We start from the raw sequence: 57,671 nt of genomic DNA, 5'->3' as shown, positions 1-57,671 counted from the left end.
ATGCATTTGATGCCTTTATCGATCATCCCACACAGGGCATGTTCAAAGGTCCTTACATTTCCTTAAAACTGCGCTTTGTAAAAGCAGACCAGGAAGCGGTAAAACAAATCCCTCTGCACATAAAACCGGAATGGCCGCCCTATGACCATCAGGTAAAATCCTGGACCAGATTGTCAACCCATCACAAAGAGCCGGAACCAACCATCATTACAACAGGGACAGGCTCCGGTAAAACAGAATCCTTTCTGTTCCCCATGCTCGATTACTGTTTTCAGCAGCAGCACCGCCCGGGGATCAAGGTGATTATTCTTTATCCTATGAATGCGCTCGCTACGGATCAGGCGAAGCGTTTGGCCGAAATGATTGACGAAGATGAAAGACTGCGGGGTAAAATCCGCGCCGGCTTATTTATTGGTGAAGGCAACGGCCCCAAAGGACAGTTTCCTAAAACCATGGGGAAACAGAATATCGTCGAGCACCGGGACAGTATTTTAGATGCGCCACCAGATATTATACTAACCAACTTTAAGATGTTGGATTATGCCCTCATGAAGCATAACTATCACAAACTTTGGGCGCACAACCTCCAGGACCCTGGCTTAATGAAGTTCTTGGTCTTAGACGAATTGCATACCTATGATGGTGCACAGGGAACAGATGTAGCCAATCTGATACGCCGGATGAAGCTGAAACTGAAGATGTCCAAAGGCCAGCTCTGTCCTGTAGGGACTTCCGCAACTATAGGTTCAGGCCCCCAGGCACCACAGCTGTTGGCAGAATATGCTTCTAAAGTTTTTGGCGAAAATATAACCCCCGATGCCATCATCAGTGAAAACCGAATTACTCCTGAGGAGTTTTTTGGGGAAGATGATAACCTGAATGACTTCATTCCCTTACCCAATGCCTTGAAAAATTTGGTCTTTCATGAGCAAGACGACTTTTCAGAGTACATCCAGCTGAACATCGCTGCCTGGCAACAGGACAGAGATAATTTGACTGACGGTTTACTGCAGCTAAAAATAGTAAAGGACTTGGTGATTGCGGCCAATAGAGGATTGGGTACGAAAACCGTGGAAGAAATCATTCGCGGGTTATCCATAACGAATGCGACGTATAGGAAATTACCCCAGTGGGATGCCGAAAACCAATACAGTCCCAAAGAAAGAGTGCTCGAATCACTGTTGACCCTCATTTCCCATGCAAAAGACAGGGACAATACGCGTTCCCCTTTTATGTACCTTCAGGTACAGTTGTGGATCCGTGAATTAAGTGGCGTTCAGTATACATTGGAAGATCCCGCCCGTTTTTCTTTTCGGGATCAGGTCGATGCAAATAAAGATATTGCGGCATTGCCTCCCTGGTATTGCAGAGAATGTAACAGCTCCGGCTGGTTAGGCGTTAAACCGGATAATAAAGAGGCTTTTACCAAAGATATAAACGAAGTCTACGAGAAGTTTTTTACCAAGAACAAAAACCTTTATTTTCTGTTGCCCAAAGACGAAATGTCCTTGGAAGATTTTGAGGCCATAGGCTACCAACCTGACGATTTTTTAAAGATTAAAATCAATCCCGTGAGCCTGGCAATAGTTGCTCCGGAAGAAGAGGGCTTTGAAATACAGGCCATTCGAAAATTAAAAAACAACAAAGCGGAGCTCATCTGCCCGTGTTGTGCCGGCACGAATACAATGGCCATTATTGGAACCAAAATTCCAACTTTAAGTTCCATTGCGGTAAGTCAGACGCTTGCAACTGACTTGGATTCAGCGTCGGACCAGGACAGAAAAGTACTCGCCTTTACCAACTCCGTCCAGGATGCTGCGCATCAGGCGGGTTTTATTGAAGGACGGAATTATCGGTTCACCTTCAGAGCTTCTGTTCAGAAAGTGATCAATGAATTGGATCAGCCGGTCCGTTTAAGTGAATTGGTGGATCACTTTATGGAATACTGGAAAGAACACGGCGATGAGTCCGGTCGGGACTCATTAAACGGCTACCTGTACCGTTTTTTCCCGAAAGATTATATAGGCAAGGCATCTCCAAAAGATTTTATGATTGGTAATCAGTATGCACCTCATTTTTTAAAGGAGTTCGACTGCCGCGTAGGTTGGGAAATTTACTCTGAATTCGGTTTCAATTCCCGCATCGGGCGTACACTCGAAAAAACCGGCGCTTCTTCTGTATTTTTTGATCCCGGACTTTTAGCTAAGGTTTGGCCCGCATTACAGCAATGGATCACAGCAAATGATGTAAGCGGAACGATGGCAGAAGATGCCGTAATTCGCTTCTCAAATTTAATATTACACAGAGCAAGAAACAGAGGAGCGATTGATCATGTATTCCTGTCAAAATTTCGGGAAGATAAATTGAGTCTGTTGGATTTGAATTGGCAAAAAGATACCCGTCATTTCTTGAATCCTAAATTCGGCACCCGCTCACGTTTGCCTAAACTGCTCACAACGCAGAGCTCGCGCGATAATTTGTTGGATACAACCACCGCCAAAAATACCAATTGGTTCCATTCCTACTTCCGAAAAACATTCCGCCAGGCAGCAGTGACAACGGACTTTATTAATGAATTTTTTAAAGAATGGACAGATGCTCTGGTGGAAATAGGATTGCTCAACAGTGCGAAGGCTGGGGAACATGAAAACTTCGCGATTGATCCTGCTGCGATTATGGTAGCAAAAAATGTGAAGGAATACAGATGTAGTCAGTGTGAAGATGTCCTCTACGCTCAGGATGATGAATCGGTAACTGTTGGGGCAAACTGTCTAACCTACCGATGCACAGGAACTTACTTGGCGCACCATACTGTAAAACAGAATTATTATAAAGCAGTCTATAACCGGAAGCGTTTTCCGAGAGTGTATGCAAGGGAACATACGGGGCTGCTGGAACGGAGAGAGAGAGAGCGGCTCGAAATTGATTTCAAGAAAAGAAAACGCTTTAACGCTACCAATACCTTGATAGCAACCAGTACGCTTGAAATGGGGATCGATATCGGGAGCTTGAATACCGCCTATAACAACAGTATTCCGCCTCTGCCTTCCAATTTTTTACAGCGCGTAGGCCGTGCAGGCCGTAGCTCAGGGGCCGCACTGATTGTAAACTTTGCCAAAAACCAGAATCATGATTTGTATTATTATACAGAGCCATTGGCGATGATGCAGGGGGATATTAATACTCCGGGCTGCTACCTGGAAGCAAAGGATATATTGAAAAGACATTTTACTGCCTACTGTATAGACAGTTGGACATCTGCTAACCCCAATGAAAATGCGATACCCACCTTTATCAGAGATTTGAAACTTCATAATCGTGATTTAACCGGTAAAGATTTCTTCATAAACAGGCTGAATGAATTTATAGAAACCAACCGTCTGTTTTTAACCACAGCTTTTTTAAATCAATACAACCCTAATATCAAAGATGATGTATTTGTGCAGATTGAGGAGTCAATAGAATCTGGGGCTTTCTATGATGATTTACTGAATGTTTTTATTCGGATAAAAAACGAACTCATTGCGGTTGAAAATAAGCGTCAGGACTTGGAGAAGGAAATAAAAGTCCTGAAATTAGCAAAAGGAGATCCCGTTTTTGACGAATACACGAGAGAAAAACGAAATTTAAGTGGCATTAAAAAAGCAGTGGCAGCCCGGAATGTATTACAGCACCTGACCAATGTCGGTATTTTACCGAATTATGCATTTCCGGAAACGGGCGTAAAACTGAACGCAAATGTCCTGAGTGCTAAAGTAGAGGGAAGCACCAGCCAGAGTTTGGACAAAGAGTTTGAACTCATTCGGCCTGCTTCACAGGCCATCAGAGAACTGGCACCGGAAAATTATTTTTATACCCAGGGCTATCGTTTTGAAATATCCGGAGTAAATACTTTCGATTGGAGCGATCAGGAAAATTTCCATAGCAAAAGGTTTTGTTCAAAATGTGACCATTTGGAAATCAGCAGTATAGCTACCAAAGGAAACTGCCCAAAATGTGGTGATCCTTCCTGGGCTTCCTCTTCTAATGTGCATACATTCGTAAAAATGACCAATGTAAAGTCATTCAATAGCGCTTCCAAGGCAACCTTGTCAGATGCTAGTGACGACCGGGACACCCAGCTATATCAGGTAATCAGCCATGTCTTGTTGGATCATAAATCTTCTGCCGGGGCATGGGTTCTTAAGGACATTCCTTTCGGGATTGAGTATGTTAAAAATGCGGTGATAACATCGGTCAATTATGGCCGGAATGACGGCAATGATGCCCGGAAAATTAAAGTGAATGATTGCGAAGCTCTTACAAAAGGATTCGTGACTTGCAGACATTGTGGCAAATCTGCTTCCGCGACCCATCTTTTATCCGAACCCAAAGAATTCCACTATGGGTATTGTAAACATCGGGATGTGATATATGAACCTGGTACAGACGACGTATTTGCGGAACTCTACTTCTTCAGGGAAATGAACACCGAAGTGCTTAAAATCGTTCTGCCAATCCAGGAATTCAATAGTGATGAGGATATTAGAATGTTTCAGGCAGGATTGGAACTGGGCCTGAAAAAGTATTTTAAAGGCAATCCGGGCCATCTTAAAATCCAAAATTACCGGGAATTCAATCAGAATACGGATAAATTCGATCGTTTTTTACTGCTTTTTGATACCATTCCTGGGGGTACTGGCTATTTGGAAAAATTATTTGATCATAATGAATTTTCCTTATTGCTGAAAGAAAGTTACGAAGCAATCAGAGATTGCTCCTGTCAGCTGGAAGGCCATGATGGATGCTATAAATGCATCTATTCATATGGGAACCAGTATAACAGGGCCGATTTAAGCAGGGAAAGAGCAGAAAAGTGGTTCGAAAAAATATATGAGAAAACAGAAGAATGGGTAAAAAATGATAATGGTTTAACGTCGCTTACCAATTCCGGGAAAATCGAAGAGTCCGAATTGGAGGAACGGTTTGTTAAATTGTTCTCAGTTTTTGCAGAGAAGACCGACGGTGTGTCATTCATAAGTAAGAAACAGAATGGTACAGTACACTATGAGTTAAACATAGATATTGGCGATGTACAGGCCTTATATTGGATCAGACCACAGGTGGTTTTAGGCCCTAAAGATGGTATTGCTTACAGTACGAGAACAGATTTCTTGATTTCCTGTGGTCACTATACCCACAAAGGAGTCGATTATAGGCATGAGGTTCCTAAAATAGCCGTTTATCTGGACGGTTACCAATATCACGCATCAGCAGAGCACAATGTTTTTGAAAGAGATCTTAACATCAGAGCTTCTATTGCTGCGCAAAGTCAATTCCGTTCTTGGACCCTAACCTGGCATGATCTGGATATTTTACAGAAAATGTTGGCGGGTGATATTGGGGTGAAAGATGAAGTAGGAACAGTTTATCATCAGAAATATGGTAACAGCTTTAATAAATTATTATCGGGTATCACTAATGGGGAGCGTATAAATTATGGATCAGCCAATTGCAATTTCAATCGTTTTTGGATGCAGCTGCAGTATCCCCAAATTAGCATACACAGCAAATCCTGGATGTCTTACTTGGCATCGTGGACCGAAAAACTGCTGGAACCCTCATTTGAACCAAACAAAATTCAACTCTTACTTTCACGCCAGCTCACTTTTGACAGTTATATCAAAAATAATCGGGTAACTGATTTTAATGCCTTGGTTCCTTTGGAGTACACAGTCGATTTCAGTTTTATTGAATGGAGAAGTTGGGTGAATATCGGTAAGAAACTGATCTTTAATCGAAAACTGATGAAGGATGTAACTACGGTGGACAAACAGGAATGGGAAATTTTCTGGCATATCTTTAATCTTTTTCAGTCGGGAACTTTTCTTGAGAACGCAGATAATACGGTGCAGGACTCGGGCGCTGCCTCGGATCCCTTGGAGCTTTTCACAGAAATAGAATCACTGTTTGAGCTTTACCTTCACAATCTCCTGAAAGACGCAATCACCAAAAACATCATAAATCGGGAAAATTATGAATATCTGGACTCATGGTTGGATGGGGATGGAAATATCATAGCCGATGGTGAACTGGTTTTTGCTGAACTTAAGCTGGTAATTAATCCGAGTACCGAAGAAAGTAAAAGAATTTTTGAAACCGCTGGTTTTAAAATATATGATTCAAACCAAATAAATACAATTCAACTATGAAACTCTTTATATACGATAAGTTCTGGGACGCATTACTGAAATTAAATAAGGGTACCCAAGGCAAGGTTACTGAGTTTATCAGCAAGTTTAGAGATAATTCAAAAAGTGCAGCCATTAATCTGGAAGCGATAAAAACTTTTAAAGACCAGTCCTTGAAAACGGCGAGGATAGATCAGAAGTATCGCGCAATCATAAAGGAAGTAACTCCCGGTGAGTTGTATCTTTTGATCTGGGTAGATAATCATGATGAAGCAATGGATTGGGCGAAGAACAAAATAATTGATTGGAATGATCAGACACAGGCCTACCAGGTTTTCAGCATCGATGAAAACGTAGCTCCTACGGCAGATTCAGGCATTGATATCGCCGCTGATCTGTTTATGAATAGTTATGATGCAGAGCAGATGTTTAAAATCGGAGTTCCTGAAATCTTAATTCCTTCCGTCTTAAAAATTACTGATCTTGCTGGTTTGGAAAAATTAGAAGAATATTTGCCGGTAGATGTTTTTGAGAATTTATTTTACTTATTGGATGGGGCAAATATTGACCAGCTGATAACGGAAATTCAGGAAGGCCTTAATAATAAGGAAGCTATTGCAAGTAAAAATAACTCACGCTCTTTCATTGAATTAACAGACGATGAAATTTTAAATGAAGCATTGCAGGGATCGTTGCAGAAATGGAAATACTATTTGCATCCCTCTCAGTCAACTTTTGTGCATGGTGACTTCAAAGGATCCATTAAGCTTTCTGGAGGTGCAGGTACCGGCAAAACAGTTGCTGCCCTACACCGTCTGAAGTTTTTATCCCAAAATAAAAACCTGGATAAGCCTATTCTTTTCACAACCTTTACCAAAGAACTGAGTGAAAATTTAAAGGCATTAGCGACCGATTTACATATCGTACCGGCAGCTTTTGAAATTAATAATATCGATGCTTTAGCGTTTGGTTTAGCCAAAGAATATAAACTGATCTTATCTTCAGATAAAGTTTTTGGTCTGGGTGCCGTTAAGAAACCCCAGGAAGTCTGGGAACAGACGCTGGAAGAACTGTTATCTCCCTTTGATGCTGATTTCCTTCAATCGGAATTTGAACAGGTAGTGCTTCCCCAGAATATTAAAAATCAGGCAGAATATCTGAAAGCAAGTAGAGTCGGTAGAGGAAAGCCAATCACGAAGAAGCAACGGGTCGATGCATGGGCAGTGATCGAATCCTTCCTTAAAAACAAGCAGGGAAGTCATCTGTTTTATAAAGAGGAGATTTATAACTTGGTGAGTTCATATCTAAAGGAACACGAAATTTATCCCTACTCACATGTAATTGTTGATGAATTGCAGGATTTTTCAAATGTCGAATTAAATTTTATACGGTCGTTATGTAAAGAATCGGCAAATGATTTATTCCTTGTTGGCGATCCTCTGCAGAATATTTACAATAAAAAAATAAACTTTTCCAAGGCCGGCATAAATATTAGAGGGAACAGAAGCACGAGGCTGCGGATCAATTATAGAACTACCGAAGAAATAAAAAATTTAGCTTTATCAATAGTCAATGATGAAGATTATGACAATTTCGATGGGGAAACTGAAAGCAAAAAAGGGTACTTATCTTTATTTCATGGCTCTCAACCTGAATACAGAACCTATAAATCGAAAGACGATGAATTAACGGAGATACTGGAGGATCTGAAAACCATCATCCTAAATGGTTTCCACTATAACGATATTGTCATTGCAGCAAGAACAAGAGATTCAGTAAATGATTTCAGAAACCACCTTCATAAAAACAACATCCCTTATGTAGATAAACACCTGTTAAACAGTAAAAATGAAGGGGTCAGACTCACTACATTTCATGGTCTGAAAGGATTGGAATTTAAACAGGTTTATTTGGTTGATGTAAATGAACGCACACTGCCTTTAAAACCTGCCGGTTTCGCTAATCTACCAGAACCGGAACAGGAACAGATCATCAAAACAGAAAAAGCATTATTCTATGTGGCTTGCAGCCGCGCTGTTCAAAGGGTAATGATCAGTGGCGTAGGTACCAGGAGCTCATTGGTTAAAACATCAGTATTGGATAATGCATAGTGGTTTTCTATGGTTCTAAATGTAGCGATCAACAGCAAGATGTTGAAGACGGAAGCGGCAGTTAAAGCTACAATGGATTTAGCCATATTTAAAAAAATAGTGATAAATAATGTTAAAATAAACCTATAGGTTGATTATTATGAAAATAGTTGATATATTTGCACCCTACTTATTCGCATTTTGGTTTGATGGTAAACCAAATGATGAATATAATTTAGCAATGAACAACTGGCTGGATACCGAGTATTTAAAAGAGTTTCATGAAAAATATTATGATGGCTTTATCAGGAATAATGATTTCTTTCCTCAAAAAGACCTCCTTGGGTTTTCCTCTTTCATTATCAGGAATGCAAATGTTTTCGACAATAAACTGGTTACTGCAGCCGATGATGGTAATATTTCAGAACACTTCGAGATATTATCCAAAGGAAAGGACTTGTATGAAATCCTTCCTAAAAGAAAATCTAAACAACAAATCCTTCGTTTTTATGGCATACAATTAGAATCAGTGATCATAATAGCGGGTAGTGCAATTAAAGTTACACATGAAATGAGAGATCATCCGTTAACAGATAAACAGTTACTAAAAATAAATGCACTGCAGGACTTTTTAAGGGACAATTCAATAACCGACGAAGAAACATTCTTTGATTACCTATCAGAACAAGACTAAAAAATGACAAGCAAAGAAAAATACTTAAGCAAACTCGCGAACAGAGAATCTGTCGCTGTAACAGAAGCGAGAGAAAGAATCAAAAATCGTGAATGGCTGCAGGAGTCTCAAAATTTAGCATTGCGAATCTTGATGCGTTTGGATAAACTGGGTATGAAGCAGAAAGACTTGGCGAAAGAACTTGGTGTTTCAGCACAATATGTAAATAAGCTTCTAAAAGGAAAAGAAAAATTTAGTTGGGATAATATTATTGCTATTCAAAGAATTTTGAATATGCCAATTCTTTCAGGTTATCAACCAACATTAGTATTGATGTCCAAACCATATTCTGGTAAAGGAGAAATTGTAAGTCCGGCAAATCCTGTCAATTCTTCTGAAAAAGAAGTCGATGTAAAAATGGGAAAACTCGTTTCATTATTTGGTAACGATAAACAGTATGAAACCTATCAACCAGCATTAAGTCAATAATGGATAATAAATTAACTGTCAAATTTCAATTGTTGGAAATTGAAACAGCTGAGTTTGCAATAATTGATTCAGTAGGAATTAATCCTAAAAAGATCAAATTTACTACTGGGTTACAGTTTGGTATTTCTGATGCTAACTCTGAAATCATGTGTAATGTAATTATTGAATTCTTTTCAGACGAACAAAAATTACTATTGAAATTAAGAACTGAAAACAAGTTTAAAGTAATGCCGGAAGACTGGGAAGCTTTTAAAAACGATGACGGCCTTACTATTCCGAAAGGTTTTTTGGCTCATATTGCAATGATATCGGTGGGTTCCTCCAGAGGCATATTACATTGCAAAACAGAAAATACCCCTTTCAATCTCTTTGTCTTACCGCTCATAGATGTTACTTCGATGATAGCGGAGGACGAGAATTTTCAACTGGATTAGTTCAATGATTATGATGAGCTGTAATTTATAATTTTACTAAAAGGTGAGGGTGGAACTAAGATTAGAATTCGATCATTTATTTGGTAACGAAAAGAAGGAGGAGGTAATTTTTTACCTGAAAAAGTTGTCAAAGAAAACGAACGAAGAAATAATAGGTTTCCTAACTACTCCAAATCTTCCTGATTATCATAATTTTTTTTCGAACCCTGCTATTCAGCTTGATATAAATAGACGAATTGCTCAGTACCTCTTTGGAAATAAAATAGAAGGCAATGTAAAATTAGTATCGAGGGAAGGTTCTTTGCAATTAGCCGAAACGATCCTGGTCAATAAGATTGAATTAATTGAAAATAATCAAAATCCTGAAGATCGGGATTCTGAAGAGCTGAATTTATTTAAAGCAATCCTTATTATCAACGGCAATATTAACAGGAATGTCAATCTAACTCTTGACACAACCGAAGATAATATTGAAAAAATTGCAGAAGTTTTTGTCGCCCTGAAATTTTCTTCTGCTGATCTGGGCCTTTATGAAGATGTTAGTTTTGAGTTGTTAAAGTTGGCCTTTGCCACATCTTACCGGTTTCAAAGTTTAATTGCTTTCTTATCTTCAAAAGAAGAACTGAGGTACTTGCTGGATGATTTTTGTATCTATTTCAAGCAGGATAATAGTGCAGCATTACAGAAACAGGTTGATTATTTAATAGTTCAGATCTTGCGTTTTAGAGAAAATAATTCGTATAAATATAAAGTTGAAGACGAAGAGGCAGCTAAATTCCTTGATTCACTTTGTGGTGATGAAATTATTACTGAAGCCGATTTTTTACGGTTACGGAATCACCCTTTATACAAAATTGACGACTTTACATACGCTATAATTGATCCCTTTTTTGTACTTGATAAGTTTACAAAGAGTCTAAAATTCAGTTTAAAAGAAAGTTATAACAGACAGAACAATTACAAGGATTCCGATGGAAGATTTTTTAGCTGGTTTAATAAAGAATTTTCAGAGGAGTTTTTGATGAAAAATTTGCTGGATAATATATTTTATAAGAAGTATTTTATTAAGGCTAATACTAATGTAGGTGAAGAAAGTAAACCTGATTATTATGTTCGTTATGACAAGAACATATTTCTTTTTGAGTACAAAGACGTGTTGATAAGAAAAGAAACTAAAGTATCCGGTAATATTGAATTAATACTTGGGGTATTAAAGAAAAAGTTTCTGTTTGATCCAGCAGACCATCGCGCAGTAGGTATAGGTCAACTGATTAATCATATTAAGGCAATCGCGGCAGATAATTTTCCCTTCGATGATAAAATCAATCTAGAAAAAAATAATAATGTCTACCCTATTCTATTGCTGTCTGACCGTCTTTTAGAAATTCCGGGAATAAATTATATCCTTAATAAATGGTTTCGTGAAAACCTTGATCAAGGTGGGAGTAAATTAAAGGTGAAAAATCTTTGTGTTTTAGATATCGATACATTAATATTCTTAGAACAGTATCTAAAAAGGAAAGACGGTAATTTCAGGAATCTTTTAGATGAACATGTCGCAAAAATGGATAAAAAAGCAAAAGGATACGGAGATACATTGCAGAAATTTCAAGTTAATATTATCAAGCAACTTTCAAAGCAACTTTCACCATTCACAGGAAGGATTTCAAAAGATTATTTTGATCCGAAAAATTTTGTAGCACGATTTGAATACTTGGTAAATAATAATACAAATTCTTAATCCCCGCTCTGCCGCAGCAAGTAACATAATGACAATTATACGCACGTGCCAACGGCTACAAAGTTGCCCTCCATTTCGCTGCGCTACATTACGGGCATCCCAGCACCATAGTGCCTATAATTGGAAATTATGCTAAATGCTTTCCTTTTGGTCGGGCGAAGCCCGCACAAGCCACCGCCTTCCAGCCGCCAGGTCAGTTATAATTTAGAAGTTTATTTCCCCAATCCACCGCGCTACCCGGAAAGTACGGTTCCAAAACCCCAAAGCGCCTGCAGTCCATAATCTGCTTTTTTCAGCGGAAAGTCTAGTGGCAGCTTATGCACTTCGGCACTGCGCACAGCAGTATTCCGGGCAACAAAAAAATGCGCATGCCATCGCTTTCCCTTTCCCCGCTGGCAGCACCATCACGCATTTTTTTTCATTGCCCTCCATACCGCTGTTTTTCCATCACCTTTAGTAATTGTTTATCGTAAGACTCCTGCCAACGCTTTCCAATGTTCCTCCAGCCCATAGCCGGCATCGGTCCCTGAGCCTGTCGAAGGGTTGCCGTCTATACGCTGAGCATGCCCTTACGCCCTCGAAGCGTCATCGCGCACAGCCGTATGTCAGCACAGCAATATTTGTTTTTTGAATTTTAGCTCTGGTATGCTGTCATACCGCTGTCTTTTCCATTTCTGTCCACCGCTTTAAAAGTATATTTTCGAAAGGTATTATTCATTGAGGAACAATTTTCTATTTGACCCTGATCGAAGATCCGTTACAATAATTCCCCATGTATTGGGAATCATTAAACTGCTTTTTCCCTCCTCCTATTTCTGGTGTTTTTCTGTATGCAAAATTAAAAATGGAAGTATTCCTAAAAAATGAATTTCGGAATCCATCAATATTTGCTCTTCGATTAATTTAAATATTGACGAACCCACCTACCCTTCCAGGCAAATTCATTTCGGGCTGCCACGTCGTTTCAGTTCTAGAAATTGTTCGCATTTTTTTAATCATTAAGCAAAGAAAAAGACACCGCCATTATACGAATAAAGATAAAAGCGCATCGTTCATTTATATTTTTTAAAAACCTCAAATTTCCTTAATCCATGGTAGATAGGTATGATAAAAGAAAAAACATCTTCATTAGCAAATAAATAACGAATTAAATAAATGGATTAATAACGAAAGCACTAATTAACTAAATAATTATCGTCATGAAAAATCTTTTTGTCACCACTACCCTAAATCATTACTTACAAGCAAAAAACGCATTTACAATTGTTAACCAAATCATAAAACTACAAAATAACCAGCAAGTCTTCAATGAAGAATTTCAAGTTTGGAAAATTACAAAGATTGATGAAATTACATTTTCGATGGAACGTCAAGATGGAAATCTGAATACAATTTTATTGCATTACTTTCAGTCGGCTTCAATCAAAATCTTTGAACTTACAGTTTGGTTGGAGAATACAACATTATATTTTCCCAATGAGCGTTAATACTATTAATTAAATAACGTAATCAATAAACACATAAATATATAAATAACTAAACAAATAATTAAATATGGATTGTACAATATATAAAGCGGTGGGACAAGACTTGAAAAATTATATGGCTTTACAGCGTGGTTATCTGGGCTACCATAAAAAAACAAAAACCCCATTGATTATTTATTCTATTGAACGATTTCGAGGAAGGTTTGATTACCGATGCAAAATACTCCAAATTGAAGGAAAAGAACAAAATCTTTGTGATGTTATTTATTCGGAAAATGAAGTAGATCTTACTCCTATTAAACGTCAAGATTTTATCGACTACCATAATAAGATACAAGGGGAACAGCTTACGTTATTTTAACGAAAAAACTAAATATAGTATTATTGTAAAAACTAAACAATTATAAAACTAATTAAATAAAGAACTAAAAGAATACAATATAATCGTATAAAAATCAGTTATTTTTTAATATCAAATTTATTATTATGAAAACATTTGAAGTATTTACAGAAAAGAAAAGAACAGAAAACGCTATTTTAATATCAGCATTTGTGGATGAAGTTGGTAAGGAGGAAACTTTCTTTGTTCCGCTATCTAAGTTGGAAATTCAGGGCGAAAAATTGTTGATTGACAATGATTTTTGGAACAGTAAACTAATGGAGATCAAAGATCCAGCACCACAAAAAATGATTACAATGCTTTCAGCATTGTATGACAAAGGGGAGAAGTCTACTAAAGTAGCAGTTAAAGCCAGGTTGAAAAGTTTTGACAAAGTAAATGATATTTGGCTTTTCTTACCCAACAGTAAGATTGCAACGGTGGAGGATATAACCGAAGTGGAAGATGAGCCACAATTTAAAATTACTTTACCCGAATGGGTTTATAATAGCGCTTTAAAAAGTGCTTTAGAATACCAATTGACTAATTTCTGGAATAAAGATATTGCAGAGCATCAAAAATATACTGTAGAGGATTTTACAATAATTGAAAATTAGAACTGCCAAAAAAATGGAGATAAAATCATCTTCATTTTTTATAATAAATAAATAACTAAATCAATAAAAAAAGTAATGAATACTTAACTAAAATGTTTATATTTACAGACCCGAATGACAATTTAATTGGCTATTTCCTGTTATAGAAGACTTGTTCACACATTATAATTAATCATGAAAACAATAATAAATTTAGTATTTCTCACTTTGGCTATGAGTTCTTGTAGCAGAAATGATGATCCAACTGGAACAATAGTGCCTGAAAAGACTTCTTACAATTTTATTTATGACAATTCCTATAAGGTAAATGAAATAGTCTTATATAAAGGTCCTTTAGGAGTGAAAGAAACTCCACCAGAAAGTATTATTCCAAATTATTGGAGTTCCTATTCTGAACCTCCGTATAGTAAAATTGAACTTAACCTAAAAAATAAATCCCTTCAGTTTCATTTAGGAAAAAACCCTATCAATTATCAAGTAGAATTATCTAATGACTCTATTTATATTTCTGCCGATAAAGTTTTTGTTGGGATTTTAGATAAAAAAAATGAAAAACTTGCGTTGTATAAATCATTTTATTACATAATAAAAGAATTAGATGATTCAAGTGTTTTTACTAAAAAAACTACTGAATTAGGAATAACAAAATATAAAGATATTTTTGGAAATAATACTTTTGAAAGCCCATCTGCAATGACCAAAAAAAATGATGAAGTTTTTTGGGCTAATTTATCTTTTATCTATAAAAATAATTAATGACTTTTTTTGACATTTCCTTTCCTCAAATTGAGAAATGTATTGTCAAAGATTTTACAATACTGGAAGATTAGAACAACAAAAAATGAAGATATAATCGTCTTCATTTATTTTAATAAATAAATAACTAAATGAGTAAAAAAAGTAATGAGTACTTAACTAAAATTATTATATTTACAGGATTGAATGATAATTTGGTGGGATTTGATCTTTCTACTATCGGGAGTTTACCCACGAATTGCATTATAATTAATACTTTAAATGAAAACAAAAGTTATATCCGTTTTAACACAGAAAGGTGGAGTAGGGAAGACGACAACCACCATACACTTAGCGGCCAGTTTTGCAAAAAAAGGGAGTAAGGTCTTGGTGATTGACTTTGACAGCCAGAAAAATCTTTCTTTGGGCTACAAGCTTGATGAAGATTTTCCCTACACTGTGGTAGATTTTTTGGAACAAAAAGAAGGCTTGGAGTTTACTCAAAAAAGTGAACATAATAACGTTTATGTTTTGGCAGGATCTGAAAAATTGGAAAGTTATAAAATAGATCGTTATGCTTTAAAAGAAAGTATAAAACTTTTAGAAGATTATTTTGATTATATCTTGATCGATTGCCCACCGAAACCACTCAATGACGAGCTAAGTTTAGGAGAGGTTGCTGTTTGTGCCTCAGACTATGTTTTAAGTCCAATTAAGGATGATGAATATTCGCTGGCAGGAATTACTTCATTAATTCCATCACTGCTAAATTTAAAAGCCAAACATAATTTAGATTTTGAGTATTTAGGATTTTTCTTTAATTCAGTTTTAGTTAATTCGAGCGATTTTCGTTCCTATTATAATGACTTTTTATCCAATGAATTCACGAAAGATTATTTACTGAAAACTTTTGTTCGCCAAGATGTAAATATTAAAAAAGCAATTAAAGAGGGTAAAACCATATTTCAGATCGACAGTAAAAGTAGAGCAAGTAAGGATTTTAAAGATCTGGTTAAAGAACTAAAAAAGAAGATGATATGAAAGATAAAGTTTTGACCAATTTTGGTAAAAAAAAGGAGAGTAGTAGCCAATCTTTGAAACTTCAAAATGTATTTCAAAAAATGCAGGCCGAACCTGTAGAAAAACAAGTTGAAGTAGTTCAAGAAATAATTTCAGTGCCTGTTAAGCCGTCAAAGACAAAAGAGAAATCTTTTAATTTTTCTTTTGTTTCGGAAGCCGAGAACATTAATTATATCCGGAGATTAGAATTTGAGAAACGAAGACAAGGTTCTGAATTTTCTTATTTTACATCTTCCGACGTAGTAAAGGAAGGAATAGCATTACTAAGAAAGAAAGGCCCGAAATTAAAAAATCGTCCTGCAGGTATGATTCCGACTCGTCGCGGAAGGGTGTCAAATGGAACCGAATTGAAAGAAAAAGTAACAACATCATTCAGTTTGATTGAAAATGAAGTTGATTATATATATGATTACATTTATACCAAAAGTGGAGACATTTTGGGAAGTTTCACCAAAGAATCTTTTATGAATGATATGATTAAAGAGTTGAAAAATAAATATGGAGAGTTAGAATAAAAAAGGACCCCTGATAAATCAGGCATCCTTAAACATATTTCTATGTTTTTTCCTAAGTCAAAGATACGAAAATTTATGAAAACAACCGAAAGTCAAGGTTTTTTCTGTGTAGTATATTTTACAGATACAAAAAAGACCGCCTATTACCATAAGGTGTACACCCCCGCAAAACTTGCCAATACTCTTGAGAACTGGTTATGGATCAAAGTTTTTATAGATAAGAGTACTTATTACGCAAATACTAAAACAACAGATTATCATTGTATTTTTGACAAAAACAATCCCGTAACTGACTTTTCCTTCCGACCATTTTTAAAATCATCTTCATGAAAGCGAAAAACAATAAGAACAGCGTAACCAAAACACTGGATTCGTATGAAGCGCAATTAGTAACGCTTTATCCAAATGAATTAATAGATTTTTTAGGTGGAGTAGAACCACTTAAGAAAATTAATATTTTCGGTCACCGTATTATTTATGTAATGATGGAAATGATGAAGTCTGCGCAGGTTCATAAAATTAGTATCGATGAAACCAAAGAGATTATTTCAAACGATATGGTTTACAAGGACGGTAGAATTACATCTTTGGAAGATATTAAAGCAGATCAGATTGAAAAAAGGAGAATATTAGAATCAGGAAAAAAACTGGCAGTAATAGAAGAAAGTTTTTTTGCAGACAATTTCAGTATGCTTCAAATGATTATTCCTACACAAGCTCTCAATGATAATGGTAACATAAAAGTTAAAGATAACAGTGTGTTTCATGAACAGTTAAAAATTCTAAAAACTTTAGGAAACCATACGGTTAAATCTAACACAGGAGAGGAGTTTTTAATAACAAATTTTATTGAAACCCCGATCTTCAATAAAGGACAAAATTATATTCGTTTCTATATTTCTAAAGCTACTTCCCGAATGTTACTTAATAATATTGATGGATATTCAAAAGTGTATAGAAGCATTTTATTCTCGACTCCTTCAACGATGCCTTTGAATATATACCTTTATCTAAAGAAAAAGTTTGGGAAAATGAATGGGGGTAATATAAAAATTTCAAAATTCGTAGAAGACTTATCTCTTGCGAGTCACTATCTGAAAAAATCGAAGTTAACTATATTTTTGAATGGCATTCAGAAAAAATTAAATGAGATTGGAAATATATCTTTCGGATATAAGATTACCGAGGATACTTTAACTTTTTCTCTTTATGAAACTAAAAATACGGTTTTTGTTGAATACCCTTCAGCTGATGATTACCGTGCAAAGAACGCTTTGAAATATATAAAGAAATCGAGAAAGCTGAATGAAAAGCAGCTTGTTTACATAGTAGCAAAGTTTAAAGAACAGGGTTATGAGAAGATGAGTGAAGTGACACGAAGTCGTCTAGACAAAGAGATTACGGGTAATGACTATCTAAAATGGTTTGTTGATAAATGTAATGAATTACAGTTGTAATAAGACTATTTACCCCCACTCAATTTTCCCAATTTTATTGGATGTCAGACATGAACTAAATACAGTATAAACAGGAATGTCCGGTTATTACCCCCACTGGATGTTCCGTTTATTAATTGTCATAAAGATAAAAGTAGATGAATGGTAGACAGGTCAGTTGAATGCTCTGATTAAAAGAAGGTAAAATGATAGAGTAATACGAAAGATTTTTAAAAATAGAAGGTAATAATGGGATTCAAATCCAATTTCGTGAGACAAAGCAATAGTCATTCGAACGAACGACAGATGTAAAAGCCTATTAATAGGCAAGCAAGAGTATTAAACATGGGATATAAAGCATTCAATATAAAGTCAATAGAAATAATAGTGTTGAAGAAGTTGAATCCTAATACTACTACCCCCATTCAATGTTCCTAACAATGATACCCCCATTCAATGTTCCTAACATCTCTTACCCCCACCACATTTCCTTTTTACCCCCAGCGAAAGTCCTATTACTCCCACTCAATGTTCTTTTACCCCCACTGCATTTCCTTATTACCCCCACTCAATATCACCATTACCCCCACTGTTTTTCCCAGAGAACGTCATAAAACGCTGTATTTACAAGCTTTTCGAGTGGTTTTACAGCCCTTCTAATATTATAACGTATTTAATATTATTATTTATTAATTAAAAATAAGGAGTTAGCCCTTGGCTAAAGGACTTTTTATTTGATCTTAATTTTATTTTTATAGTCGGAAAAAACATTAAAATTTATTTTCACTCTTAAATTTAAAAGAAAAAGTTGCGAAAAAAAGAAAATGAACAAAATTTTCGTCGCACAAACGTTCATTTGGGCGATATTTTCGGAGTACTATGGAAATCACTTAACCTAGGGTCGCATAATTGTATCGCATAACAAAACGTTTCTGCGATATGTTTTTGCGAATTATAACATTGCGTTATATTATATTGTAAATTAGCTTTTACAAATTTTTAATTATAAAATATGCTGATAGGTTATGCTAGAGTTTCAACGCAGGTTCAGGATAATGCAATACAAATTGAGACTTTAAAAAAAATGGGTTGTGAAATGATTTTTGAAGAAGTTATTTCTGGAGGCAGATGGGATCGGCCTAAACTTCAGGAGCTTCTTAATTATATTAGGAAAGGAGACACCGTTGTAGTTTGGAAACTTGACCGTTTATCCAGATCACTTAAAGATTTGCTTTTTATTATGGAGCAGATAGAAACCAAAGAAGCTGGTTTTAAAAGTTTGACCGAATCTATTGATACTACAACATCTGCAGGAAAAATGATGATGCAAATGGTAGGAGTTTTTGCAGAATTTGAACGCAATATGCTTAGAGAACGAACGCAGAAGGGTTTAGAATATGCAAAAGGGCAGGGTAGAGTTGGTGGTCGTAAACCTAAATTAAAAGCAATACAAATCCAGGAGATTATTCAGCTCCATGCTGCAGGAAAATCTGCGCGGGAATTATCTGAATTGTTTAATGTGCATCAAGCAACAGTCTATAGAATTTTTAAAAAAAATTAAACTGATTTATCCGTTGCAGATTCGCACGGAAAATGTGACGTTATTGGAATGCATTACCGCTATATTTTAAATAAAATCACTACATTTATTTTTAAATTCTAACTGGTATAAGAAAATATTGATCGCTTTTGTAACCTATTAAAATAGAAAAATTGGCTAAGTTTAAATCAAAGCGTCTCGTAAATTTTGCGAAAAATAGTATCTCGCAATCTTGCGAAGAGGCGGGATTGAAAGATTCCATAAGTTTGTTTCCTGAAAAAACGCTTGATTCTATAAAAAAATCAGGCCTACTTACCGTCTGTATCGATCGTAAAAATGGCGGGCAAAATATAGGTTTAGTTTCTGGTACCAATTATTTGATGCTCAAACTTTTAAAACTTATAGGAAGCGGAAACTTAGTAGCAGGAAGAATTCTGGAAGGCCATATTAATGCGCAACTGTTGATTCATCAATTTGGTTCTAAAAGGCAAAAAGCCAGATTCGCTAAATATGCTTTTGCTGGTAAATTTTTTGGAGTTTGGAATACTCAAGCAAAAGATGGAACAACACTGAAGCACAATAAAAAGGGCGATTTTATCTTAAACGGCTCAAAAACCTTTGCGACAGGGACAGGTTATGTTTCAAGGCCGATAATCACTGCTTCGCTTGCGAATGGTTCTTGGCAAATGTGTATTGTACCTCTAAATAAAATTAAAAAGAATATCGATTCCAGTTGGTGGAATCCGATGGGAATGAAAGCTAGCAGGAGTTTTAAGATTTCTTTTAAAAATGTTATAATTTCCAAACACGATTTGTTAGGAATTCCCAATGATTATTACTCGCAACCACAGTTCGGTGGCGGTGCTGTCCGCTTTGCCGCTGTACAGTTAGGAGGTGCGGAGATGCTTTTAAAAGAAACCATTGAGTATTTAAAAACTTTGAATAGAACAGATGATCCTTATCAAAAAATGCGTCTTGGAGAAATGACCATTGCTATAACTTCCGGAAATCAATGGATAGAAGGGGCAGCAAAAAGAATGGACGAGCATATGCAATATGATTCTGTTGAAAATTCGGAAATATTTTTAACGTACACCAACATGATGAGAACTGCAATTGAGGAAATTTGTACGAAAGTTATAGTACTTTGCCAAAAGTGCGTAGGAGCTCGTGGATTAAACAAACCTTATCATTTTGAGAGAATTATTAGAGATTTAAATACTTATCTGCGACAACCTGCTCCTGATACATCTTTGGCAGATATTGGCAGATTTGCATTAAAAAGCGAAATTGAACTGGATCGCTTATGGGATCACAAAGAAAATAATAATGAAAATATTTGATGCAGAACAACTTCCTCTCGCTCCGGAAAATTGCGTTATGGGATTTGGAACCACGATAATTGTAGCGCCGCACGCTGATGACGAAAGTATAGGTTGTGGCGGGGTGATTTCACTGTTAAGAAAGTTTGGACTTCCTGTCTATATTTTGTTGCTAACGGATGGAACATTATCACATCCAAACAGCAAAGACTATCCTCCGGAAAAGTTAAGGGATCTTCGGGAGAAGGAAATTATCAAAGCGGGAAAAATTTTAAATGTAAGCCCGCAAAATTTAATTTTCTGCAGGTATAAAGATCGACAATTGCCTAATCAAAACAGTGATAATTTTGAGGAAGCGGTGAAAAATATATCTAAAATTTTTGATATTCTAAAACCATCAAGCATTTTCGTACCCTGGAGAAGAGATCCGCATCCAGATCACCGCGCATCTTATGAATTGATTAAAACTGCAAACAAGAATTTTGCTAAGTTATACGAATATCCAATTTGGTTAAAAGATTTGGGAGAAAATGGAGACGAACCAAAAAATGACGAAGTGATGTCCTTTCGATTGAATATAAGCAGCGTTCTAAATCAAAAATTAGAAGCAATATCCGCTCACAAGTCACAAATAACCGATTTGATAAATGATGATCCGGAAGGGTTCAGACTTTCAGAAGAAATGCTCCATGATTTAAATGTTCCGTACGAAACCTTTTTTATCTCAAAATGATGAATGAATTACCATCTTTAGATTCCGAATATTTTAAAAAAGTTTACGATGCCAATGATGATCCCTGGGATTTTGAGACCAGTGATTACGAAGCAAATAAATATAAAGCGACATTGATCGCATTACCACACGAAAAATACCATAGCGCTCTGGAAATAGGTTGCTCAATTGGAGTATTTACAAAGCTTCTGGCAAAAAGATGTGAAAATATTGTGGCCACCGATGTGTCTCAAAAAGCATTAGATAAAGCAATCGAGCGTTGTAAGAACTTAGAAAATATTCATTTTATAAAAGCAAAATTTCCAAAAGAACTTCCCGTAGAAAACTTTAGTTTGATAGTAGTTTCCGAAGTTGCTTATTATTTGTCGCCTGAAGATTGGGAACTGGCAATGAGTAAACTTTTTAATATTACGAAAGAAAATGGAAATATAGTTCTGGTGCATTGGCTCCCGGAAGTTCATGATTATCCTCAAACCGGAGATGAAGTTCATGATTCTTTTGCCAAATATATGAACGGTAAGATGGAAAACGTTTTTAAAAGTAGAGAAGAGACCTATCGCATTGATGTTTGGAAGAAACCGGAGTCAGCATAATTTCTAACGGCAAGCTCTAATTTTAAAATAGCATCATCAACAAGTTCGGGAGGACGATGTTTAAGTAAATTTTCGAATTTGTATAATAGAAATGAAAACCACTCGCCAAAATAAGTAGTATCTCTAAATTCAAAGTAGTCTTCCTCTCCAAGCATAAATTCAGGATTAATTTTATGCATTTGTGATATAAATCCCTGAATTGAAGCATCTTTATTTTGCCACAGATCCATTAATTTTCTCTTGACAGTAAATTTTTCGATTATACTTTCAGTTGATTCTACATAATATTTTGATCCATAAATGCCCATATTTTTCCAAAGATTTAGCTGATGAGACAACCCGATTTCACTTCTGCCAATGCATCTGGCCGAGGTGTATACTACTGCATTATTGCTGTGTCTGACTTTAGCGTCTATTAAATTTAATCTTTCGTATAAAGCAATATCTTCTAAATGAGTAACATCTGGTACACCTCCTGACTTAGAAAAGCATTCTGTTGTAATCGCAAAACTTCCATTAAAGTGCTGATGATGTCTGGGTAAAGGATCATCAATATTTCTTAAAATGATAGTCTCTAGTTCTGCAATCAGAAGTTGATATTTTTCATCTTTTAAATGGTGGGTGTAAGCCGATTTGTCTAAGTTTTCAATTTCTGACAGTGATAGTAAAATTCTCCCACCAACGGCATCAGCTCCGTTGTTTATTTCTAAATAATTTTGTGCGATCCAGTTTTCAGAAACAATCGTATCTGCATCAGTTGTTAAAATTACTCCTCCTCCGTTTTTCAGTAATCGATCATAAGCAATTTGAAATAAATTTTTCCGTACAAATCCTATATTTGCCTGATCTGCCGGTAAAGAAATTTCTTCTAGAAAGATATTGAGTTTTGGATTTTCATTTTGAAATTCTCTAATTAGTGTTGTCGATTTATCTGAACAGTTATTTACTAATATCAATATCTCGAACAAATTCACATTTAATAGATTACCGGAAATATCCTTTTGATGAGAAAATGCACCAAGAGATTCATAAACATATTCTTCTTCATTCTTTACTGGGATTACGATGCAAAATTTTAAATCTGATAAAACTTTGTACTTTGAAAATAAAAGTGGATCTAAACTGCTTTTCATGATCAATGAAATGTAATATTAAAAAAACTACTAATAAGCCAATGTTAATCTCAACTTGAGATGGTACTAATAATCTGAAACTATTCTTTTCTACATTAATAAATATACCGATTATTTCTATTTTGATTTTTCTCAATGCATTTTTTGATATATTTTTCGTCTAAAATATTTTTGCACCAAATTTCCCAATGAACTTTACTCATACCAAAAATGCCACCATTCGCCATATAAAAATTTCTAAACTTCTTATAGAGCGATAAGCCCTTGTAGTTAGGCATTTCATCTCTACCATGAACTTCCACGTTAATATGCTTGATATATTTTTTTATTACAAAATGGGTTTTGGCTTCTGGTGTATTGAAATGAGTTGTTAAGTTATTACCCGGTTTACAGCAAGGACTGATTGTAAATCTTATAGTGGTGAATCCAACGTTTATATGATATTCATAATCCTTCAACTCGACCAAATCATAGCCCGCACCTAAATTATTTGGTATTCCGGGAATTTTAATTTTTACCAGTTTTCGGCTGAGAGAATTAAAAGATGTACTATTGGCTGTGGGCTCTACTCTATAAAAATCGGTACCGTTATCGAATAATAACCCCCATGTATCAATATTATAAAAAACAATTTTTAACTCTTCATAAAATAAATCACATTCGGCAGAATCGTCAAAACTTATAATTTCTGATGCGTAGTGAGAACGTCCTTGAATAGTTTTACCCATAGTATTTAAAATATTAAAATAAGATTTATGTATCTTGATAAAAATAAGGAATGACCTTTTCTAATTGATAACCATTTGCAATATTAAATTTAAAACGTTAAAAATAATATCTATTACGCTAATTTTAGTTGATTCAAAAAATCCTGTGAAATGTTTTTAATTATTTAATAATTATTTTAAAATGGTATAAAACTATTAATAAATTATATAATTTTTATTAAATTTACAAAAAATAACGATGTTAGCATTTCAAGTTAATTCAATTCCTTTAAAAGATGTTATTATAAGTTTAGCTCATTCTTTTCAGGTTCCGTATTTTCATAATTGTGATGAATATTATCTGACTCTTCCAGAAAATCTTGGTAGCGGGGAAATTAGAGGCGTTAATTTTGATAATGGGCTTGCACTATTGATCTATAAACTTTATTTCAAAGAAGATGTCCGCTTAGAATTCACATTAGACGAAATACATCCTTTAAAGTTTATTAATTCTATACATGGTCCGTTAATTCACGAATTTGCGAATGAAGGTATAAAGCATTCCATTGATGAATTTAATTGTGCCATAGTAGCTAGCGAAGGGATCAACGGACACATAATGCAGTTTTCAAAAAATGTTTTGCACGAAGTTATAAGTATTGAAGTAGATAGAGAGATATTCTGCAGAAAGGAAACCTGTGAAATTAAAAAAATGAAGTCGAAGCTGCAAAGTGTACTTTTAGATGTGCGTGGATTAAAGCAGTTTTACAATGTAGGAAGTTGCGGTGTTTATTTTAAGGATATTTTACGTGATGTGAGTCATTACGAAGATTTTTCACTTTCCCGAAAGTTAAATCTACAATCTGTTGCTATACAAATGTTCATCAATCAAATCGTGCAATTTGATGACGATTCACTACGTGCTGATAAACGTGTAGTTCTGCGAATTGATGAATTAAAAAGGGTTGAAGAAATGAGTGTTTTTATTAAGGAAAACATCCACGAAGAGTTGTCTATCAAAAAGTTATCGAGAATGTCAGGCCTAAATCCAAATAAACTGCAGAACGGTTTCAAATACTTATTCGCAACCTCTATCAATGAATTTATCACCAACAAGAGGCTTGAGAAGGCACAGATTTTGTTACAGAGCAATGAGTATAGCGTTCGGGATGTTGTAGCAGCAATAGGTTTAGAGAGTAACAGTTATTTTTCGAAAATTTATAAGGAACGGTACGGAATTACACCCAAAACTTATAAAAAACTATTTTCTTAATAGTTGTTTTTTTGTCCTCAAAGATAATTTTCAAGATTGAATGCGTCGTTTTTAAATTTTATAACGCTACATAATTCTGCAATGTTAGTCTAATTTTGTTTCATTAAATACCACAATTTAGAATGAATAACTATTTAGACAGTTCGAAAAGACTGCCAATTTACGACATGATCATTTTTTGTCATCTGCGTTGGGATTTCGTGTATCAAAGGCCGCAGCATTTAATCACCCGCTTATCCAGTCAGTACAAAATTTTGGTCGTGGAAGAACCTATAGGAAGATCTGATAAGAAGTCGGAAATTATCGAAATCAGTCCATCTTTGCATGTGTTAAAACCGCACATTGATCATTTGGATGAATTGGGATCTTATTTAAAATCAATTTTGAAAGACTCCAAATATTTAGTTGGTTGGTTTTATTCCGCAGCTTTTGTTTCAGTTTTAAATACTTTCGATTTCGAGACGGTTGTTTACGATTGTATGGATGAATTAACTTTATTTAAGGGGGCTTCGCCAGAATTATTAGTCCAAGAGAACAGTTTATTATCTGCCGCCGACATCGTTTTTACTGGTGGAAAATCACTGTATGAATCCAAAAAAGAAAAGCATCACAACGTTTTTTGTTTCCCTAGTTCCGTAGACGTTTCTCATTTTTCAAATGAGGAAATAGAGCATATTGAAAAGCCTGGTGATCTAAAGAATATTAATTCACCAATCATCGGATATTACGGAGTAATTGATGAACGAATAGATCTGGAGCTGCTTCAGCAAACTGCGCTTCAAAATCCTAATGCTTCCTTGGTAATGATTGGTCCGATCTGTAAAATTGAAGAAAGCGATCTTCCTCGCACTGAAAACATTCATTATTTGGGCATGAAATCCTATGAAGAGTTGCCGCAGTACCTTCATTTTTTTGATGTTGCGATGATGCCTTTCGCATTGAATGATTCAACCAAATTTATAAGTCCAACCAAAACGTTAGAATACATGGCAGCGATGAAGCCAATTATTTCGACCAAAATAAAAGATGTTGTTACGGAGTACAGCGATTGTGTGTCTTTAATAGACAATGCAGATGATTTTAGTATATCAATTGAGCAGCCGATGACTGACTTCCACGCAAAATATGAACAGATTTTAGAAAATACATCTTGGGATCGAACGGCAGAGAAAATGTGCACCATCATTAATAAAGTTTTAGCATGAAGAATTTCAACATAGTAATTATTGGTGCAGGTATATCGGGTTCTGTTTTAGCAGAGCGCTACGCCGCAATGGGTAAGAAAGTATTAATAATAGAAAAACGGGATCATATTGCAGGAAACTGCTTTGATTTTTACGACGATAACGGTATTCTAACTTCAAAATACGGAGCACATTTATTTCATACCAATGATGAAGGAGTTTGGGACTATGTGAATCAATTTGCGGACTGGTATCCGTGGAGTCACAGAGTAATAGCGCGTGTAGATGACAAAACCGTTCCGATTCCTGTGAATATTACGACGGTTAACACTTTATTTAGAACAAATATCAAAACTGAAACTGAAATGCAGGACTGGTTGGAGAAAAACCGGATTCCATTTGATCAACCTCAAAATGGGGAGGAAGCGGTTTTAAATAAAGTGGGTGAAGTTTTATACAATAAAATGTTCAAGCACTATACCAAAAAGCAGTGGGATAAATATCCGGCAGAACTACATGCTTCTGTTTTAGAAAGAATTCCGGTGCGTGATAATTATGACGACCGTTATTTTTCGGATACTTACCAGGCTTTACCTAAAGGCGGTTACACGAAAATGTTTGAAAATATTTTAGCAAATCCGAATATTATCATATTGCTCAACACCGATTATTTTGAGGTGCAGGATCAGTTGGGTGAGTACGAAAAGTTATTTTACACTGGACCGATCGACCGATTTTTTCAGTTTAATGAAAACTTAAAAGAAAAGCTAGAATACCGGTCCATTAATTTTGTGACAGAACAATTAGATCAAGAGTACTTTCAAGAAAATTCTGTGGTTAATTATCCGGGCGAGGAAGTAGATTTTACCAGAATTGTGGAGTACAAACATTTTGGCAATCAGCAGTCTGAAAAAACGAGTATTGTAAAAGAGTACACCGTTGATGAAGGCGAACCTTATTACCCAGTACCGAACGATAAAAATCAGGAAATTTATGCGCAGTATAAAGCAGAAGCTGATAAATTGACCGATGTTTATTTTGTGGGAAGACTGGCGAATTATAAATATTTTAATATGGATCAGGCGTTTAGAAATGCCCTTGATCTATTTTTTGACTTAGAAAGAAAAGATAATGTAAAAGTGTCAGGTGCAGAATCCATTTAGTTCTTATTTTATGGGTGGTTTTGAATGTGCGGATCATCTGAACCGTTCCGGCGAGCGGGTGAATTTATTGAAAGAAACCGAACACCATCTCCGTACCGAAGAGGATTATCGTCTTCTTTTAAAATTAGGAATAACATCAGTTCGTGAAGGAATTATCTGGAGTACGGTAGAAAAAGTTGAAGGTGAGTACGATTTCGCTGAAGTGTTAAATCGTCTAAAGATAGCAGAACGACTGGGAATTCAGGTAACGTGGGATTTGATACATTTTGGTTATCCTGATGGTCTATTTCCGACGCATCCAAAGTTTTGCGAACGTTTTGAGAATCTAACCAGAGAATTTGCGAAATTTTATAAAAATAATGCCTTACAACCGTTGTTAGTTTGCCCCATTAACGAGATCAGTTTTCTGGCCTGGTATTCGGGCGAAGCAAGAGGGACGGTTCCTTACGCAGTGGGAAATGGGTGGGACATTAAGTATCATTTATGCAGAGCTGCGATTAAAAGCATTGAAATATTAAAGGAGCAAATACCAGATTGTACGATCGTCATGGTAGAACCTTTAATAAAAGTACATTCGGATGGCTTTACTCCTGAGGCCGATCTTTTTAGAGTTAATGAATATCAGTTTGAAGCTTGCGATATAATTTCTGGTAGACTTTGTCCGGAACTTGGCGGAAGAGAAGAATATCTTGAAATTCTGGGAGCTAATTATTATTGGAACTCCCAATGGACGGGTAGGGATGATACAATTTATTGGCCTGATCCACAAAAAAAAAGAACGCCGCTTCACGAAATGATTCAGGGATTGTATGCACGATATCAAAAACCAATTTTCCTTTCTGAAACAGGACACTTTGGATCGGGAAGAGTAGAATGGATCGAAGAAACAGCAAAAGAGTGTGCGATTGCGCACCAAAATGGCGTGCCCTTTTGGGGTATTTGTATTTATCCGGTGACAGACAGGCCAGATTGGGATAATTTGGCACGTTACAGCAACTGTGGAATTTTTGATCTGGATTCAATGGGAAACAGAATTCCTGAGGAGTCTTATATTAATTCAATTAGAAAGTTAGATTTAGAAAATTTAGCTTTATTTCAAAACAGCAAATTGTAAACGCTGTTGAGATATCATCTTGTTGTATCCCATTGGTTCTAAATTCTTTGATAAATTATCCGGGCAATTGGGATGATCTTCAGAATAATGATGGATTATTTCAACTTTTTCTTTATTGCAGGGTGCAAGTAGAAAATCGTATACATACCACTTGAAGATGGTATGTTTACAGATAAAAAAAATCATCAAGGATATATTGCTTGACTTGAAGTAAAGTAATATTTTTTTGAATATCCGTTTTTAATCAATACTAATTTGAAACTTTTAGTGTGAAAATAACTATATTTGAAGAAAAGTTCTCAATGTTTCAATCTCAAAAAATATATGTTGAGAAAATTCTTCCAATAAATGAGCGAGGCTCCACAAACGATTCATTCGCGTATCGGGAATTTGATCATTCAGGACAAGCAGACTTTTACTTTACAAACCTAAAAAAAAGATTGCTTTCAATTTCGATGTGGAGCAAATTTGCAGGCGGAGATAATTTCATTTTTGAATTGACAGACTCCCAGGGAAATTTGAAAAGTAGTCCGCCTATTATCACAGATAAAATAAGAATGCAGTTACCCGGTCCAAAAGATCAAGAAGGTCTAGGTTTTGACTGGGTAGAAGTGGTGCGAATGGATGAAGGACATTTCAAAAATGTTCAATTTTATCTACTGGAAGTTAGTCCCTGCGATTGTCCTTATCAAAATAGTGAAAAAACAGCACATTTTTATTGGGAAAATGCCACCAATACTTTCGTGATTGCAAAGCAGGAGAATATAGTGCAGGTATCAATCCACGGCAGAAATGAAGTACCCAATATATCCGATCAAAACCTGATTGATAAGATTAGAAACTTTTTAGTGGCTAATGCCGGCATAATTACAGGTAGCAAAATACAATGGGAAGTTTTTACCGATAATTTAATGAAAGAAGAAAATGAATAATTATAACAATGTAGTGCTGTATGACGGCGATTGCGGATTCTGCAACTTTTGGGTGCAGTGGATTTTAAATAACGATTCTCACGACCGATTTAAATTTGCATCGCTCCAAAGTGAATATGGACAAAATTTTTTAAAAAATCAGGAATTGCCGACCGACACCTTCGATACCCTATATTTTATAAAGGACGGCATGTATTACAAGAAAATGTATGCGGTTATTAAAATTGGCGAAACATTGGGCGGGGCTTATCACGGGCTTTTTTCGCTGAGACTTTTGCCTAAATTTATATTAGATAAAATGTATGATAAAGTTGCCGAAAACCGCAAAAAGTTAGCCGGAGAAACCTGCCTGCTGCCGACACAGGAACAGCGTAATAAATTTATACACTAAAGAAAATGATTACTAAAATCAATGACGTTCCGGAAACACTTGTAGCATTCAAGGCAAGTGAGGAAGTGGTAGCTGATGATTTCAAAAATATCGTAATGCCGGAAGTTTCAAAATTTACCGAAAAACACGACTATTTGAATTATATGCTGATATTAGATACTGATATTTCCAATTTTAGTATAGGAGCCTGGCTGAATGATATGGCTTTAGGGCTGCAGGAACTTAAAAATTGGCACCGAGTGGCTATCGTTTCAGACAATGATCTTATTGATTCTGCCACCAAAATTTTTAATACGGTAACAATAGGGGAGTTCAAAGTTTTTAAACATAAGGACATTGAAGAAGCCAAAAAATGGGCCTCTCAACCAAAAATAAGAGAATAATGGGACAAGCACAATTGCGCAAACTGGCTCATATCTCTTCAGTCCAATTGTTTTTGGATTTCTTTTGCGGAAAATCATTTCTTGGTCACGCTCATCAAAAACATGGCCTTATACCAAATTAGAAAAGGCAAATTTGAATTTTCCATGATGGTTCCGCTTTTCAAAGACGTCCTGCTTCTGCATTTTTTACATTCATAACTTAACATGCTCTTAATCCAAAAATGTTCTGTGCTTCCACATTTTCAGGTTAATCCTATTTTATCCCTCTCAGATTTAAAATGCTTTCTACAATCTTCCTCTGTTCAAAAATGCGCTGTAAAACTGAATAAATTCATCTATAATTATCTGATTTAAAGCATATATACAAAATTTATGATAAATTACGGATATTCAAAAATATTTTAAAGCGAAATGTTTTACAAAAGTAAAAAGTATCTTATCTTAGTTCTACAAAAAATAAAACTCATGAAAAGAACATTTGGTACATTATTGATCACAAGTCTTTTTATAATAGCGTGTTCAAAAAACGAAACAACGCAGAATACAGAACCTGCGGACTATGCAGAAACGGAAGAAAGACTAATCCAAAATCCAGGAAAAGATTCTCTCAAAAAGGATAGCACCGCCGTTCCTTCTGCAATGCCGCCACAAGCACAACCGACTGTTGGAAATGAGTAGAAGAATTGTTATTAAGAGCTCAATAAATAATTTTAAACCTAATTAATAAGCCTGTGCACCAATAACATTCATGTACTAGTCAAAGTGAGTATTAATTTTCACAAAGTATTCGGGCTTTCCCTGGAACTTTTATAAATTGATTCCTCTTTTATTAAGGAATTATTGAAACCAAAAGACAGGAAACATTATTACGACTAGTTACGAATTATCCCATTATAATCCAAAAAGTAGGAGAGGAGTATAAAACTTATAACTCGATGGCTCCTACCAGTACAAAAACTTCCACAAAGACAGCTGAGTTTATTATCACGCATAACAAAAGATAAGAGGACAGACTAGGTTGATGGTCTAAAAATTGTATTAAAAAAGCAAACATTAAAACAAGAAATCATGGAACCATCGAAAAAAAACAAACCTGCATCAATAGTCATTATAGGAATTGCAGCTATAGTTATTGCAATTATTTCTTATTTTATATTACTTTCCTTTTTCCCTGAGTTGTTTCAGGACTTGCCTACCGGAGAACAGCAACCTATCACAGAATAAATAAATTTTTATACTGAGAACTACACAAGTTGAAAGTTTTTAGTCATAATAAAGCCGTCCCAGTAGAATAGGACGGCTTCTTAAATAATAGGTGAAAGAATAAAAATCAGATTCGTTAGTCGTGTCGATTTTCTAAATTTTTAAATTTTTCATAAGATGCTTTTAAACTGTGAAGTTGATCCTGAACTACTCTCGAACTTTCAGGGCATAAATCACCGCTGTCCAAAGCCTTTTCGTAAGCTTGAATAGCTGCATTTTCGCCGAATGTAACATTTTCTAAAGTTGATTCTGCATTATCGCTCGAAAAAGCATTTTTCACATCTATCCAAGTACGGTGTAGCCCTCCTGCTACGGTAGTTGAATCATCTGCATCTCCATTTCTTTCAGAGATTAAACTCTTCAGTTCTAGTCTCATTTTTTGCGACTGATCAACCATATTGTTGTAATCTGATTTAAGATTAGGATATTTTTCCCACACCTTATCTTCAACTTTGTTGAAACCTTCAATTCGATCATTTGTGATTTGTAAAAGATCGTTCAATGTTGATACTGTTTGATTGTTCATAATATTTTATTTTTTTTGGTTACCTATAAGGAATCAATGGGTATGCCATCAAATTATAAAATCTGTTAAGATTAAAATGAAAAAAAAGAGTCATTGGTAAAAAATTTGTATTTAGAAGTAAATTACTAGATGGTAGTATATCCTATTTTTTAGTGATAATAAATAGCAAGGATGCTTAATCCGTTAAATTAATTTTATGAAAAAAGCGTTTCCCTCTCCTTTCACTTTTTTAAAATTAACTTTAATTGGAATCGCTGCCGGAGTAATTTTAATTATACCCCTAAAAATACTTTATATATTAACAGGCAATACAGCTTACCTTTTACTTTTTAATTTCGATTATGTGCCCGTTCTAAATCAGTTAACACCGGTTTGGTTATTCGGTTATATTTTCCATTTTAGCACCTGTATTTGTAGTTTTATCGGACTTTATTATATTTTGAAATATCTGAATAAGCAACTTTCACTCTTCTACTATATAGCGGTCTACACCGTTGGGGGAGGAGCACTATTTTTTCTTACTTGCGTTTCAGTTAAGCCTCTTGCTGAAAATAAGTTCACTGCTTGGTTGTATTGGACATTTGCGCATGGAATTTTCGGTTTTGCAGTGGGTCTTAGTGAAGAAGTTTATAAAAGCAACATAATTAGAAAATTTGGATTAGTAATACATTTTGAAAATAGAAAGTAGTATGGAAAAAAAAAGTAAAAAAAAGGTCCGTCCAGAGCAGAAACAAAGACGACCCGGATTAGAAGATAATATGAGGCCTATTCCTGAGACTGCTCCGCTAAAAAATTCAGCAAATGGAAAGTTAAAAGGTAAGACCGCACTAATAACGGGTGGCGACAGTGGTATTGGTAAAGCAGTCGCCCTTTTATTTGCAAAAGAAGGTGCTCATATCGTAATAGTCTATCTCAGCGAAACTAAAGAAGCAAAGCAAACCCTGAAGCTTGTGAAGCAATATGGTGTAAACTGTCTTATTATAAAGGGCAATCTTTCTAAAGAAGAAAATTGTAAGAAGGTTGTGAAAAAGATGGTAGATGAATTTGGACGTATTGATATTGTTGTAAATAATGTAGGGCTTCATTGGGAATGTGATTCAATCGAGAAAATAAGCAGTAAACAGTTATTAAAAACCTTTGAAAATAATTTTTTCTCCTATTTTTGGATTACAAAATATGCACTTCCTTACCTTAAAAAAGGAAGCACTATCATCAATACGTCTTCGGTAACTGCATATAGAGGTAGTCCTAGTCTTCTAGATTATTCCGCTACCAAAGGAGCCATCATTTCTTTTACCCGAAGTCTTTCCTTGCAACTTATTAACAAAGGAATTCGCGTAAATGGGGTAGCTCCCGGACCAATTTGGACCCCTTTAATCGTCTCTTCGTTTGACGAAAAGAAAAATTCAGAATTTGGAAGTGATTCCCCAATGGAACGTGCAGGAATGCCCAATGAAGTTGCACCTTCCTATTTGTTTCTTGCCAGTGAAGATTCCACGTACATTAATGGTCAAGTTCTTCACCCTAATGGAGGAGAAATTATTAATGGTTAATTCAAAAGTAAGAGTTATGTAGTTCTGTTTTGGTAAGTTGATATAAATTATAGCAAACTAAATTTTATAATTGCTATAAAGCATATCTACATTTGTACCATGAAACTGCGTGCAATAATTAGAGAAACCGTTGAACCTAAACAAGGCGACCTTCCACAATCTGTAATCGTTGAATTTGTCGGTGACAAACAGAAGCAGCATTTTGAAGTCTTGTTTTATGATTTTAATCCCTATCAGCATAAAATAAGAAAATGGGACACTTGGGAATTAACAATAAAGTGGAAGAGTGATATTTTTATTGACCCTAAAACACAAGTAAATTCTTACTTCACTTATTTAGTTTGTACCAAAGCAATTCCTGTACATTAAATGCAAAAATAGTACTCAAAGCATTTGAAAATCAAATTCGCAACGTAAAATGTTTTTTCCGACTATAAAATTTGCATGGTATAATTGTTGATTTTTTTTAGCATCAAAATAAATCATAATGTGTAATCGAGTTGATAATTACGGACTTTCAATTTCAGAAGTATCAAATGAACTTCAGGCTGAAATTGTAGAAAATAATTATTATTACGCAGAAGAAATCAATGCATTTCAAAGACCTGCTATCCCTGTTGTATTAGAACATGGAGGTCGTAAAATTACTCATGCAACATGGGGAATAAATAAAGAAATTCCGAAAGATAAACCCGCAAAAGGCATCAATCTAACTGCCGAAAAATCACATACATTATATAAAAAGGTTGAAAATAATCGGTGCATAGTTCCGGTTACTGGATTTTATGATTGGATGCACGTTACAAATCCTGGAAAGAAGACGCCGTTAAAAGTTAAGCATAGGATGCACTGGAAAGATTGCGACCATTTTTATATTGCAGCTTTTTACGATATATGGGTTAATAAGGAAATAGGTTTTGGGTTAGTAACAACAATTTCAAATTCATTAATGGGCGTAGTTCATAATTCTAAACTCAGAATGCCTCTTTGTCTTGATGCAGAAATGGCTGATAAATTTTTAAATGACAAGCCCATTGAGGAATTTACATTTCCTACCTTTGATCCAAAGTTGGTGGCTGTAAATTTAGAGCCCAATAAAATACCACAAACCCTATTTTAATGGTAAAGATTAATTTTGTAATCAGTGATATTTAGTAAGTAAATTTTGATGAAGAGTATTTTGACGATCCTGATCGTACAGAGTTATACCTTTATTTATTTGCAATGGTAGATGAAGAAATTTGGTAATGTGGTCAAAAATAGTTGGTGTTTTTCACAAAAATAATTCGTAATATTTGGCGGTTGATTGGAAGAGGAAGTAAGCAATGCTGAGGAGCAACTTACCAGCAATACAATCAGCGCTGTAAACAATAGTTTAGAGGGATGGTTTTTGCCATCCTTTTTTTGTAAATTATTGGAACAGCTTTATGGCTAAAAAAACCTTTTACGACTTTAGATTTTTATAAAAAAGATACCATTGAATAAACTTTTTTCTCCGACTTTTGGTAAGCCCTCGATGAATATTTAGATTGCCTTTCAAATGACCAAAAAAAGACTCTATTCCATTGGTTGTTTTTGGGATTTTATGATTTTGCAGGAAAGTAAACATATTTGGTAAAGCCTTTCTGATAACAGAAAAACATCTTCTCACCATTTTATGGGTGTACCAATATCTTCCGGTTTCCAGACTGTAGGATTTTTCATTCAGAAAGTCTTTATGCTTCTCAAACCAGTCCAAAAATTCTTTGATCCAATATTGCTTTTTAACTTCACTATCAATAAAATGAAGTTTGCAGACAATTTCACGCAACTCAAAACCAGCTACAGACTTTGGATAAGCAGAAAGCCATATTTTGCACATCCTCTGAATATGAACCAAACATCTCTGAACAGGAACTTTCGGACAAACTTTACGGATTGCTTTCAATAAAGACTTGTCGCCATCGCAGGTTATACCGCCAATTTTTATTCCTAAATTCAGAATGTTTTCCAAATCCTCTTTTAGTTCTTCATAATGCTCTCCGTCAGTAATTCTGTAAAGTTGGGTTTTTTTAAAAACATTGTCTCTATATACAACCAAACAGATTTCATTGGAAAAATAAGTACCATCAATCAGCAAATAAACCTCTTTGTTCTGGCTGTAACTGAGTTTTGGAGCTTTTACAAGCATCACATTAAAATACCGTTGAAGAGTGCTAACCGAATATCCCGATTCTGCTGAAATCTGCTCATAAGTTTGTTTTCCAATAATCCATTTTTTGAATTAAATTTCTTTGTTTTTCAAACCCACAGATTTATTTTCCGCAGTAAAATAAATGCCACAATTTTTACATTTAAAACGCCGTTTACCATTTTGCTTTCCCCAGGAAATCACATCCAGACTTTTACAACTCCAACAACGATTTTTTTTAAATTTTCAGTCATAAAAAAAGTTTATTGAAACAAAGTTCAATAAACTTTCTGTATCATCAGTAATAATAGGCAATACAAAGAATTTTACCAACTATTTTTGACTATTAAACCTTAAAATTCTATAATGAAAATCTTCTAGTTGGTGCCGTATTTTTTTCTGTTTAATTTTCTCTTGGCGACAAATTTTAATAATAAATACCCTGAAATCCCTGAAATTATTGAAGCAACGAGTATTGCGAATTTTGCCTCATCTTGAATTTCTGGATGATTCTTAAAAGAAAGCAAAGCAATAAAAATGGACATTGTAAAGCCAATTCCTGCCAAAAATCCTGCACCCAACATTTGGCTCCATGAACTTTTTTCGGGTAAACTTGATATTTTTAATTGAATAAAAATCCACGAAAACAAATTGATTCCTACGATTTTGCCCAAAAACAATCCTACAATAATTCCGTATCCAAAATTGCTAAATAATCCATCAACCATTCCTGCTTTGAAGGTGATGTTCGTATTGGCAAGTGCAAAAATTGGCATGATCAAAAAATTGACTGGGAGGTGAAGTTTCTGTTCCAGTTTTTCCAAGGGCGAAAGTTCGGTGGTTGAAAGATTGGTGGGAATGGTGAAGGCGAGTAAAACTCCTGCAATCGTCGCGTGAATCCCGGAATGGTGCATAAAATACCAAAGAATAATACCCGGAATTACATAAAAAACATGCTTTTTAAAATTCAGAAAGTTGAGGATCATTAAAATCGCGACCATTAAACCACTCAACGCCAGATAATTCCAGTGGATTTGATCAGTATAAAATAGGGCGATGACTACGATTGCGCCTAAATCATCAACAATTGCAAGCGCTGCCAAAAATATTTTCAGAGAGAGCGGAACTTTTCTTCCCAACATCGAAATGATTGCCAAGGAAAACGCAATATCTGTCGCCATAGGTATTGCCCAACCTTTTTCGTACGCTGTTCCGTAGTTGAAGGCATAAAAAATTAAAGCCGGAACCAACATTCCGCCTATCGCTGCAACGATTGGTAATGAAGCACTTTTGACGGAGGAAAGTTCACCTTCGATGATTTCGCGTTTTATTTCAAGACCTACAAGCAAAAAGAAAATCGCCATCAAACCATCATTTATCCAAATGCTTAAAGGATAATTGAGCTGAAAAATTTCTGTTCCTATTTTTTGATCCAGTAAGGCTTGAAAAGAATCCGCAATCGAGGAATTGGCAATCATTAATGAAATACCCACACACACCATCAAAACGATACCCGAAGATTGGGAACTATGCAGAAAATTTTTAAAAAATTGGGTGATGAGCATGAATTTTTTGATTTTTTATAGCCGTTTAATACGCGAAACGCCGTTGATATTTTTGAGTTGTTTGAAAGTTTCTTCCAGCTGATTTCTGTTTTTTACTTCTAGCGTGATGGTTCCGAGGAAGATTCCATTGTTAGATTCGATCGACATGCTTTTCATATCCATGTTCATCGAATTACTGATGACCGCCGTGATATCGTTGATCATTCCCATTCTGTCGAGTCCTTCGATTTCAAATTTTACTCGATTTTTGAAGCTTTCTTCATTCACCCATTTTGCGGGTAAAACTCGATAGTCATATTGTGCCCGAAGATTGATTGCGTTGGGACAACTATCGTGATGAACTTTGATCCCATCAGAAATCGTAATAAATCCAAAGATTTTATCGCCTGGAATAACGGTGCAACATTTGGCAAAAGAATACGTCATTTTTTGCTCATCTTTTCCAAAAACAATCATATCGAGATTTGATTCTGGAGTTTCTACAAACACTTCATTTTTGTTCGGAGACTTTCTGAAACGGTTCAGAATATTCCCGAAAATTCCTTTTCCCTCAGTATATTTTTTAATATCACCGGTATCTAAATTTCCATTTTGGAAACTCAAAAATAATTCCTGTGACGTTTTCAAACCGAAAAACTTCTGCATTTTATTGATTTCCTCGTCATTGAAATTCAGTTTCGCATGACGCATTTTTCTTTGTAGAATTTCTTTTCCTTCTTCAACCAAATGATTGTTTTCGGAATTAAGAATGGCTTTAATTTTCGATTTCGCTTTAGAAGTTACCACAAAATCTAACCAATCTAATTTTGGTTTTTGATTTTGGGAAGATAAAATGTCTATTTGATCTCCATTTTGAAGAACGTAGGAAATGGGAACTAACTTTCCGTTTACTTTTGCTCCTAAACATTTTGTTCCCAAATCGGAGTGCACAGAAAATGCAAAATCAAGTGCTGTAGAATTGGTCGGAAGAATTTTTATTTCTCCTTTTGGAGTAAAAACAAAAACTTCTTTCGAGTAAAGATTTAGTTTAATATTGTCTAAAAGTTCTGTCGTGGTAAGTGATTGCTGGTTTTCTAAGACTTCACGGATTTCTGAAACCCATCGTTCAAAATTTTTCTCGTCGGTATTCTGTCGAAAACCTTCTTTGTATTTGAAGTGAGCTGCAACGCCTTTTTCTGCAATATCATCCATCCTTTCGGAACGAATTTGAACCTCGATCCATTTTTTGTCTGGTCCAAGAACGGTTAAATGCAGACTTTCATAACCTGTAGATCGCGGCTGCGAAATCCAGTCGCGCATTCTCTGCGGATTGCTGTGGTAAAGATCGGTAACGATGGAATAAATTTTCCAGGCGAGAAATTTCTCGTTTTTTGCATCGGATCTGTATATAATTCGGATGGCGTAATTGTCGAAAACTTCCTCAAAAGTAACACCTTGCTTCAATATTTTTCGATAGATCGAAGAAATGGCTTTTGCACGGCCTTTAATGGTGAAATTCAGCGCCTCTTCGTTCAATTGCTCAGAAACTTCTTTTTTGAACTCTTCTACATATCTTTCGCGGCTTCCTTTGGCGAGTTCTAATTTTTCGGAAATTTCAAAATAAACATCCGGATTGTTGAATTTTAATGATAAATCCTCTAGTTCTGATTTGATGTTATACAAACCGAGTCGGTGCGCAAGAGGAGCATAAATATAAACCGTTTCTGAGGCGATTTTCTTTTGCTTTTCGGGCGTCATGCTTTCTAAGGTTCGCATGTTATGAAGGCGATCCGCAATTTTTATCAAAATCACACGGAAATCTTCGGAAAGCGTAAGCAAGAGCTTTCGGTAATTTTCTGACTGAATTGAAATATTCTGATGGTTCATCACCGAAATTTTGGTGAGTCCATTTACAATACTGGCAATTTTGCTTCCGAAGATTTTAGTCAGGTCTTCATAAGTATAATCAGAATCCTCGATTACATCGTGTAACAAAGCACATGCAATGGAAGTTGCGCCCAAACCGATTTCGTTGGCCACAATTTTCGCGACTTCAATCGGGTGGTAAATGTACGGTTCCCCGGTTTTTCTACGCTGATCTTTGTGTGCATCCAAAGCAATATCAAATGCTTTTCTGATGATTTTGTTCTGTTCTTCATCTAAAGCACGATAAGTATTTGAGATCAAATCTTTGTAACGAGCGAGTATTTCTTTGTTTTCTTGTTCTAAATCGTAAACCATCCAAATGCGAATTAATACGCTAAAATAAGCAAAACTGAGGGATTTTATAGGGTTAAATTTAAAAAACTTTCCCGTATGAATCTTGTTTGTTGACCGATTTGTTCTAGGGTTTAAAGGATGTTTTTTGTAAAAGTACCAACTGACTTCCTCAATGATCGGATGCATTCATTAAGATAAAACGAAAAAAAAATGATCATCGATTTTGAATATAATGGTGTTTTGCGAAATAAAAATTATTAATTCTAAAAAGTATTTTGCGAAATCCTTCATTGATGAACTCTTCAGAATCTGGCGGGTTCTGTCTTTTAATTGATACCAGTAAACTGATACAATATTCCTTTAAGAAATTTTTTTATTTAAGGTTTATCGCTCTTTTCCAAATATAAGTTCAGAACTCATTCCCGATAATGGATCGTGATGATGAATGGCGGGAGAAGAGTAGATTAAAGCTTTCGCGCGAACGGTTACAATTTTTTTTAAATACTCCAAAGACTTTACATCTTGCAGTTTAATGTTTTCAAAATAGTTTTGATGAAAAACCTTATTTTTTTTAAATATTTCCGTCACTTTTTCTTCCTCTTTTGGATCAGTCACTTTTACACTGATGACCAAACTATCATCTTCCAACTGCGTTTTGTCATTAAAAAAAGACCGCCAAATGGAAGTTTTAATCTCTTTTTTGATTGGTTTTTCGTGGAGGTACATCACATAATCTGAATAATTAAAACCCGCATTTTCTAGATCTGCACCGATCTGTGCAGATTGTCCTTGGCTGCTAAATAAGCCTGTGATAATTGATGACATCATGTTGCTTTTAAAATAGATTGAAACAAAGTTTACTAAATTAATACCTGAAAAGCAAGCATTTATGTAAAATTTAATCTACTTGATTGCTGTTTTGTAGTCACTTACGATTGTATTTCAATATTGAAATTTTTATTTCGTTATATTTGAAATCAAAAATTGTCGATGTATAAACTACTTTCTCTCCTTTTGCTTTCTTCAGAAGTTTTTTTTGCGCAAAATGTTGCACAGAAGTTAGAGGTTGCCACCAAAAATTTACTGAGCAGTGCCCCCGCTTTTTCGGCAAACCTCTCGGTTTATGTTTCAGATGAGAGTGGGAATTTTATCTATGAATACCAAGGAAATCAGGGATTATCAACAGCTTCAACTCAGAAGATTTTTACCGCCGCGGCTGCTTTGGAAACTTTAGGAAAAAATTATCAGTTTACAACAACTTCTTCTTATTCTGGTTCCATTTCGGGTGGGAATTTAGCAGGAAACCTTTACATCAGTTCCAATGGAGATCCTACCTTAGGAAGTTGGCGGTACGAAGGATACAAACCTGAAAATTTTAAGCAAAAATTGCTTCAAGCCCTTCAAGAAAAAAATATCTCTAAGATTTCTGGAGATTTAATCATCGATGATTCCTATTTTGATTTCCAATCAACTCCTGGAGGTTGGCCTTGGAATGATATGGGGAATTATTATGGAGCAGGAGTTTTTGGGGTAAACTGGCGAGAAAATCAGTTCGATATCAATATGAATGGCAAGGAAATGAAAGGATTTAATGTAGAGTTGCCCAATCTAAAGTGGGTAAATAATTTAAAAACCGGCGGAAGTTCTGACCAAAGTTTAATTTACACTGCACCTTATTCAGATGTTGCGTTAATCAGCGGAACTCTACCGCTAAAAAACATGACTGTTTCTGGCGCGACTCCTAATCCACCACTTGTATTTGGTACTGAAATTAAGGGTTGGCTAAAAAATGCCGGCATTGATTTTAAAGGAAATATTAGCTCAACCTCCATGCAGTTAATGAATGGCGTTAAGCTCCAAAACCCCTCTAAAAACACAATCATTTTGGAGTATAAATCACCAACTTTAGATAAAATTATTTATTGGTTTATGCGAAAAAGTATTAATTTTTATGGCGAAACATTAATTAAAACTTTAGGAAAAGAAAAAAAGAATGAAGGCAGTTTTGAAGCCGGGGTTTCTTACTTGAAAGAATTTTGGAAAAACAAAGGAATTAATCCGGCGATGATTAATTTTGCAGATGGTAGTGGACTTTCACCTCAAAATTATGTTTCCGCGAGAGCAGAAGTGCAGTCGCTGCTTTGGAGCAGAAAACAATCCTGGTTCAGTGAATTTTTCGAAGGTTTCCCAACTCAGGGAAATGGCATGAAAATGAAAAGTGGCACCATGAAAGACACCAAATCTTTTGCGGGATTTCACACTTCTGGAGAGGGTAAAAAATACGTTTTTGCAATCATTATCAATAATTACCAAGGGGGAAATATCAGTGAAGCCCTTTACAAAGTCTTAAATGTTTTGAAATAATTCGACAAAAAAATTCATGAAAAGAAGAAGTTTTCTTACTAAAATAAATAATTGGGTCATTTATATCTTATTGACTTTAGCGGTTGCCGGAGTCGTAATTGCTTCAATTGTGCTCATTGATTATTTACGAAAAGAGGAAATTAAGAGAATTGAACTTTTCGCCACCGCCATTAAATATCAACAGGAAGAAATCGTGGAAGATCCAATCGCACTCGATCTTTTATTGCAGATCAGTAAAACAAATAATACGATTCCGGTTATTGTTACAGACAAAAACAAAATTCCTATTGATGGTGAAGGTTTTCAAATCAATATTCCGAAAGAAATACAGAACGATCCCAAAAAAATGAAGGCATTGCTTCGGAAAATGGAAAGTTCTTACCGCCCGATTGAATTGCAAATGCCCAATGATAATAACCAATATGTTTTTTATACCAATTCCGATTTGTTGAATAATTTGCGCTATTCTCCATACATTTTAGGGTTATTAATTCTGGCGTATATATTTTTCTCTTTTTGGTTTTTGCGCACGATTAAAAAAACCGACGAAGGTTATGTTTGGGCCGGTTTAGCGAAAGAAACAGCGCACCAAATCGGAACACCACTTTCGTCGATGATAGGCTGGATCACGATTTTGCGCATGGAAAATGAAAATAGCGAGGGCGTAAAAGAAATCGAAAATGACATCAATCGGCTGAAAACAATTTCTGAGCGGTTTTCCAAAATCGGGTCGGTTCCGGAACTCAAAGACTTAAACATTAATGAAACTTTACAACAAAATTTCGATTACCTGAAATCTAGAATTTCAAAAAAAGTGATTTTCCGTTTGATTGTACCGAAGCAAGAAATCTTGGTTCCTCACAACCGAATTCTCGTAAGCTGGGTTATGGAAAATATTGTGAAGAATGCCGTAGATTCTATGAAAGGTGAAGGTAGATTGGAAATTGAACTCTACGAAAAAAATAAATATACCGTCATTGATTTCAAAGATTCCGGTTCTGGAATGTCGAATTACCAAGCCAGAAACGCTTTCAAACCTGGCTATTCAACCAAAAAACGTGGATGGGGTTTAGGACTCTCCTTAGCGAAAAGGGTGATCAAAGAATACCACAATGGCGATATCAAAATTGCTCATACCGAAGTCGGAAAAGGAAGTACATTTAGAATAATGATGAAAAATTCTTAGGAGTACTTCCTTCAACGGGAAATTATTAGGATTATTCTTAATAAATGGAGTTCAACGCTCAAAAATACCGTTTCAAAAAAAGAGCTTTTTTTTAGTTTTCTTTCTTGTAATAGATGTAGTAATTTTCATCTAAAAGGACTGGATCCGCAGAACGTAATTTTATGGTTTGCCAAGTATTTTTCGGTGATATTTTTTGGTTTCCATTAATTCTAAGCGGTAATTTTAAGTTTTCAATAGTGTTCGTAAAGCGGTATTTTAAGATGTTTCCTTTTTGGGAATATTCTAAAGTTGGGATTTTTGTGATTCTTAGATATTGGGTAAAAACTGTGGAAAAATCAATTCCCGATTTTTTTGAAATATAATCTTCAACCTGTTTTGTAGAAACGGTTTGATGGTAGAAATCCTTTCCTAAACCTCTTAGTATTTGTCTGAATTTTTCGTCATTATTGATCACCTGACGAATGGTGTGAATCATATTTGCACCTTTGTAGTACATGTCGCTGCTTCCTTCGTTTCTCACTCCATAATTTCCGATAATCGGTCGATCATTTTGAATGTTTTTTCGTATGCCTTTTACATATTTTTCGGCGGAGATCTTATCCATATAATCTTCTACAAAAAGGGTTTCCGAGTAGTTTGTGAAACTCTCGTGAATCCACATATCAGCTTGGTCTTTCGCGGTAATATTATTGGCAAACCATTCGTGCCCACTTTCATGAATGATAATAAAATCCCAGTTCAATCCAACTCCTGTTCCTGATAAATCGCGACCTAAATATCCGTTTTCAAAACGATTTCCGTACGCAACAGAACTTTGATGCTCCATTCCCAAATACGGACTTTCAACCAGTTTATAAGAATCTTCGTAGAAAGGATAAGGTCCGAACCAATGTTCCAAGGCTTTCAACATTGGTTTCACCTGCGTGAATTGCTTTTTTGCCTTTTCCAAATTGTAATCTAAGACCCAATAATCCAAATCGAGTTTTCCTTTTTCGCCCTTGTAGGAATCTTTAAAATTCACATATTTGCCGACATTGGGAATGATAGAATAGTTGTTAATGGGGTTTTTGATTTCCCACGTATAAATATTTTTATCATTTTCGGATATTTGAGAAATTAATCGTCCGTTTCCAACACCGACCAAGTCTTTTGGCGTGATAATTTTCATCACGATTCCATGATCGGGTTCATCGCTCCAAATATCTTTGGTAGGAAGCCAAACCGACGCACCAATTCCTTCTTGGGCAACAGAAATCCAAGGATTATTGTTTTTATCTTTTGTGAAAACCCAACCTCCGTCCCAAGGTGCGTTTTTTGCGATCGTAGGATTTCCGAAAAACTGAATGGTGAAAGAATGGGTTTCTCCTTTTTTATAATTTTTTTTGGTTTCAATGAAAATAAAATCGCCATCTCTTCTCGAACTCCACCATTTCTCCTCAGAATTGATGATTTTGTAATTCATCGGTTGCTGCAAATCAATCTGAAATGTGGGATTAGTAATATCTTTTGTAATTTCAAAAATGATTTTATTCGTGCCAGAAACTGATTTTTCTTCAAAGTGAGGTTCAACCGAAATTTCATATTTTTTGACATCCCAAAAATTTCTCAATGAAGTGTCTGAACCTTTCAATGAATCTTGTTTAGTGAAGTTTTGCGCAGGCAAAAGCCCCGAAATGAGCATGAGTAGGAATCCGAAATTTTTCATAGTAATAAGGTAAGTAAAGCAAATATAATTATTATTTCTCTTTCTAAATTTTAAGAACATCGATTTCCCGCTATTCGTGTCATTAAAAATCAGTATTTTTGGCAAAATTATTTGAATGAAACTTAGAACAATAATTCCAATTCTCGCCTTTGCTTTTTTAATTTCATGTAATAAAGACAAGGAGATTCTTAATACGTTAAATGATTATAATATTTCGATGGAATCTAAAGGTTATCACTTTGGTGATGCCCTGAATTTGCCGAACGAAGTTACCACAAACGCCGAAAGTATTTCCATCAGTTTTGGGGATAAAGAAACATCGAGTTTGGTTGTTGATCCAAAATTTTTTACGTTGGGCGATAATGCCGTTACTTTTATCATCAAGAAAAAAGGCGGTGAAACACTTAATCAAGATGCAACAATAAACGTTTTTGCAAAAAATCCCGAAGCGTTGCTGAAGTATGAAATTATTAAAGAATATCCGCACGATCCGAAAAATTTTGTTCAAGGTTTTCAGCTCGAAGGGAACATTATTTACGAATCAGACGGACAGGAAGGTTCTTCCAGGATTTTGAAATATGCGTTAGGAAGTACCACACCAATTGCATCGACCAACCAAGCTGAAAAAATATTTTCGGAAGGTTCTACCATTGTTGGCGATAAAGTTTTTCAGCTAACATGGATGGATAAAAAAGGATTTATATACGATAAAAATTCTTTACAATTATTGAGTGAATTTCCTTATCCCAATGTCATGGGTGAAGGTTGGGGTTTGACGTACGACGGTAAAAACCTGATCGCTTCAGACGGAACTAAAAATATTTATTTTTTAAATGCAACTGACCCGTCTAAAATGGTGCGTTATATCGCCGTTGCAGGAAATACAGAAGCTTATGATCAGCTTAATGAACTCGAATTTCACAACGGATTTATTTATGCAAATGTGTGGCAAAAACCAATTGTTTTAAAAATTAATCCCGCAAACGGAGAAGTCGTAGGTAAATTTGATTTTACCGATATTGCCAAGAAAAATACCACCGGAAATGATGATGTTTTGAATGGAATCGCCTTCAAAGGGGAAAATATGTTGATTACGGGAAAAAACTGGTCGAAAATTTACGAAGTCGTAATTAAGTAAGAGATTATTTACGAAGCAAACAACTGATCGATCGGGAATGGATGTAGAAATGAAATGATGATCGGTCGAAGGAAAATTGCCAATATCAAAAGGAAGAAAACGGTTATTTCATTTTGCTTTTCGAGATTCAAGTTCAATTTGTTGTACTTTCCAATGCAGTTGTACATTTAGGAATCAATAGTTCTTCATCAAAATATCAACACTAATGAAACTTCTGCAGCTTTTGTTTTTTTCTTTTTTCTGCTCTTTTTCTGCACAGAAAAATCTTGCGTTCGATTCGTTGATTTTGAAAGATGTCCGGGATTTATTGAGCGACGATTACGGCAATATTTATCTCTATAAAAACAAAGATTTCAGTTTTACAAAGTACGATTCACTGGGAATTCAGAAAGGAAAATTGATGTTGACTTTGCCCTTTAAAATTCAGTCTGTTCAGAATCCGTTGAATATTCCCTCGTTCTCCGAGAATGCACAGGAATTGAAATTCTTTGACCAAAATCTAAATGAAATTCAAACCGTCAATTTTCGGCAGAAATTTGGATTTATAAGGAATGTTTACGCCGAAGATTTACAGCAGATTTGGTTGGTCGATGAAAGTATGAAACGACTCGTACAATATAATTTTAGGGAAGACCAAATCGTGAATTCTTTTCCCTTTAATATTAATTTTGAAGAATTAACCGACTTTTTAGTGTTTGAAAGTAAGGTTTATTTTTTGGGGAGAAATTGGTTTTCGGTTTATAATTTTAAGGCAGAAAAAATATTTGAAACACCGATTGAAGATGGAAGAAAGCTTCGAAGAGAAAATCAGAATATTTTGATCATGGGTAAAAATACGGTTCAAAAATGGGATCAGCTGACTTTGAAGACTGTTTTTTCTTCCATGGATGCGCAAATTGTGGATAAAAACTCCGCCGCTTATTTTGTGATCAAAGACAACAAACTTTATCTTTACCACCCGTATTCTCCAAATAAATCAGAGGGAAACGAAATCAATTTTAAAGAAAATTAGGGACTTTTTTAATATAATCATCAATTAAATTTAAGAAATGCACATTGCTGTAACAGGAAATATTGGCGCCGGGAAAACTACTCTAACTACTATGTTATCAAAACATTACGGTTGGGATGCGCAATTTGAAGATGTAGATCATAATCCGTATTTAGAAGATTTTTATGCCGATATGAGTAAGTGGAGTTTTGCGCTTCAGATTTATTTTCTAGGAAGTCGTTTTCAACAAGTAAAGGAGATTCGCGAGAGTGGAAAAAATATCATTCAGGATCGAACCATATATGAAGATGCGCATATTTTTGCAGAAAATCTCAATGATATGAATCTGTTGACGGATCGTGATTTCAATAATTATTCTTCCGTTTTTAATTTGATGAAAAGCTTTGTTTCGGCACCGGATTTGCTAATTTATTTAAAGTCTGACGTTCCGAATTTGGTTAAGAAAATTTATAAGAGAGGTAGAGAATACGAAGCAACCATCAGTATCGAATATCTTTCTAAATTAAATCAAAAATACGAAAAGTGGATTTCTACCTACCAAGAAGGAAAACTTCTCGTCATCGAAGTAGATGACTTGGATTTTGTAGAAAGACCAGAAGATTTTGGTTTGATTTTGGAGCGGATTGAGACTGAACTGCACGGATTGTTTTAAAGAAACATTTCGTTCTGTTCTTCATTTTTTATTGATCCACTATTAATCTAAATGCTATGATAAAAGTACTTCACAACAATGCATGCTCTAAATCCAGAGCTATTTTGGAACATTTAGATGAAAATAATGTAGCTTTTGAAATTATCGATTTTGTAGAAAATCCTTTGACGGTTTTGGAAATGAAAACGGTTTTAAAAAAACTTCACATGTCTGCAGACGAACTGATTCGTAAAAATGAACCTTTGTTTAAAGAGAAATTTGCTCATAAAAACCTTTCTGAAGAAGAATGGATTGATGTTTTGGTTGAAAATCCCTCTTTAATTCAAAGACCAATACTCATCAAAGGCGAAGTTGCCATGCTTGGTCGACCGATTGAAAACGTAAAATTTTTTATTGATAATTAGCGTAATCCATTCGAAGTTATTAAACCAGAGTGGTAAAAGCTTCCTCAAGATTACGATGCTTAAAATCAAATCCCTTCGATTTGATTTTTTTGTTGGATGCGCGTGTTCCTTCTAATATAATGGAACTCATTTCTCCGAAAGCTAGTTTTAAAACAAAAGCAGGAACATTAATAGGAAGGAAAAATTTACGACAAACTTTGGCAAGTTTTTTCATAAACAATTGATTACTTGGTAAATCATCGGCAACAGCGTTAAAATTTCCCTGAATTTTTGAATTTTCTAAGGCAAAAATATAGAGATCAACTAAATCGTCGATATGAATCCAGTTCATCCATTGATTTCCGGTTCCGACTCCTGATCCGATATTAAAGTCAACTGTTTTTTTGAGCAGCGGAAAAGCTCCTGAATTTTTCGCCAGAACAACGGCAGTGCGCAAACACACAATCCTGTCAGAAAGATCTGCGAAATTATACGCTGCATTTTCCCAATCTTTGCAAAGATTTGCTAAGAAATCGGGCTGTACAATTCCGGAGTTTTCATCTAAGATTTCGTCTGAAGTAAAGGTTCCGTAGTAATTTATTCCAGATGCGGAAATGAATGATTTTAAATGAACATTATTCGCGATGCAATATTTTTTTAAAAGATTTGCAGTATCTATTCTACTGGAAAAAAGTTCTTTTTTATAAGAATCTGTCCATCTTTCGCTTATCGAAGCGCCCGCTAAATGGATGATTGCATCTAAATTTTTAAAGGCGGATTCGTTGATAAATTGGTCTTTTAGATTCCAATAAAATTCAAGAGGATCAGCTGTTTTTTTGCGCGTTAAAACTCTCACTTCATGGCCTTTTAATTTCAGTTTTTCCACCAAAATTTTACCAATTAATCCTGTTCCACCCGTAATTAAGATCTTCATATTATTTTTTATCTAAAGCATTATTACTCCTGGAATTTTACCAACTATTTGATAAATTTTAATGACTTGATCTGCGTCTAAAACAAAAGCATTGATACTGATAGAAGTATATTTTCCATTTTTACTGTCGCGTGTAGTCAATGTGAATTTCACATCATCGAAAGCACGATAAATTTCGGTTATTTTTGCTTCGTCGTTAGTGATGATAAATTTATAGAGATAATCTTCTGGAAAATCATGGGTTCCTTCCAATTTTTCTTTCAAAGAGGCGTAGAATTCTTCAGGATTTTTCGCTTCGTTTTCACTATCTAAATGATCCATTTTTGTATATATTTTTTATGAAAAAAAAATTCCGATGTACTCGGAATTCAAATATAATTAAATTTAAGCCAATTATTTGATTCCAGTAAGAGAATTCATAATGGCACTAGAGTTTTGCTGTTCGTGGTTCTGAATGATACTAAATAAACCATTCACCATTTGTTCAGAAGCAAATTTGCTGAAACTACCAGTTAAAGCATTGGATGAATTTTGCCCGCCCAAAAGATTGCCTAAAATATTTGAACTACCAAGTGCGGTGTTTAAAGTTTTCACAATTCCAAATTCGTTTAGCTTAGCATCAACTTTAGGTGCAATTGCAGCCATTAATTGTTGGGATGTTTTTTCTTTTAGAATTTGGGTTGCAACACCGGTTCCACCTTGAGCAATTCTTGCGGCATCTTCTGTGGTAAGGTTATTAACCGCATTCACTAAAATCGGTCTTGAAATGTCTACAGTGAACTGTGCAGCTTGTGCGATATAATCTTTCTCTTTTTGAACCAAATTACTTAATCCTATTTTTTGTAAAGTGCTGTTCACTTCTTTTAACTGTTGTGGCATTGCAGCATCAATGAGCTGATTTGCGAGGAAACTGTCTTTAGTGCTGAAAATATTCAGTCCCTTCGTAATTCCACCTAATAAAATTGATTTTAAAACCGCTAAACCCACACTGGATGTAGCTAAAGCAACGCAAGACTGAGTAACTGGTGCAAGAGTTACTGCGGTTACTGCGGCTATTAAAAAGGTATTTCTTTTCATGATAAATTGTTATAAAATTTTCTAATCATCTGTTTTCAAATATTAAGCCAATTAAAAATTAGGTCTTTTAATTAAAATGTAAGCAGATCAATTTTAAGTGGTAAAAATAGTTCAAAATAAGATTACTATTAAAAAAACTTCATACAATTTTACCAGATATTACCAATTCCATTTCTTGAGTTTTAGAAAAAAAACGGAAATAAAAGTGAAAATGATAACCCAATACAGGGACTTTCAGCAATGATAACAGCTGTTTTTTTAGTCGGTTTATTATTCCTAAATTTGAACCTAATCTAAAAAAAATCTGTAATGAGAGACAAATTCATTCGTTGGGGTATTATAATTTTAGTAGTGGTTTGGACGATTTCATTGCTTATAAAAGCCCACTACTGGATTCCGATTTTATTGACCGCAATCTATGGTTTAGGAATTTATAATGTAACACAATCCAAACATGCAATTCTTAGAAATTTTCCTGTTATTGGTTATTTTCGGTATTTTTTTGAAGGAATTTCGCCGGAGATGCAGCAGTATTTTATAGAAAGGGAAACTGATGGTAAACCTTTCCCTAGAAATCAGCGATCGGCAGTTTACCGACGTGCAAAAAATATAAGCGATACGGTTCCTTTTGGTACTCAGCTCGAGATCAATCACAGAAAATATGAAGGAATAAAGCATTCCATTTACGCAAAATCACCAAAGGAAGAATTACCAAGAGTTTGGGTGGGAGGTGACCAGTGTACACAAAAATACCACGCCTCATTGTTTAATATTTCTGCAATGAGTTTTGGCTCTCTTAGTGATCGTGCTCAGATGTCATTAAACAAAGGCGCAAAAAAAGGAAATTTCTATCACAATACCGGAGAAGGGGGAATTTCACCTTATCATTTAGAAGGGGGCGATTTGTGTTGGCAAATTGGCACTGGATATTTTGGATGTCGAGATGAAGAAGGTAAGTTTTCACCGGAGATTTTTGCGAAAAATGCCGCACTTCCGAGTGTTAAAATGATAGAAATAAAAATCTCTCAAGGCGCAAAACCGGGTCATGGTGGGGTTTTACCTGGCGCTAAAAATACGGTTGAGATTGCTAAAATTCGGCACGTGCAACCGGGAATAACCATTATTTCACCACCATCACATTCCGCATTTTCTGATGCATCGGGATTATTAAGGTTCGTGCAGCAGCTAAGAGAACTATCGGGTGGAAAACCTGTTGGATTTAAATTGTGTATCGGTGATACCAAAGAGTTTGAAGATATTTGTGTTCAAATGAATGTGATGAAAATCTATCCGGACTTCATCACCATTGATGGGGCAGAAGGTGGTACAGGAGCAGCGCCTCCCGAATTTTCTGATGGGGTAGGAATGCCTCTAGAACCTGCTTTGATTTTTGTAAACAGAATTTTAAATTTGTATAATGTTCGCGATAAAGTGAAGGTTATTGCAAGTGGGAAAGTCTTGACTTCTCTTGATATATTAAGAGCGATTGCGATGGGTGCAGATATGTGCAATAATGCGAGAGGATTTATGTTTGCATTGGGTTGTATTCAGGCTTTACGATGCAATACCAATAATTGTCCGACTGGAGTTGCAACACAGGATAAAATGTTGATTAAAGGCTTAGACGTGACCGATAAAAGCGAACGAGTGTACCACTTCCATAAAAATACGCTGCATACTTGTAACGAGTTGATCGGTGCAGCCGGAAAAAGTTCTTACGATGAAGTAGAAGCAAGCATGTTTATGAGAGGTGATGAATTTGAACATCTTTCAGATCTTTATTTTCCAGATATTCTAGGAAATGTAAAAGAGCATGCGATTAAATATTAATTTTCCGAAACTATTTAACTTCCCCTGAAAGATCCAAAATTTTCAGGGGATTTTTATTTATATCCCTTTGATTGTCGTGGTGCGCTGGTTTTTTTTTGATCTTATTCTCATTGGCATTTTCTTCTTCATATTGCAATTCTTCTAGATAGGAATTTTAAGAGAATTATATAGAGACCGTGCTTTCCATTGAAGATAAGAAGGAGAAAACCATTCCTGAAAGTATTATGCTAAAGATCAAAGAATGATTGTCGGTCATCTGCAAAACGATAATTGCGGACGAAAATGGAGCTCTTGTAATGCAATTAAGGAATGCGATCATTCCCGTTAAAATCAAATCGTTTATTTCATTTGGGTTTAATTGAATCTATCCTGAAATTACAGACCAAAAAAAATCCGATAAAATGAATTATCGGATTATTTTTTATTTCAAATGAGCTTATGCTTCTTCAGCAGGAGTTTCTTCTACTTTTTTCGGAGCTGGAGTTGCTTTTGGAGCAGCTACAACCGGTGGAGCGTCAGAAACAATGTCGAATTCGAAATTATGTTCTACATTTCTGTGAAGTCTGATGATCGCTGTAACTTTACCAGTTCTTTTGATCGTGTTCCCAGGAATTTTGATGTATTTTTTGTCAACCTGAACACCTGATTTAGAAAGTTCTTCAGAAAGATTAGCATTGTTGATTGATCCGAAAAGTTTATCACCAGCACCTACTTTTGTAGCGATGGTAATATTTGTTTTCTTCAACTGCTCAACGATTGCATTTGCAGCAGCAATTAGTTTAGCTTCTTCTTCTTTACGAGCCTCCAAAGTTTCTGCAAGAGCAGCTTTGTTTTTTGGTGTAGCAAGAAGTCCTAATCCTTTTGGTAAAAGATAGTTTCTAGCATAACCAGGTTTTACATTTACGGTATCGAACTCAAGTCCTAAGTTTTCTACGTCTGTTTTTAGTATAATGTCCATTGTTGTTGTCCGTTTTTAAGTTTAGATAATGGTTTGAAGTCTATTCTTTCGCCATTTTATCTAAAAATCGTTAGAATTAAATTATTATTCAGCAACTTTTTTGGCGATATGCAGTTTGCATAAAGCATATTGCTAAGAGCAGTTTTTATTTTAAAAGATCTGCTACATAAGGCATCATTGCCAAATGTCTTGCTCTTTTAATAGCTGCAGAAACTTTTCTTTGGTATTTCAAAGAAGTTCCAGTGTATCTTCTTGGTAAAATTTTACCTTGCTCGTTTACGAACTGAAGAAGGAAGTTTGCATCTTTATAATCTACGTGTTTGATTCCGTATTTTTTAAATCTACAATATTTTTTATCAGTTTTTGTATTGATATCAAGTGGAGTTAGAAATCTAACTTCAGATTCACCTCCTGCAGAGGCTTGTTTTGCCATATCATCTATTGCCATAACTTTTCTTTTTTTTGAGGGTTAAAATTAAACTTTCGCAGTTTTTACTTTCGTTCTTCTTGTAACTGCATACTCGATCGCATGTTTGTCAAGTTTTGTAGTCAGGTAACGAATTACTCTTTCGTCACGTTTGTAAGCAGTTTCTAAATCTGCAACTACAGTTCCTTCACCTTTGAATTCGATCAAAGTGTAGAATCCATTCTTTTTTAATTGAATAGGATAAGCTAATTTCTTAAGTCCCCAATTTTCTTTGGCAACGATTTCGCAATTGTTTGCTTTAAGCAAATCTTCAAACTTTTTTACTGCTTCCTCCACCTGAGCATCAGATAGAACGGGAGTTAAAATGAAAACAGTTTCGTAATTGTTCATAATGTTAATTAATTTGTTAATTATTTCGAGGTGCAAAAGTAAGAATTTATTCTTGAACTTACAAAGGTTCAGTGAAATAAATATAAAAAAGACCTGTATTTCTACAGGTCTTCATAAAGGATTAAAGTGATTTTATTTATTCTTTAACTACTTTAAATGATTTTTCGGTTCCGGAAGATTTTACTTTTACAAGATATACTCCTTTTGGAAGATCATTTACATTGATGTTTTTAACATCTTGGTTTATGGTTTTCACCAATTTGCCATCGATAGAATAGAATGCTACTTGGGTAACTTTCTGATCGTTAGAATTGATGTTCAATACGTCTTTTACTGGGTTTGGATATACTGATAACTGAGATTTAGTAGCAGAAGATACTGCTAATTTAGCTCCTACATTTACGGTATAATCTTCAGCTTGTCCATATCCTGTATTTGTTCCTGCTGCAAGAGTACCTGCAGAAGAACAAGGATTAGGATAAAAAGTAGTACTACCGAAATTTTTCTTAATTCTCATTCTTGTATTTCCTAGAAGCGCATCTGCAGGAACTACGATATTTCCAATGGCCTCTTTTCCATCAACTCCTGTAGATCCTACCACCTGAATTGTTGTAGCTGCCGTGTCGAAATAAGTTTCGCCAGCATCTAAGAAATCACCATCTTGGTTCCAGTCGATGAATACAATAAATTTGGTGGTGAAAGAAGCACCATCAGTATTCCCCTGTAATTTAATTGGGAAACTTCCTTCTCGATTTACATTTGCAATCTTATTCACAAATGATTCATGTGCAGTTCCTCCTATTGCAGCAGCAGAAGTATTGGTCATGCCACCAAAAACAACTGAAGTGATTGGCTCAACTCCGCTGGAATAAATCAATGGTCCACAATATGGCGCAAATAAATTTGCACTTGTGGTAAATGAAAATTCAGTACATCCAGTTGCAGAACCTACAGAATTTTTAGGAACTACTTTCCAATAGTATGGTGTGGAAGGTGATAGTGCTGAAGTAACTATACTTGTACCGGTGGTATTGCCTAATAAAGTAGTTGGGTTTGTAGTAGTACCAAAATATACATCATAACTACTAGGAGCTGAACCTGTTGTTGGAGCTGTCCAAGTTAAAGTAGCTGGACTTAAGTAATTAATTCCTGTTGCTGCATTAACTGGCGTCACTAGTGTTGCGCAATTAGGAGCACTTACAGGAAGAGGGTTTGTAATAACTTTGAAATCGTCAACGGCAAATCCAAACTGATCATCTGAAGTACATTGTATTGCAATATATATTTGCTGACCAGAATAAGCATTCAAATCATAGGTGTACTGTGACCATGCCGCAGTAGCTGGAGTAGTAATCAACGGAGAGATTGCAGTGAAATCTCCAGTTGCTGTTCCTGTGGTAGAAACCAATACTTTAAATTTTTCTAGGCCATAAGTTGCATCACAACCTTTTCCAAAGAAACTAACCGTTGCTCCCAATCCTGCAGTCAATTGTACTTGCGGAGAAATCAGCCAGTCATTATTCCACGGTGCAGAATCAGCTGCGAAACATACCATTACTTTTTGTCCTGTATTTGCCGTCCAGTTAGAAGTAGCAGAAGGTGTTAAAGGTGGTGTAGTAGTGGTAGAATTAAAAACCTGAAAAGATTTTGCTAACTGAGTATTTGGGAAAGTGACCCCAGTAAAACCGTAAGTTGTCTTTAAATCAACATCGGTAAGTGTCCAACTGCCAACATTTGCAATTGCAAAATCAGCGTAAGTTTCGAAACTGTCTTCAAACAAAACTGTTTGCGCCTTCATGGTCTCGGTGCTACATAACGCCGCCGTCACGAATAACGAAAATAAAATTTTCTTCATAATAAATAATTTAATTTGGTTAAACTTAGTCTCAAATATAGGTTTAAAAAATTAAATTACCAATAAATACGTTGGTTTTGTTTGTAATCTGTATTGAATTTAAATAATATTTATCGATTTTACAAAAAGAATTCAATTTGGATGGTGGTGAATAATTATTCTTAAAAAACAAAATCCTTCATCCTCGAAAACGCAAATTCTTTTTCATTCATCCATTCCAGAAAATTTTCGAGCTTGTTTTCCATTTTTATTCCCGAATTGTATTTGCGGTAAAAAGGAATTTTAAATTTGAATTTTTCGAAATTGGTAAATTGCCAAGTGTTCAAATAAACAAGAACAAATTCATCATTGTTGATCGTTTCCATCACCATATTTTGATAATATTGAAGTGGAATTGTTTGAAATACGAAATCATTATACGGGATCTGTGAATACGGCGAAATGCTCTCTGGAATGATGCTCATACCATTTTTTATAGCAATATCGGTACTTCTTTGCAGCCTTTTAAAAGGAAAGAGAATATTTGCATTTTCAATATTAGAAACATAAGAAAATTCCAGACTCTTCAGTTGGTCTAAAGAAATCGTAACTTCCTTTTGCCGGATTCCGCGAATAATTTTCCCTGAAAACTCTTCCACATATTTTTTTGCAAAGTCAATATCTGCTACTGGGGAATTTTCATTATAAAAGGAAATTTCATGGCCTTGTCCGATGATTTTTTTAACCAAAGGTTTCAGTTTTTCAACCAAAGAAACTTCAATAAAAAAAGTCGCGAAAACATTGTTGTTTTCTAAAATTCTTAGAATAGATGCGGTATTTCGCTCAGTAATATTGAGGATTTCATCATCGCTAAGTTTGTAATTTTTTTCGAAATCACTTCTATTTTTAATAATGTTGAAAGTCAATAAAACCATTTAAGTTATTTGTCGCTTAATTTCAGCTTCAGGTTTTTCAACATATCTTTCGTCATCGCCGAAATATCGTAATCATAGCTAAGATTCCAATCTTTTTTACCCACTGAATCATCGATGGAAGCTGGCCAAGAATCTGCTATTTCTTGTCGGAAATCCGGTTTGTAATCAATTTTAAATTCAGGAATTTCCTTTTGAATTTCTTCTGCCAATTGCTTTGGAGTGAAAGATAATCCACCTAAATTATAAGAAGTATGAACGGTTAAATTCTCTTTTGGCGCTTGCATTAATTTCAACGTCGAATTAATCGCATCTTCCATATACAACATTGGCATTGCGGTGTCTTCAGAAATAAAACTTGTGTATTTTCCTTCTTCGACGGCTTCGTAGAAAATTTCTACCGCGTAATCAGTCGTTCCGCCACCTGCAGGAGTTTTCCAAGAGATTAAACCCGGATAACGAATGCTTCGTACATCAACACCATATTTATCAAAATAATATTCGCACCATTTTTCTCCCGCCATTTTTGAAATCCCATAAACCGTTGTCGGATTCAAAACCACGTCTTGACCCACATTTTCCTTCGGAATTCCTTTCCCAAAAACCGCGATCGAACTTGGCCAGAAAATTTTCTTTAACAATCCCTCTTTCGCCAATTCACAGAAATGTAATAACGGTTCCAAATTCAGTTTCCACGCAAAAAGTGGCTGTTTTTCGGAGGTTCCAGATAGCAAAGATGCCAAATGATACACCGTTGTAATTTCGTAATCTTTAATTACTTGGCGAACCAACTGAGAATTTGTTACATCCATTCTCTCATAAAATCCTGCAGAAGTCAGGTTTTTGTCCCATCGATCGAGTCCGGACGCAACCACATTTTCAGCACCATGAATTTCCACCAATCTGTTGGTGAGTTCAGTCCCAATTTGTCCGAGAGCACCGGTGATAAGAATTTTTTCCGTGTAGGATTCCATATTTTTAGTTTTGATTGCGCACAAATTTAGCAAAATCGAGTAGGATAAGAAATAGTAATTTAAAAATAATTTTCTGGGCAACAATCCCGATCGATATCGGGACCGCCTTCCACTCCCAATCTTTTTGTTCCGCCTTGCTCCACAAATAGGATTTCCGTTCCTTTAGATTTGTAATCGATAAAATTATTAAATTTAGAAAGAGAAAAGCATTTAATTAAACTATGTTCCGCTCAGAGTAAAACTCAAGGCTTGATTCAGAATTAAATGCTCTTCCTTTCATTAAAA

At 35.2% G+C, this 57,671-nt stretch carries 55 protein-coding genes and 2 pseudogenes (1 of these 57 running past the window's edge); 37 read left to right on the top strand and 20 right to left on the bottom strand.

The window, feature by feature from the left end; all coding sequences use genetic code 11:
* From BW932_RS10760 to BW932_RS10675, 17 genes are all read left to right on the top strand, one after another.
* A protein-coding gene (locus tag BW932_RS10760; protein WP_076387510.1) for a DEAD/DEAH box helicase crosses the window boundary here: on the top strand, positions 1-6,191 show its 3' portion. The gene continues 91 nt to the left of window position 1, outside the view; 6,191 of the gene's 6,282 nt are visible here — the last part of the coding sequence; its start codon lies off the left edge, out of view; it ends in the stop codon at positions 6,189-6,191.
* A complete protein-coding gene (locus BW932_RS10755; RefSeq protein WP_076387509.1) occupies positions 6,188-8,281 on the top strand; it encodes a 3'-5' exonuclease in 2,094 nt (697 codons plus the stop codon). The genes BW932_RS10760 and BW932_RS10755 overlap by 4 nt, the downstream gene beginning before the upstream one ends.
* A 139-nt stretch (positions 8,282-8,420) precedes the next feature.
* A complete protein-coding gene (locus tag BW932_RS10750; protein WP_076387508.1) occupies positions 8,421-8,954 on the top strand; it encodes a hypothetical protein in 534 nt (177 codons plus the stop codon).
* A gap of 3 nt (positions 8,955-8,957) precedes the next feature.
* Entirely contained in the window at positions 8,958-9,422 is a 465-nt protein-coding gene (locus BW932_RS10745) for a helix-turn-helix transcriptional regulator (protein ID WP_076387507.1), read from the top strand.
* Positions 9,422-9,856 carry a hypothetical protein gene (locus tag BW932_RS10740; protein ID WP_076387506.1) on the top strand — a complete coding sequence of 145 codons (435 nt, stop codon included), beginning with the start codon at positions 9,422-9,424 and terminating at the stop codon, positions 9,854-9,856. Before BW932_RS10745 ends, BW932_RS10740 begins: the two co-directional genes overlap by 1 nt.
* Positions 9,857-9,905: 49 nt before the next feature.
* Positions 9,906-11,597, top strand: a complete 1,692-nt coding sequence (locus tag BW932_RS10735; RefSeq protein ID WP_076387505.1) for a hypothetical protein — start codon at positions 9,906-9,908, stop codon at positions 11,595-11,597.
* A 1,199-nt stretch (positions 11,598-12,796) separates the two neighbouring features.
* Positions 12,797-13,084 carry a DUF6876 family protein gene (locus tag BW932_RS10730; protein ID WP_076387504.1) on the top strand — a complete coding sequence of 96 codons (288 nt, stop codon included), beginning with the start codon at positions 12,797-12,799 and terminating at the stop codon, positions 13,082-13,084.
* A gap of 67 nt (positions 13,085-13,151) precedes the next feature.
* Entirely contained in the window at positions 13,152-13,445 is a 294-nt protein-coding gene (locus BW932_RS10725) for a hypothetical protein (protein WP_076387503.1), read from the top strand.
* A 125-nt stretch (positions 13,446-13,570) separates the two neighbouring features.
* Positions 13,571-14,080: a hypothetical protein gene (locus tag BW932_RS10720; protein WP_076387502.1), complete on the top strand. Its 510-nt coding sequence runs from the start codon at positions 13,571-13,573 to the stop codon at positions 14,078-14,080.
* 174 nt (positions 14,081-14,254) lie between these two features.
* Complete coding sequence (locus BW932_RS10715) at positions 14,255-14,836, top strand: hypothetical protein (protein WP_143745552.1); 582 nt, start codon at positions 14,255-14,257, stop codon at positions 14,834-14,836.
* A gap of 261 nt (positions 14,837-15,097) precedes the next feature.
* Positions 15,098-15,856 (top strand): ParA family protein, encoded by a 759-nt coding sequence (locus tag BW932_RS10710; protein ID WP_076387500.1) that lies wholly within the window; start codon positions 15,098-15,100, stop codon positions 15,854-15,856.
* On the top strand, positions 15,853-16,410 hold the full coding sequence (locus BW932_RS10705) for a hypothetical protein (protein WP_076387499.1): 558 nt from the start codon (positions 15,853-15,855) through the stop codon (positions 16,408-16,410). Before BW932_RS10710 ends, BW932_RS10705 begins: the two co-directional genes overlap by 4 nt.
* Before the next feature lie 326 nt (positions 16,411-16,736).
* Positions 16,737-17,867, top strand: coding sequence for a hypothetical protein (locus tag BW932_RS10695; protein WP_076387497.1), 1,131 nt, complete (start codon positions 16,737-16,739; stop codon positions 17,865-17,867).
* 991 nt (positions 17,868-18,858) lie between these two features.
* Complete coding sequence (locus BW932_RS10690; RefSeq protein ID WP_076387496.1) at positions 18,859-19,407, top strand: recombinase family protein; 549 nt, start codon at positions 18,859-18,861, stop codon at positions 19,405-19,407.
* A 245-nt stretch (positions 19,408-19,652) separates the two neighbouring features.
* Positions 19,653-20,729: an acyl-CoA dehydrogenase family protein gene (locus BW932_RS10685; RefSeq protein WP_143745551.1), complete on the top strand. Its 1,077-nt coding sequence runs from the start codon at positions 19,653-19,655 to the stop codon at positions 20,727-20,729.
* Complete coding sequence (locus BW932_RS10680) at positions 20,716-21,441, top strand: PIG-L deacetylase family protein (protein WP_084566504.1); 726 nt, start codon at positions 20,716-20,718, stop codon at positions 21,439-21,441. Before BW932_RS10685 ends, BW932_RS10680 begins: the two co-directional genes overlap by 14 nt.
* Complete coding sequence (locus BW932_RS10675) at positions 21,438-22,034, top strand: class I SAM-dependent DNA methyltransferase (RefSeq protein WP_076387494.1); 597 nt, start codon at positions 21,438-21,440, stop codon at positions 22,032-22,034. The genes BW932_RS10680 and BW932_RS10675 overlap by 4 nt, the downstream gene beginning before the upstream one ends.
* Here BW932_RS10675 and BW932_RS10670 read toward each other — a convergent pair.
* Positions 21,995-23,167 (bottom strand): glycosyltransferase, encoded by a 1,173-nt coding sequence (locus BW932_RS10670; protein ID WP_076387493.1) that lies wholly within the window; start codon positions 23,165-23,167, stop codon positions 21,995-21,997. The two genes, BW932_RS10675 and BW932_RS10670, sit on opposite strands and share 40 nt — an antisense overlap.
* A gap of 95 nt (positions 23,168-23,262) precedes the next feature.
* On the bottom strand, positions 23,263-23,895 hold the full coding sequence (locus BW932_RS10665) for a hypothetical protein (protein WP_076387492.1): 633 nt from the start codon (positions 23,893-23,895) through the stop codon (positions 23,263-23,265).
* A 238-nt stretch (positions 23,896-24,133) separates the two neighbouring features.
* Here BW932_RS10665 and BW932_RS10660 point away from each other — a divergent pair, with 238 nt between their 5' ends.
* The 7 genes from BW932_RS10660 to BW932_RS10625 all read left to right on the top strand — a co-directional run bounded on the left by BW932_RS10660 (position 24,134) and on the right by BW932_RS10625 (position 30,314).
* The gene (locus BW932_RS10660) at positions 24,134-25,147 is read left to right on the top strand and encodes a helix-turn-helix domain-containing protein (protein ID WP_076387491.1); all 1,014 of its coding nucleotides are present in this window, start codon (positions 24,134-24,136) and stop codon (positions 25,145-25,147) included.
* Positions 25,148-25,269: 122 nt separating this feature from the next.
* A complete protein-coding gene (locus BW932_RS10655; protein ID WP_076387490.1) occupies positions 25,270-26,352 on the top strand; it encodes a glycosyltransferase in 1,083 nt (360 codons plus the stop codon).
* On the top strand, positions 26,349-27,494 hold the full coding sequence (glf, locus tag BW932_RS10650; RefSeq protein ID WP_076387489.1) for a UDP-galactopyranose mutase: 1,146 nt from the start codon (positions 26,349-26,351) through the stop codon (positions 27,492-27,494). The genes BW932_RS10655 and glf overlap by 4 nt, the downstream gene beginning before the upstream one ends.
* A complete protein-coding gene (locus BW932_RS10645; RefSeq protein WP_245820715.1) occupies positions 27,478-28,608 on the top strand; it encodes an alpha-amylase family protein in 1,131 nt (376 codons plus the stop codon). Before glf ends, BW932_RS10645 begins: the two co-directional genes overlap by 17 nt.
* A gap of 302 nt (positions 28,609-28,910) precedes the next feature.
* Complete coding sequence (locus BW932_RS10635) at positions 28,911-29,540, top strand: hypothetical protein (RefSeq protein WP_076387487.1); 630 nt, start codon at positions 28,911-28,913, stop codon at positions 29,538-29,540.
* Positions 29,533-29,931, top strand: a complete 399-nt coding sequence (locus BW932_RS10630; protein WP_076387486.1) for a thiol-disulfide oxidoreductase DCC family protein — start codon at positions 29,533-29,535, stop codon at positions 29,929-29,931. Before BW932_RS10635 ends, BW932_RS10630 begins: the two co-directional genes overlap by 8 nt.
* Before the next feature lie 5 nt (positions 29,932-29,936).
* Positions 29,937-30,314 carry a SpoIIAA family protein gene (locus BW932_RS10625; RefSeq protein ID WP_076387485.1) on the top strand — a complete coding sequence of 126 codons (378 nt, stop codon included), beginning with the start codon at positions 29,937-29,939 and terminating at the stop codon, positions 30,312-30,314.
* A 9-nt stretch (positions 30,315-30,323) separates the two neighbouring features.
* Here the strand turns inward: BW932_RS10625 and BW932_RS14175 are convergent.
* Positions 30,324-30,649, bottom strand: a pseudogene (locus BW932_RS14175) (IS1595 family transposase); the annotation flags it as partial.
* 130 nt (positions 30,650-30,779) lie between these two features.
* Here BW932_RS14175 and BW932_RS10620 point away from each other — a divergent pair.
* Together BW932_RS10620 and BW932_RS14305 are read left to right on the top strand one after the other, a co-directional pair.
* On the top strand, positions 30,780-30,992 hold the full coding sequence (locus BW932_RS10620; protein WP_143745550.1) for a hypothetical protein: 213 nt from the start codon (positions 30,780-30,782) through the stop codon (positions 30,990-30,992).
* A 390-nt stretch (positions 30,993-31,382) separates the two neighbouring features.
* Positions 31,383-31,538, top strand: coding sequence for a hypothetical protein (locus tag BW932_RS14305; RefSeq protein WP_159436431.1), 156 nt, complete (start codon positions 31,383-31,385; stop codon positions 31,536-31,538).
* Between the two features lie 115 nt (positions 31,539-31,653).
* Here BW932_RS14305 and BW932_RS10615 read toward each other — a convergent pair whose 3' ends face one another.
* Positions 31,654-32,103 (bottom strand): ferritin-like domain-containing protein, encoded by a 450-nt coding sequence (locus BW932_RS10615; RefSeq protein ID WP_076387483.1) that lies wholly within the window; start codon positions 32,101-32,103, stop codon positions 31,654-31,656.
* 196 nt (positions 32,104-32,299) lie between these two features.
* Between BW932_RS10615 and BW932_RS10610 the strand changes: the two genes are divergently transcribed.
* The 4 genes from BW932_RS10610 to BW932_RS10595 all read left to right on the top strand — a co-directional run bounded on the left by BW932_RS10610 (position 32,300) and on the right by BW932_RS10595 (position 34,776).
* Positions 32,300-32,791 (top strand): hypothetical protein, encoded by a 492-nt coding sequence (locus tag BW932_RS10610; RefSeq protein WP_185113918.1) that lies wholly within the window; start codon positions 32,300-32,302, stop codon positions 32,789-32,791.
* Position 32,792: 1 nt separating this feature from the next.
* Complete coding sequence (locus tag BW932_RS10605; RefSeq protein ID WP_076387482.1) at positions 32,793-33,656, top strand: SDR family oxidoreductase; 864 nt, start codon at positions 32,793-32,795, stop codon at positions 33,654-33,656.
* Between the two features lie 99 nt (positions 33,657-33,755).
* Positions 33,756-34,025, top strand: a complete 270-nt coding sequence (locus BW932_RS10600) for a hypothetical protein (RefSeq protein ID WP_076387481.1) — start codon at positions 33,756-33,758, stop codon at positions 34,023-34,025.
* Between the two features lie 118 nt (positions 34,026-34,143).
* Positions 34,144-34,776 carry an SOS response-associated peptidase family protein gene (locus BW932_RS10595; protein WP_076387480.1) on the top strand — a complete coding sequence of 211 codons (633 nt, stop codon included), beginning with the start codon at positions 34,144-34,146 and terminating at the stop codon, positions 34,774-34,776.
* Positions 34,777-35,100: 324 nt separating this feature from the next.
* Here BW932_RS10595 and BW932_RS10590 read toward each other — a convergent pair whose 3' ends face one another.
* The 5 genes and pseudogenes from BW932_RS10590 to BW932_RS10575 all read right to left on the bottom strand — a co-directional run bounded on the left by BW932_RS10590 (position 35,101) and on the right by BW932_RS10575 (position 40,415).
* The gene (locus BW932_RS10590; RefSeq protein ID WP_449404344.1) at positions 35,101-35,904 is read right to left on the bottom strand and encodes an IS256 family transposase, variant Zn-binding type; all 804 of its coding nucleotides are present in this window, start codon (positions 35,902-35,904) and stop codon (positions 35,101-35,103) included.
* Positions 35,905-35,919: 15 nt separating this feature from the next.
* Positions 35,920-36,045: pseudogene (locus BW932_RS14525) on the bottom strand (IS1/IS1595 family N-terminal zinc-binding domain-containing protein); the annotation flags it as partial.
* 158 nt (positions 36,046-36,203) lie between these two features.
* Positions 36,204-37,391, bottom strand: coding sequence for a Na+/H+ antiporter NhaA (nhaA, locus tag BW932_RS10585; protein WP_076387479.1), 1,188 nt, complete (start codon positions 37,389-37,391; stop codon positions 36,204-36,206).
* Positions 37,392-37,406: 15 nt separating this feature from the next.
* A complete protein-coding gene (locus tag BW932_RS10580; protein ID WP_076387569.1) occupies positions 37,407-39,611 on the bottom strand; it encodes a RelA/SpoT family protein in 2,205 nt (734 codons plus the stop codon).
* 363 nt (positions 39,612-39,974) lie between these two features.
* Complete coding sequence (locus BW932_RS10575) at positions 39,975-40,415, bottom strand: hypothetical protein (protein ID WP_076387478.1); 441 nt, start codon at positions 40,413-40,415, stop codon at positions 39,975-39,977.
* A gap of 165 nt (positions 40,416-40,580) precedes the next feature.
* On the opposite strand from BW932_RS10575, the gene dacB reads away from it, so the two are divergent.
* Both dacB and BW932_RS10565 read left to right on the top strand, forming a co-directional pair.
* Positions 40,581-41,954, top strand: coding sequence for a D-alanyl-D-alanine carboxypeptidase/D-alanyl-D-alanine endopeptidase (gene dacB, locus BW932_RS10570; RefSeq protein WP_076387477.1), 1,374 nt, complete (start codon positions 40,581-40,583; stop codon positions 41,952-41,954).
* A gap of 16 nt (positions 41,955-41,970) precedes the next feature.
* On the top strand, positions 41,971-43,140 hold the full coding sequence (locus BW932_RS10565; protein ID WP_076387476.1) for a sensor histidine kinase: 1,170 nt from the start codon (positions 41,971-41,973) through the stop codon (positions 43,138-43,140).
* A gap of 91 nt (positions 43,141-43,231) precedes the next feature.
* On the opposite strand, the gene BW932_RS10560 is transcribed toward BW932_RS10565, so the two are convergent.
* A complete protein-coding gene (locus BW932_RS10560) occupies positions 43,232-44,845 on the bottom strand; it encodes a M1 family metallopeptidase (protein WP_076387475.1) in 1,614 nt (537 codons plus the stop codon).
* A 115-nt stretch (positions 44,846-44,960) separates the two neighbouring features.
* Between BW932_RS10560 and BW932_RS10555 the strand changes: the two genes are divergently transcribed.
* The 4 genes from BW932_RS10555 (at position 44,961) to BW932_RS10540 (ending at position 48,051) form a co-directional block, all read left to right on the top strand.
* Positions 44,961-45,983, top strand: a complete 1,023-nt coding sequence (locus BW932_RS10555) for a glutaminyl-peptide cyclotransferase (protein ID WP_076387474.1) — start codon at positions 44,961-44,963, stop codon at positions 45,981-45,983.
* A gap of 205 nt (positions 45,984-46,188) precedes the next feature.
* Entirely contained in the window at positions 46,189-46,995 is an 807-nt protein-coding gene (locus BW932_RS10550; protein ID WP_076387473.1) for a hypothetical protein, read from the top strand.
* 37 nt (positions 46,996-47,032) lie between these two features.
* The gene (locus BW932_RS10545) at positions 47,033-47,647 is read left to right on the top strand and encodes a deoxynucleoside kinase (RefSeq protein WP_076387472.1); all 615 of its coding nucleotides are present in this window, start codon (positions 47,033-47,035) and stop codon (positions 47,645-47,647) included.
* Positions 47,648-47,703: 56 nt separating this feature from the next.
* The gene (locus BW932_RS10540) at positions 47,704-48,051 is read left to right on the top strand and encodes an ArsC/Spx/MgsR family protein (protein WP_076387471.1); all 348 of its coding nucleotides are present in this window, start codon (positions 47,704-47,706) and stop codon (positions 48,049-48,051) included.
* Between the two features lie 19 nt (positions 48,052-48,070).
* Here BW932_RS10540 and BW932_RS10535 read toward each other — a convergent pair whose 3' ends face one another.
* The 3 genes from BW932_RS10535 to BW932_RS10525 form a co-directional block, all read right to left on the bottom strand.
* A complete protein-coding gene (locus BW932_RS10535) occupies positions 48,071-48,964 on the bottom strand; it encodes a TIGR01777 family oxidoreductase (RefSeq protein WP_076387470.1) in 894 nt (297 codons plus the stop codon).
* Between the two features lie 12 nt (positions 48,965-48,976).
* Positions 48,977-49,285 (bottom strand): DUF493 domain-containing protein, encoded by a 309-nt coding sequence (locus tag BW932_RS10530; RefSeq protein ID WP_076387469.1) that lies wholly within the window; start codon positions 49,283-49,285, stop codon positions 48,977-48,979.
* Positions 49,286-49,357: 72 nt separating this feature from the next.
* Positions 49,358-50,041 (bottom strand): DUF4197 family protein, encoded by a 684-nt coding sequence (locus BW932_RS10525; RefSeq protein ID WP_076387468.1) that lies wholly within the window; start codon positions 50,039-50,041, stop codon positions 49,358-49,360.
* A gap of 309 nt (positions 50,042-50,350) precedes the next feature.
* On the opposite strand from BW932_RS10525, the gene BW932_RS10520 reads away from it, so the two are divergent.
* Positions 50,351-51,871: an FMN-binding glutamate synthase family protein gene (locus BW932_RS10520; RefSeq protein ID WP_076387467.1), complete on the top strand. Its 1,521-nt coding sequence runs from the start codon at positions 50,351-50,353 to the stop codon at positions 51,869-51,871.
* A gap of 163 nt (positions 51,872-52,034) precedes the next feature.
* Here the strand turns inward: BW932_RS10520 and BW932_RS14245 are convergent, their stop codons facing one another.
* The 7 genes from BW932_RS14245 to BW932_RS10485 form a co-directional block, all read right to left on the bottom strand.
* Positions 52,035-52,190, bottom strand: a complete 156-nt coding sequence (locus BW932_RS14245; protein ID WP_143745549.1) for a hypothetical protein — start codon at positions 52,188-52,190, stop codon at positions 52,035-52,037.
* Positions 52,191-52,307: 117 nt separating this feature from the next.
* On the bottom strand, positions 52,308-52,829 hold the full coding sequence (rplI, locus tag BW932_RS10510; RefSeq protein ID WP_076387466.1) for a 50S ribosomal protein L9: 522 nt from the start codon (positions 52,827-52,829) through the stop codon (positions 52,308-52,310).
* 145 nt (positions 52,830-52,974) lie between these two features.
* Positions 52,975-53,277, bottom strand: coding sequence for a 30S ribosomal protein S18 (gene rpsR / locus BW932_RS10505; RefSeq protein WP_076387465.1), 303 nt, complete (start codon positions 53,275-53,277; stop codon positions 52,975-52,977).
* Between the two features lie 27 nt (positions 53,278-53,304).
* The gene (rpsF, locus tag BW932_RS10500) at positions 53,305-53,646 is read right to left on the bottom strand and encodes a 30S ribosomal protein S6 (protein ID WP_039352511.1); all 342 of its coding nucleotides are present in this window, start codon (positions 53,644-53,646) and stop codon (positions 53,305-53,307) included.
* A 136-nt stretch (positions 53,647-53,782) separates the two neighbouring features.
* The gene (locus BW932_RS10495) at positions 53,783-55,501 is read right to left on the bottom strand and encodes a T9SS-dependent choice-of-anchor J family protein (RefSeq protein WP_084566503.1); all 1,719 of its coding nucleotides are present in this window, start codon (positions 55,499-55,501) and stop codon (positions 53,783-53,785) included.
* Positions 55,502-55,662: 161 nt separating this feature from the next.
* Complete coding sequence (locus BW932_RS10490; protein ID WP_076387463.1) at positions 55,663-56,415, bottom strand: polysaccharide deacetylase family protein; 753 nt, start codon at positions 56,413-56,415, stop codon at positions 55,663-55,665.
* Positions 56,416-56,420: 5 nt separating this feature from the next.
* Positions 56,421-57,386: an NAD-dependent epimerase/dehydratase family protein gene (locus BW932_RS10485; protein WP_076387462.1), complete on the bottom strand. Its 966-nt coding sequence runs from the start codon at positions 57,384-57,386 to the stop codon at positions 56,421-56,423.
* Positions 57,387-57,671: the final 285 nt, after the last annotated feature.

This window comes from Kaistella chaponensis (assembly GCF_900156725.1).
Lineage (GTDB): Bacteria > Bacteroidota > Bacteroidia > Flavobacteriales > Weeksellaceae > Kaistella > Kaistella chaponensis.
This window is presented reverse-complemented; position numbering and strand designations above follow the sequence as displayed.

What these genes read in the sequence shown, in the direction of transcription:
- BW932_RS10755 (WP_076387509.1), top strand. Translation starts at nt 6,188, where the DNA reads ATGAAACTCTTTATATACGATAAGTTCTGGGACGCATTACTGAAATTA.
- BW932_RS10750 (WP_076387508.1), top strand. Translation starts at nt 8,421, where the DNA reads ATGAAAATAGTTGATATATTTGCACCCTACTTATTCGCATTTTGGTTT.
- BW932_RS10745 (WP_076387507.1), top strand. Translation starts at nt 8,958, where the DNA reads ATGACAAGCAAAGAAAAATACTTAAGCAAACTCGCGAACAGAGAATCT.
- BW932_RS10740 (WP_076387506.1), top strand. Translation starts at nt 9,422, where the DNA reads ATGGATAATAAATTAACTGTCAAATTTCAATTGTTGGAAATTGAAACA.
- BW932_RS10730 (WP_076387504.1), top strand. Translation starts at nt 12,797, where the DNA reads ATGAAAAATCTTTTTGTCACCACTACCCTAAATCATTACTTACAAGCA.
- BW932_RS10725 (WP_076387503.1), top strand. Translation starts at nt 13,152, where the DNA reads ATGGATTGTACAATATATAAAGCGGTGGGACAAGACTTGAAAAATTAT.
- BW932_RS10720 (WP_076387502.1), top strand. Translation starts at nt 13,571, where the DNA reads ATGAAAACATTTGAAGTATTTACAGAAAAGAAAAGAACAGAAAACGCT.
- BW932_RS10715 (WP_143745552.1), top strand. Translation starts at nt 14,255, where the DNA reads ATGAAAACAATAATAAATTTAGTATTTCTCACTTTGGCTATGAGTTCT.
- BW932_RS10710 (WP_076387500.1), top strand. Translation starts at nt 15,098, where the DNA reads ATGAAAACAAAAGTTATATCCGTTTTAACACAGAAAGGTGGAGTAGGG.
- BW932_RS10705 (WP_076387499.1), top strand. Translation starts at nt 15,853, where the DNA reads ATGAAAGATAAAGTTTTGACCAATTTTGGTAAAAAAAAGGAGAGTAGT.
- BW932_RS10695 (WP_076387497.1), top strand. Translation starts at nt 16,737, where the DNA reads ATGAAAGCGAAAAACAATAAGAACAGCGTAACCAAAACACTGGATTCG.
- BW932_RS10690 (WP_076387496.1), top strand. Translation starts at nt 18,859, where the DNA reads ATGCTGATAGGTTATGCTAGAGTTTCAACGCAGGTTCAGGATAATGCA.
- BW932_RS10680 (WP_084566504.1), top strand. Translation starts at nt 20,716, where the DNA reads ATGAAAATATTTGATGCAGAACAACTTCCTCTCGCTCCGGAAAATTGC.
- BW932_RS10675 (WP_076387494.1), top strand. Translation starts at nt 21,438, where the DNA reads ATGATGAATGAATTACCATCTTTAGATTCCGAATATTTTAAAAAAGTT.
- BW932_RS10670 (WP_076387493.1), bottom strand. Translation starts at nt 23,167, where the DNA reads ATGAAAAGCAGTTTAGATCCACTTTTATTTTCAAAGTACAAAGTTTTA.
- BW932_RS10665 (WP_076387492.1), bottom strand. Translation starts at nt 23,895, where the DNA reads ATGGGTAAAACTATTCAAGGACGTTCTCACTACGCATCAGAAATTATA.
- BW932_RS10660 (WP_076387491.1), top strand. Translation starts at nt 24,134, where the DNA reads ATGTTAGCATTTCAAGTTAATTCAATTCCTTTAAAAGATGTTATTATA.
- BW932_RS10655 (WP_076387490.1), top strand. Translation starts at nt 25,270, where the DNA reads ATGAATAACTATTTAGACAGTTCGAAAAGACTGCCAATTTACGACATG.
- glf (WP_076387489.1), top strand. Translation starts at nt 26,349, where the DNA reads ATGAAGAATTTCAACATAGTAATTATTGGTGCAGGTATATCGGGTTCT.
- BW932_RS10635 (WP_076387487.1), top strand. Translation starts at nt 28,911, where the DNA reads ATGTTTCAATCTCAAAAAATATATGTTGAGAAAATTCTTCCAATAAAT.
- BW932_RS10630 (WP_076387486.1), top strand. Translation starts at nt 29,533, where the DNA reads ATGAATAATTATAACAATGTAGTGCTGTATGACGGCGATTGCGGATTC.
- BW932_RS10625 (WP_076387485.1), top strand. Translation starts at nt 29,937, where the DNA reads ATGATTACTAAAATCAATGACGTTCCGGAAACACTTGTAGCATTCAAG.
- BW932_RS10620 (WP_143745550.1), top strand. Translation starts at nt 30,780, where the DNA reads ATGAAAAGAACATTTGGTACATTATTGATCACAAGTCTTTTTATAATA.
- BW932_RS14305 (WP_159436431.1), top strand. Translation starts at nt 31,383, where the DNA reads ATGGAACCATCGAAAAAAAACAAACCTGCATCAATAGTCATTATAGGA.
- BW932_RS10615 (WP_076387483.1), bottom strand. Translation starts at nt 32,103, where the DNA reads ATGAACAATCAAACAGTATCAACATTGAACGATCTTTTACAAATCACA.
- BW932_RS10610 (WP_185113918.1), top strand. Translation starts at nt 32,300, where the DNA reads ATGAAAAAAGCGTTTCCCTCTCCTTTCACTTTTTTAAAATTAACTTTA.
- BW932_RS10605 (WP_076387482.1), top strand. Translation starts at nt 32,793, where the DNA reads ATGGAAAAAAAAAGTAAAAAAAAGGTCCGTCCAGAGCAGAAACAAAGA.
- BW932_RS10600 (WP_076387481.1), top strand. Translation starts at nt 33,756, where the DNA reads ATGAAACTGCGTGCAATAATTAGAGAAACCGTTGAACCTAAACAAGGC.
- BW932_RS10595 (WP_076387480.1), top strand. Translation starts at nt 34,144, where the DNA reads ATGTGTAATCGAGTTGATAATTACGGACTTTCAATTTCAGAAGTATCA.
- nhaA (WP_076387479.1), bottom strand. Translation starts at nt 37,391, where the DNA reads ATGCTCATCACCCAATTTTTTAAAAATTTTCTGCATAGTTCCCAATCT.
- BW932_RS10580 (WP_076387569.1), bottom strand. Translation starts at nt 39,611, where the DNA reads ATGGTTTACGATTTAGAACAAGAAAACAAAGAAATACTCGCTCGTTAC.
- BW932_RS10575 (WP_076387478.1), bottom strand. Translation starts at nt 40,415, where the DNA reads ATGTCATCAATTATCACAGGCTTATTTAGCAGCCAAGGACAATCTGCA.
- dacB (WP_076387477.1), top strand. Translation starts at nt 40,581, where the DNA reads ATGTATAAACTACTTTCTCTCCTTTTGCTTTCTTCAGAAGTTTTTTTT.
- BW932_RS10565 (WP_076387476.1), top strand. Translation starts at nt 41,971, where the DNA reads ATGAAAAGAAGAAGTTTTCTTACTAAAATAAATAATTGGGTCATTTAT.
- BW932_RS10560 (WP_076387475.1), bottom strand. Translation starts at nt 44,845, where the DNA reads ATGAAAAATTTCGGATTCCTACTCATGCTCATTTCGGGGCTTTTGCCT.
- BW932_RS10555 (WP_076387474.1), top strand. Translation starts at nt 44,961, where the DNA reads ATGAAACTTAGAACAATAATTCCAATTCTCGCCTTTGCTTTTTTAATT.
- BW932_RS10550 (WP_076387473.1), top strand. Translation starts at nt 46,189, where the DNA reads ATGAAACTTCTGCAGCTTTTGTTTTTTTCTTTTTTCTGCTCTTTTTCT.
- BW932_RS10545 (WP_076387472.1), top strand. Translation starts at nt 47,033, where the DNA reads ATGCACATTGCTGTAACAGGAAATATTGGCGCCGGGAAAACTACTCTA.
- BW932_RS10540 (WP_076387471.1), top strand. Translation starts at nt 47,704, where the DNA reads ATGATAAAAGTACTTCACAACAATGCATGCTCTAAATCCAGAGCTATT.
- BW932_RS10535 (WP_076387470.1), bottom strand. Translation starts at nt 48,964, where the DNA reads ATGAAGATCTTAATTACGGGTGGAACAGGATTAATTGGTAAAATTTTG.
- BW932_RS10530 (WP_076387469.1), bottom strand. Translation starts at nt 49,285, where the DNA reads ATGGATCATTTAGATAGTGAAAACGAAGCGAAAAATCCTGAAGAATTC.
- BW932_RS10525 (WP_076387468.1), bottom strand. Translation starts at nt 50,041, where the DNA reads ATGAAAAGAAATACCTTTTTAATAGCCGCAGTAACCGCAGTAACTCTT.
- BW932_RS10520 (WP_076387467.1), top strand. Translation starts at nt 50,351, where the DNA reads ATGAGAGACAAATTCATTCGTTGGGGTATTATAATTTTAGTAGTGGTT.
- BW932_RS14245 (WP_143745549.1), bottom strand. Translation starts at nt 52,190, where the DNA reads ATGATCGCATTCCTTAATTGCATTACAAGAGCTCCATTTTCGTCCGCA.
- rplI (WP_076387466.1), bottom strand. Translation starts at nt 52,829, where the DNA reads ATGGACATTATACTAAAAACAGACGTAGAAAACTTAGGACTTGAGTTC.
- rpsR (WP_076387465.1), bottom strand. Translation starts at nt 53,277, where the DNA reads ATGGCAATAGATGATATGGCAAAACAAGCCTCTGCAGGAGGTGAATCT.
- rpsF (WP_039352511.1), bottom strand. Translation starts at nt 53,646, where the DNA reads ATGAACAATTACGAAACTGTTTTCATTTTAACTCCCGTTCTATCTGAT.
- BW932_RS10495 (WP_084566503.1), bottom strand. Translation starts at nt 55,501, where the DNA reads ATGAAGAAAATTTTATTTTCGTTATTCGTGACGGCGGCGTTATGTAGC.
- BW932_RS10490 (WP_076387463.1), bottom strand. Translation starts at nt 56,415, where the DNA reads ATGGTTTTATTGACTTTCAACATTATTAAAAATAGAAGTGATTTCGAA.
- BW932_RS10485 (WP_076387462.1), bottom strand. Translation starts at nt 57,386, where the DNA reads ATGGAATCCTACACGGAAAAAATTCTTATCACCGGTGCTCTCGGACAA.